This window comes from Prosthecobacter sp. (assembly GCF_044232965.1).
Lineage (GTDB): Bacteria > Verrucomicrobiota > Verrucomicrobiia > Verrucomicrobiales > Verrucomicrobiaceae > Prosthecobacter.
On sequence record NZ_JBIIKX010000019.1, the window covers coordinates 1 to 53,966 of the forward strand.

Genomic DNA, 53,966 nt, shown 5'->3' on the forward strand with positions numbered 1-53,966 from the left:
GGCAGGCTCTTGGTTGACTTTACGCAGAGGAACTCCGCACATGACAGCTCTGGGAAAATTCGGAGTCTGAGAAGATCTCCGAGCGCCGCACAGAGGACTGTGCGGACCACATTGCTACCAGCACGCGCCCGCGTCCCGTCGCCCGCTCAGATCACGCAGGTAAAGATAGCCTTCGACGCGCTGAGCGGCGAACTCGCCTTCGAGCTCGATCAACACGCGCTCATATTCACCGCCGTTGATGTCTTCCAGCACATCGAGACGCGCCAGGCCGGCCTCGTCCACGTCCCAAACCTCGCCTTCGATGGCGATGCCATTTTCTGAGCGGATCATGCCGGGATAGCCGCCAAGGTCGAATATGCGGTAAAGCGGCTTCGTCCACGCTGAAGCCACAAAAGTCTGGGACTTGATCCATTCATGATTCTCGCCGCCGCGTTTCAGCGTGCCGTACACAAACACGCGTGTCATGACAGTGCGTCCTCCCGTTCATGCAACCAGGAACTCAGCGAGTAGCGTTTCTCCACGAGTTCCTGCGCCCGTTCAGCGATGGCTGGCGGCAGTTCTTCAACCAGAGTGACTTCTTTGGCGAGGTTCGCTGCCCAGCCATTCCAAAAGCCTGGTGGCAGGCTGACCTGCTGCACGCTGCCCTGATGCAGCAGGCCCAGCTTGCCGCGCCGTTGGCCCGCGCCCGCGATTTTTACTTTTCCACGCACCACATCGTGCAAGGCCGGTGCCACAAAGCAGAACGGGTTCTCGATCAAGTCTTCCGGCCCGGCAAGTCGGCAGCCGGTGAGATCGGCGGCGTTCAATCCGTCCGCCAAGGCCGAGTGTATGAGCCGGTAGCTGTCCAGCGGGCGCGTTTCCGCCCAGGCATGGCCTGCGGGCACGATCACGGAGTACGTCTCGTCGTTTTCATGCAAAACGACTCCGCCACCGGTCCAACGGCGCATCACCGGCCAGTCGGGCAGCGTCTCACCGAGCTTGGCGAGGTTTTGCGCGTATCCAATCGTCACCGTGGGCTGGTCCCAGTCGTACACTCTCAGGACAGGCGTATCAGCGCTCTCCAGCCAGGCTTGGTCCACAGCCATGTTCCAGGCTCCGGCGTGCGGGGTGCTGTCCAGGTGCAAAATCAGTCGGTCAAACAGGCTCATGGGCGATTTTTGCGCATGATGCCGAGTGTTTTTGAGCTTGCACCTCGGATGTCGAGTCCGTTGAATATGAGCAACCCCCACAGACACCATGTCAGCCTCCATTGTCGAACTCCAGCAGCAGGTCACGAATCAGCCTGAGAACTGGGCGGCTCGTCTCGCTCTGGCCGATGCCTTGGTGGCAGGCGGCAGGGGAGACATGGCGGCCATGGTCGTCTCACTGGCGCCTGACGCGCCTGCTGAGTCGGCGCAGTTCATCCACGCCGGACGTCACTTGTTGCCGATCAATCCGCAGATCGCCCTTCAATACGCCAACCAGGCCATGCAGTTGGATGAGATGAACGCCCAGGCCGCCCTGCTCGCCTCCGAGGCCTGCCGTGCGCTGGGGGACGGCGACGAGGCGGAAAAGCATTACCTCGTGGCGATGGAGCTGGACCCTTCGCTGGAGGCCGGGGCGCAGGAATTGAAGGAATGGATCGACGGCAACACCACCAGCTTTGCCTCCAAGGCCACCGTGCCGATCAACGTGCGTCCTTTGCGGCAGCAAACGCGTCCGCAGTCTGATGCGGAGGTGGCCGTGACCGTTTTGGATGAAGAGGATGATGATAGCGCCACCCTGGTGCTCGCCGCCCTTCCAGAACCCAGTGGCCTGCCTGCCCCGGACCTGGCCGAGCCCGTTCTCTTTGCCGCTCCCGGCGTTGTGGATGAAATCATCGATGCCCGTCCCAAGCAGCGCAATCTCTTCGGTCCGAGGATCGCTGCCGCCGCCGCTGCCATCCTGGTGCATGCGGCGCTGTTTCTTCTTCTTGGTGTGCTCGTGATCGTGCTGCCGGAGCCGCCGTCGGCCGAGATCACCGCCACGGCCGTCACCGAGCAGGAACAGGAGAAGCCGGAGACGAAAAAAATCGTCGTCCCCCAGCCTACGCCCGCCACCGCCGCTGTTGCGCGCCCCACCACGTCCGCGATGACCGCCGCCGGCGTCTCCGAGGTTTCGCTGCCTGACTTTGACTTCAAAGCGCCTACTGAGGCCGTCGCCGAAGTCGCCACCACCGACCTCGGCTCCAGTTTCTCCGTCGCCTTTCAGCCTAAAGGCACCGTGCAGGTCAACTTCTTCGGCATCAAGTCCAAGGGCCGCCGCATCGCCTTCCTCATCGAGGCGGAGCGCTACATGCTCACCGACCCGAAGGGCGGCATCCCCGCCTACGAGATCGTGAAGCAGGAGATCGCGAGCATGATCGGCAAGTTCGACGTCTCCACGGCCTACAACGTCCTGATGTTCGATCATTTCCATCTCTCCGCCTTCAGTGAGAAGCTCGTCCCGGCCACCACATCCAACATCGAAAAAGTCCGTGACTGGCTCTACCCGGTGAACCGCGAGTTTGAAAAGATCGGCCTCGCCGCCATCAATTATCCGGCTCTCAAGGCCGCGCAGGAGATCGAGCCTATCCGCAGCCGTCTGCTGCAGGGCTACATGCTCGCCATCCAGTATGCGCTGGAGAGCGATGTGGACACTGTCTTCATCATCACCAGCGGCTGGCGTCACATGGCGCGTTACGAGACCAAGGAGGAACTCGCCGAGTATCTCAAGGACATGCGCTGGACCGAAAAAAACGAGAAGGAGTGGGTGGCGGCGGTGGGAAAGGCGCAGACCTGGCTCAAGGAGGAGAATGACAAGCGCAAGGCCAAAGGCATCCCCCAGCGCGTCATCCGCAGCATCCACGAGGTCGTCAACGAGCTGAACATCAACGTCCGTCACAAGCCCGGCCCCAACATCGAGGCGGAGGAGCGGGAGAAGCAGGTCATCAACGCCATCCGCGCCATCTACTCGAGTCAGAACAAAACCAAGCCGCAGATCAACTTCGTGCTCTTCGTCGGCAAGGATGAAAAAACCGTCCCCATGCAGGCGCACTTTGAGGAAATCGCCTCCCGCGCCCGCGGCGGCAAGGTCCGCATCCTTCAGGGCATGGCGGCCCTGAAAAACGTGACCGGCGGGAAGTAACGACTGAGGCTTCTTTGGCTTGCCGAAGCCGGGAGCTGCATCGGATGCAAGACAGGATACACGTTTTGCGGCGTTTTGAGGATACCATGAGCAGTTTTCGCCTGAGACCCCGCTTCTCGCACATCATCGACCTCAGTATGGATGACATGAGAGATCGGCTCGTGCGGCAGGCTCGTGACGACGGCGATCGCTGCGAGGTGAAGTGCTTTCCTGGCTATCTCACGCTGCGCATTCCGGAGGCGGACCAGCACCGCTGGTCACCGCAGTTGAATTTGAGCCTGGAAAGCGACACGCCTGGCAAAACTCGTGTCGAGGGCACTTACGGCCCGAACACGAACGTCTGGTCCGCCTATCTTTACGCCTACCTGCTTGTCGGAACGGCGGGTATTTTTTCCGGCATCTTCGGCGCATGTCAGTGGTTCATCGGTGCGACGGCCTGGGGGCTGGGCGTCTTTGCCCTCATGGTCGTGCTGGCCGTCGGTCTCTACGTCCTGGCGCAGTTCGGGCAAAAGCTTGCCGCGCAGCAGACCTTTCTGTTGCACCGGGTTTACGAGGACGCGGTCGGTCATGCGGTGGTGGTAACCTGAGACTCGTGGCTTAACCCGCCATTCAAGCAAGGCGGCCCTGACGTGAACGACCCGCAGAGTTCAGGACACCACCAAAGTCACCTTGGCATCGCCACGCATCGCCCTGGAATACGGGCAGGTCTGGTGCGCCTCCTCCATGATGCGCTGCACCTGAGGACGATCCGTGCCGGGGATGTGTGCCCGCAGCTCCACGGCCAGGTGATAGCCGCCGTCATCATCCTCCCGCAGGCTTACCAGTGCCCGCACAATGGAATCCGCGACCGGTGTGCCGAGCTTTTTGGCCGCGCCTCTCACCGCGCCGTGAAAACAGGCGGAATATGCCGCCGCAAACAACAGCTCGGGATTGGGTCCCAGTTTCTCCGCGCCTAGCTCCAACGGATTGCCCAACGTGATGTTGAGCAACTGGTCCGGCGTCTCAATGGCGCCCGAACGTCCGCCTTTGGAAATCGCTTCGGCTGTGAACAAGGTTTTCATGGTGTTTTGGAATGGCTGGGGCGCCTCACCTTGCGCATTGCAGCTCAAGGGCGCGATGGGGTGTTATCCCACCGCGCCGTTGGCCGCATGCTCAGAGCTTCATGCTTCTCAGACGCAGCGCGTTCGCGATGACGGACACGGAGCTTAAACTCATGGCCGCACCGGCGATCATCGGACTGAGCAGCACGCCGAGCCAGGGATAGAGAATGCCAGCGGCGATGGGGATGCCGAGCGCGTTGTAGAGGAAGGCGAAGAGCAGGTTCTGCCGGATGTTCCGCATCATCGCGCGACCAAGCTGGATGGCGTGGACGATGCCGCGCAGATCACCGTGCACGAGCGTGACCGGTGCGGTTTCCATGGCGATGTCTGTGCCAGTGCCCATGGCGATGCCGACATCGGCCTCGGCCAAAGCAGGCGCGTCATTGATGCCATCGCCTGCCATGCCGACGACTGCGCCGGGGCGTTTCATCGAGTTGATGAAGGTATGCTTCTCCTGCGGTGTGACGCCAGCGTGGAAGCGCTCGATGCCCAGCGTGCTCGCGATGCGCTTGGCCGTGCGTTCATTGTCGCCCGTAAGCATGACGACTGAGATGCCGAGCGCGCGAAGTTGAGCGAGAGCTTCGGGCGTGGTCGTCTTGATCGGATCACTCACGACGATAACAGCCGCCGCCTGATGATCCACGGCAAGGAAAATGGCCGACTTGCCATCGCTTTGATGCGGTGACGCAAGTGCTTCGAGCACGGCGAGATTTTCGATGCCTTGCTCGCGCAGGAAATCTGCTTTGCCGACTATCACGGCTTTGCCATCCACCTTGCCGCTGACACCTGCTGCGGGCGTTGATTGGAAGTCGGGCACATCCGGCAGTGCGAGCTTGTTTTTCTCCGCCGCCTGGATCACGGCATAGGCCAGCGGATGCTCGCTGTGACGCTCCAAGGCCGCCGCAAAGCGAAGCGCGTCGTCGATGCTGAGATGGCTCTGCGGTGTGAGGAGAATCTCGGTCACTTCGGGTTTGCCGAGCGTGAGCGTGCCGGTCTTGTCCACGGCCAGCGTGTTCAGCGCGGCCAGTTTCTCGATGGCCTCTGCCTGACGGATCAGCACCCCCATCTTCGCACCGCGACCGATGCCGACCATCACGCTCATCGGCGTGGCAAGCCCGAGCGCACAGGGACAGGCGATGATCAAAACAGCGACGGCATTGGCGATGGCATAGGCCAGCGAAGGCTCCGGCCCGAGCCACAACCACAGCCCAAAGGTCACCGCCGCAGCGACCAGCACGGCGGGCACAAACCACGCTGCGACTTTATCCGCCAGCGCCTGGATCGGCGCACGGCTGCGCTGCGCCTGCCCGACGAGCTGGACGATCTGCGCCAGCATTGTGTCCGCGCCCACGCGCTCGGCCTGTACCATGAGACTGCCGTGTTGATTGAGCGTGCCGCCCGTCACCTGGGCTCCGGCGGATTTCTCCACTGGATCGGGTTCGCCCGTGATCATGGATTCATCCACATGGCTGCTGCCCTCGATCACCACGCCATCGACGGGAACTTTTTCGCCAGGACGCACCCGCAGACGCTGGCCGACCTGTACGGCATCGAGCGTGACATCCACATCGCCTTCAGGCGTGACGAGCCGCGCCGTCTTCGGCTGAAGGCCGAGCAGCTCCTGGATGGCACTGCCAGTGCGTGCTCTTGCCCGCAGTTCCAGCACCTGACCAAGCAGCACGAGCACAATGATGACCGCCGCAGCTTCAAAGTAGAGTGGAAGGCTGCCGTGTGCGTCACCCAATGATTCCGGAAACCAATCCGGTGCCAACATAGCCGCAACGCTAAAGGCATACGCCGCTCCGACACCCAGCGCGATCAGCGTGAACATGTTCATGCTGCGGTGCAGCAAGGACTGCCACGCGCGCACAAAGAACGGCCAGCCCGCCCACAGAACCACCGGTGTCGCGAGCACAAACTGCATCCAGCGTGTCACCGTGCCGTTCGCCCATTCGGCATGACTCCACGCAGGAACTACATGCGCCATCGCCGTGACAAACACCGGCAGCGTCAGCAGCGCGCTCCACTTGAACCGCCGCGTCATGTCGCGCAGCTCGGCGTCATCGTCCGCATCATCGGTCTCCGTCGCCGTCATCGACTCCAGGGCCATGCCGCACTTCGGGCAAGTGCCCGGATGATCCTGCTGCACCTCGGGATGCATCGAGCAGGTGTAGATCGTCTTGGCGGTCGGTTTCCAGGCCGGGTTGCGCTCCAAGGCCATGCCGCACTTCGGGCACGCGCCCGGCTTGGCCGACTCCACGCCCGGGCACATCGGGCAGAAATACTTGGCCGAGGTTGGCGGCTTCACGGCTTCATCAGGCGAGTGATGATCGTGCTGACAGCAGCTTGGCTTGACGGGTTGAGGGACTGCGTGGCAGCAGGAGGCCGGCGCTTGGGGGTCGTGCGAGTGATTTTTCATGGAGTGAATGGGTGATGATTTGAGGTGGAGCCTGACTGGCCCTTCATCCTGTGCCCACGCACGAGGTGTGAACTTGTTACGCGCTGGTTTGCCGCGTGTCTGTACGTATCTTGGATTCAACTCCCCGCCCTATGTCCACCTCTCCACTCCTCCAGCATCTCGATGCCTTCATCGGTTTCGCTCGCTCGCGCACGGGCGATCCCGAACTCGCCGCTGATCTCGTGCAGGAATGCCTCATGAAGGCGCTGAAGGCCGACAACGTGCCCGAGGATGCTGAAGGCGTCGTCACATGGTTCTACCGCGTGCTGCGCCATGCCATCATCGACGCGCATCGTCGCCGCACCACGCGGGATCAGGCCTTGGAAAAGCTCGTGCATGAGCTGCCGGAGGCGTTGAAGCCTGAAGACGAAAAAACGATCTGCCAGTGTGTGATGAAGCTCCTGCCCGCGCTGCCGGAGGCGGATGCCGAGCTGCTCCGCCGCATCGACCTCGGCGGCGAATCCGCCACCGAGATCGCGAAAGCGACGAACCAACGCGTGAACACGCTCAACGTGCGACTGCTGCGTGCCCGCAAGCGCTTGCGCGAGCAGGTGGAGCGCGTCTGCCGCACCTGCGCCACGCACGGCTGCCTGGACTGCGACTGCGCGTGAGAACTGTCTTACTTCTTCAGCTTGCCGAGATATTTGGCCGGATTGGCGTCGAACTTCTTGATGCAGGGCTTGCAGCAAAGTTTGATCTCCTGGTCGTTGTAAACCTTGGTGACGACCTTGCCCATGCTGCCGAGTTCGTTGCCGCTGACGAGGCATGATCTGTTCGTTGTTTGAACCGCCCGCTTAATTGCAGCAGGACTTCGTTTCCTTCATGGCCTGTTCCACCGCTTCACGGGTTTCGCCGGTGCGCTTCTGGATGCGGCCCACCAGTTCGTCCTTCTTGCCTTCGATGTATTGCAGATCGTCGTCCGTGAGCGTGGCCCACTTCTGCTTCAGCTTGCCCTTGGTGATGTTCCAGTCGCCTTTGATTTCGAGTGTGGTCATGGTGGTGTTGGTTGGATGTGTTTGGTTCTGCGAACAGAGTTTTCGCTGTTTCGCAGACATCCACGTTGTACCAGCGGGAGACGGATTACGATGGGATGTAACCCGACTTGTCATTCTCGCGGCCTGTTCCATTGCCGGTGGAAACACCGTCAATGGATGACATGCCTGTTACTTGGTCATTTTGCGGCACTCTTCAGCGCACTTTTTGCAGGCTTCCGCACATTCCTGGCAATGCGCCATTTTGTGCTTGGCGCATTCTTCGCCGCAGGCGTCACAGATCGCCGCGCAGAGGGCTGCGAGCTTGCCTGCATGGGCGGAGTCGCGGGCCATGAATTGCGCCGTCAGGGCGCAAATGTCCGCACAGTCGCGGCACAGCTTGATGCACGGCACCATGGCTTTGACGTCCTCTTCATTGAGGCAGCCAGTCACGCAGCGTTCGCAGGCGGTGATGCAGGCTTGGAGGGCGTTGTGGCCGGTGGCGTGTTCTTTCGCGGCCGGGGTTTCGGCGGCTTGGGTGGTCATGGGGGCAAAGACGGCCAGGGCCATCGTGAGGGCGATTGAGGAGCGGGTGAGGATGTTCATCGGTTTTGGATTTCAGTTTTAGTCTTGAGGCTTCAGCGGGATGCCGTTGCCAGCCCCCCACGCTGCTCAGCATGCGGCAGTGAAGCTATGGGATGTAAACCCACCACCACTCCCTGCGATTTTTGGGACACTTCAAACCATCCCGCAGCAACTGCTGTTAACGTCGCAGTGCCAGCACCAGTTCATTGAAACGCAGGCGCATCGCTTAGGCATCAGGATCGGCAAAGGGCGTGTCCAGCGTCGCCACGGCATTGCTCAGATTGCTCGTGCCATTGATCGCCGATTGCATTTGCACACTCGTCACCTCACCGGGCGGGCCTTGCAGGCCGGTGCCATATTGCCACGTAGGATGCCGAAGGTGAAATGCACATTCGCACCATCCCAGTTCACGCTGGCCTGCGCGGCATCACCGGGGTTGCTGAGATCTGCGCCGTACTGACGTCAGCCACCGGAAGCGCCGGACTTGCCAACGGGATTGGCCTCGGCGGGCGTGGTCAGGAACTTTTGTCGGCATTGCTCGCTGCAAAAATAGAAGGTCTCGCCTTCACGTTCGGCGTGGCGAGCGGTGGCGGGGTCCACGGCCATCCCGCAGACGGGGTCTAGGATCGCTGATGGAGTGGCGGTTTGAGTGGTTTGCATGCTCGGCTGGCAGACTCTTGAGCGTGCAACAGGCGTGTGCCATGGGGTGTAACCCTACCCTTGCTGGATGGCGGCCTACTTGAGCTTCGACAGATACTTGGCCGGATTGGCGTCGAACTTCTTGATGCAGGGCTTGCAGCAAAGTTTGATCTCCTGGTCGTTGTAAACCTTGGTGACGACCTTGCCCATGCTGCCGAGTTCGTTGCCGCTGACGAGGCAGGTTTTCAGCGGGTAGGCGGCGGGAGCCGCAACGGCGAGGCTGGCACCGAGGAGGAGACTGGAGAGGAGGGCGAGGGTCGTTTTCATGGGGGTGTTGGTTTGAGTTGAGTGACCGGTGATTTCAGCCGGTCATCGGGTGCAACTTCGCCGCCGCGCCAACCCCTCCAGATTTTCTGGGCTGAGCCCAAGAAAAAGCCGCCAGCGGTTGGACGCTGGCGGCTCATGCCTCGGCAGAGGTTAGTGGCTGGTGCAATGATGCAGCGTGCCTCCGCAGGTCTTGCAGGTGTGCTGGGTGAGATTGCCGGTCTTCAGCATGGCAACCACCTTGTTTTCACAATCCGCGCACGACATGCCATCGGCATGACGCAGCGTGACGATGCCACCCTTCGCACCGGCGGCTCCAGTGCCGCTGGTGGCCGGGGCATTGAAGTGGATGGTGTGGCACTTGGAGCAGGTCACGGCGCTGGTGGGCGTGTGAGCCGGTGCCTGGCAGGAGACGAGGGCCAGTGTGCCGAGGGCGGCCAGGCCGAGGAGGGCGGAGCGGATGAGTTTCGTTTTCATGGTTATGTTTGGTTTGTGTTGGATGTTCCGGCAGATGGTATGACTGCCTTCATCTGCATCAACTCCGAGCGAGCCTGAATCCCTCTGCCTTCACAAGATCCGCGCACAACCGGCCAAGCGGCGCTCAAACGCCGTGGCTTTTCAAGGCATCCTTGAGCAACTGCCGGGCGCGATAGATGCGCACTTCGATCGCTTTGGCCGAACAACCGAGCGTGGCGGCGATGTCGGCATGGCTCAAGTCTTCCACGGCGAAGAGCAGCAGCGCCTCGCGCAGATCGGCGGGCAATGCGGCGATGGCCTGGTTCACCAGCGTGGTCTTTTCATGCAGGACCGCCGCAGCATCGGGGGAGAGCTGTGGATCAATCGGCTCGTGAACGAGTTCGCCCTGCTCGTCCTCCATCGGCACCGTGGGGTGGCGGCCTTTCCAGCGGGCGTGACTGCGGGCGAGATTCGCCGCGATGTGAAACAGGTAAGTCGAGAATGCGGCCACGGGCTTGTAGCTGTGGCGGCTGGTGTAGAGGCGCACAAAGGTCTCCTGCGTGAGATCCATCGCGGTGGCATGATCTCCCACCATGCGGAGAAGAAACGCGGCGACGCGCTCGCGCCAGCGGGCCATGAGCTCGTTCAAGGCCAGATCCTCACCGCCAGCGAGTCGCTGCATGAGCACTACATCGGCATCGTGGGTGAGGTCCATGCTGAGGAGGGAATCAGTGGCCGCTGTGTGTCGTGGCAGGCTCCATTTTCATGTCAATGACCTGCGGCAGCATGGCATCGAGATAGCTGCGTGCTTGCTCGGGCGAGAGGCAGTTCGCAGTCTGATAAAGATGTGTGAGCATGGCCGTCTGGCATTCCACATGCAGCGTCGCCTGCTCTTGCAGAGCCGCTTTGAGTTCAGGCGAGACCTGTGTGCCACCAGTGACGAGCTTTTTCACTTTCTCCTGAGAGGTCATCACTTTCGCGCACAGGTCTTCACAGGTCGGGCGATAGGCCAGATGCAGCTCGGAGACCTTGGCAAACTGCGCATCGGTCAGTTTGAACTCATGGCGCAGCCATTCGAGTTCAGGCAGACGTGAACTGCCGTCATGCGGGGCCGTGCATGCCGTCACGACATCACAGCATGATCTTTGTGTGATGACGAAACCTGCGATGGCCGCCAGCACGGCCGCGAAGATGATCCAAAGGCCGCGCTTCATGGTTGAGTCGTGAAACGCGCTGCAACAACGGGGTTGATGGAGGTCACATAAGCGGTGCGCAGTGCGGTGTGGTCAGTGTCAGGCGTGATCAGTCGTCCGAGCCCGGCTCCCAGCAGCAACATTGCTGTCACCATGGCGAAAGCAGGCGCGGGCTGTGCCACCCAGCGGAACAGCGACTCGCTCCATTGCCGCCATCGGGCGGTCCAAGATTGTTTTTCAGCGACGGCGATGCGTGCCCAGATCTCGCGCTGGAATGAGGAGGAAAACTCTGGTTTCGGGTGCGTCTGCCGGATCAGATCATGGAGTTCGTCGTCATTCATGGCTGGGGAAGCTTGGCGGATGACGGGTGAAACACAACCCGCCAGATCATCCGATGCTGGCGGGTTGCGGGCTCGTGGAGCCATTACTTGCAGCAGCCCTTGGCTTTCACCGTTGCAGCGTCCTTGGCCGCTGGCGCGTTCAAGTGGCAGCTCTTGCCGGTGGTGGCAGCCGCGTCTTTGTCAGCGGCTGGCGCAGAAGCCTTCGGCATCTTGGCGCAGCAGCTCATGCCGGCAAGTTTGTCAGCCGCAGGTGCGGTGGTATCGAGGGCGACGCTGGTGCCGATGCCTGCAAGGATGACAGCGGCGAGGAGAGTGAGTTTCGTTTTCATGGTGGGGTCGTTTTGTTTTTTGGTTAAGTGCCATGTCAGGCGTTCATCCAGTGCAACTCCGTGCAGTCACCAACCCCTCCAAATAGTATCAACCAACGCGCCGGAGATCAGCGCAAGATGACAAAACCGCCGTCAGGGCGTGCATAAGCGACGGCGTAGCTCCACACGGGCAGCTTGTCGCCATCGCCGGAATCCGTGACGCGGCCCTGGGCATCGAGCAGATCCCAATGCAGTGCGCCAGCCTTGTTCCAGCCGGAGCCGATGACGCTGGCGATGAGGGTCTGGCCTTTGGCATTCTGCGCCAGGGCGGGATGCTTGGCATTCTTTGGGCCGACTTTCTGCGCTGAAGCCGCAGGCTCGCCAATGAGTCCGATGACGATCTGGCCGTCATTCTCCCAGGCGGCGCGGAGTGCTTGCGTGGCAGGCATCAGACTGGCGCTGCTCATGGGGCACATGGCGACGCGCCAGTCGTCAAGCTGGGTCAGTGTGCTGCGGCCCGCTTTGCTGGTGAGGAGGATCATGCCGCGCGCTGTCGGTGCAGGCGCGCCGCGATAGAGCACGGTCAGCGTGTCATCGGCGGCCAGATGCGCACGCAGCGAGCAGCAGGCGCAAACGCCGGGTTGCTCCGCATTTAGCGGCTTGGGCGCTGAAAAGGTGCGGCCATCATCGGCGGAGTATCGGGCAAAGACGAGGCGCGCGACTTCTCCCGTCGCTCCGGCAGGCGCGGCGTGCCAGACGACGCTGACGTGGCCTTTTTCACTGGCGGCGATGGAGGCGCCGCCATCAAGCGCGGTGGTGTCGCCCATCAAATTTTGCTGCGCGCTGAAGGCCTTGGCAGCGGGCTGAAGCCGGGCATGCAGCAGCGGCGCGCGCATCATCATTTCCTTCTTGCCGCCGGTGCTGCCGTTCCAGATGACCTGCACGCTGCCATCCTTGCCCAGCGCGATTTGTGCGCCGCGAATCGTGCCTGCGGCGATGGCGGAGCGTGGCTCGCTGTTCACGGTGATGGGCGCTGACCATTCGCCGCCGTCCGCTTTGCGGGTCGTGTGGCGGATGTCGCATGCCTTGGGGTCGCCCATGAGATATACCAGATGCACCACGCCTGCGGCGGTCACGACGACCTGCGGCTGGATGCCCGGTTCCGGCAGAGTTTCGATTTGCACCTGCGCATTTAGCGCAAGCGGGAACAGCGACAGCGCGAGAAGGATGGATTTCATAAGGCGGAAGGCATGGTGGTGGCTGTAACACGAGCACAACCGTTATTATTTCGGCAGCTTCGCCAGATACTTGGCAGGGTTAGCGTCGAACTTCTTGATGCAGGGCTTGCAGCAGAATTTGATCTGCTGGTCATTGTAAACCTTGGTGATGGGCTTGCCCATGCTGCCGAGTTCATTGCCGCTGACGAGACAGTTCTTGAGCGGGTAAGGTTTTACATCCGCAGCACTGAGGTTGAGAACGAGCAAGGCGGTGGTGAGGAGGGTGATGAGTTTCGTTTTCATGATGGGGTTGTGGTTTGGGTTTTGTTTTTAAATGATGCTGAGGCATCAAAAGCGGAACAGCAGCCCGGCACCGAGACCGTACTGCGAGTGATACTGGGCGATGAGCGAAGTGCGGCGTGTGAGCGTGAAGTCCGCGCCGGTGGTCCATTCCCAGCGCGTGTTCGTGTCATACTCCACGCGGCCCCAGACACCGAGGCGTGGCGTGAGCTGGAATCGCTTGGCCAGCGTGAACCGCGCGTCACCTTCGCTGTCGAGACTGACATTGGCCCAGACCATGAGCGGCAGGCGGTAGTTGATGCCAACGACGGCCCGGTTTTGCGCATCGGGATCGTTGGTGAAACGTCCGCCGACGAAAGCTTGGAAGTTCAGGTTGAAGTAGCGCTGGTACAGCGCGTCCACCTCGTATTCAGGATTGTCCACGCCCTGCCAGCCGATTTCCCAGCCAAGCAGGAGATCGTTCTTCGGATTCATGAGCGTGAGCAGCCCTTCGCTCATGTGAGATTGAATGGAGGCCGCGCCCCAGACATAGGCCATGTCGTGTGAGTGTTCACCGAGGCCAGCGGCGTGATGAATGCTGTGCTTTTCAGGAGCAGATTCGGCCTGCGTGGGCGTTTTCCGGCTAAAGCTGGGACTACGAACTTCGTCCTCATACCGGAACACCCGCGCCATGCCGCTCATCATGTGATACAGGATGTGGCAGTGAAACATCCAGTCCTTGGCCTCGTTCGCCTCGAACTCGACCGTGCGCCGGCTCATGGGCGGCACATCCACCGTGTGCTTCAGCGGTGAGTGGCGGCCGTTGCCCATCAGCAGGCGGAAGAAGTGGCCGTGCAGATGAATCGGGTGATGCATCATCGTGTCATTGATGAGTTCCAGCTCAATGAGCTCGCCACGCTTGATCATCACATAAGGCTCTTGGGCGATGGTTTTGCCGTCGAAGCTCCAGATGTAGCGGTTCATGTCGCCGGTAAGGTGCATGGTGATCTTCCGGCGCGGCAGTTTTGTGGGCAGAGTGGTGTCGCGTGTTGATTTCAGCAGACGGTAGGGAGATCCTGGCCGAGGCAGCTTCAACGAGGCGCGGACATCGTCCTCCTGCTCCTCCAGCGCGAGCGTGAGCATGTCATCCATCTGGTAAAGATTCGGCTTGGGCGGATCAGATGCAGGTTTGAGGACGCCGGAGCCGAACAAGGCCGAGACATGCCCGCTGCCATCCTGCGTGGTGGCACGCAGCTCATACTCACCACTGACCGGAATGGTGATGATCACGTCATAGGTCTCCGCGATCGCTATCAGGAAGCGGTCCACCTTCACCGGCTGCACCGCAGGGCCGTCAGCTGCCACGATGGTCATCGGTCCAGCAGACGAGTGAAGATAAAAATACGTCGCCGCTGAGGCATTCACGATACGCAGCCGCACGCGCTCACCGGGGTTGCCCTCGATCCGTGTCTGCCGCAGTCCGTTGATGAGAAAGCCATGATAACCGACGTCGGAGATGTCCATCGGCATCATGCGCGACCACTCACGCGAAAAGTAGTCCTTCAAATTTCCCCGCTGCCACGCGCCGAGGATGGACTGCGAGTTCCGCCGCATCAGCCCGAAGTAATCACTGCCTCGCATCAGCATGCGCATGACCTCCATGGGGTCCGTGTTGGTCCAGTCAGACAGCACCAGCACTTGTTCGCGATCCGCATTCACCGGTTCGCCGCCACGCGGCAGCACCACGATGCTGCCAAACACGCCGTTCTGTTCCTGCAAGTGAGTGTGCGAGTGATACCAATAGGTGCCGCTGTGCCGCAGATCGAAGCCAAATGTGTGCGTCGTCCCCGGCTGAATGGGCGGCGTGGTAACATGCGGCACGCCGTCCTGCTCGTTCGGCAGCAGCAGCCCGTGCCAGTGCGTCGAGGTCGTCTCGTGCTTGAGTTGATTGTGAACCCGGATGCGCGCGAAGTCGCCTTCACGGAAACGCAGCGTCGGCCCCGGAATGCCGCCATTGATCGTGAAACCACGCACCGCCTTGCCCGCCGGACTGACGGTTTGTTCCGCAATGGTGAGATCGTATTCCACCACGCGCTGACCAGCGGCAGGTTTCGGAATTTTGCAGTTGTCACAGGCCCATGCGGCCAAGGAAGGCCCAAAGAGGGCGAAAAGGAGAAAGCGTTTCATGAGAATCGAGTCGTTGAAGGTTCACGGAACCGCGCCCTAGCGCTCTGATCTCCCAGCGAGATCGCGATACGTGGGCACAATGCGTCTGTCAAAGACGCTGAATCAATTCAGCCACGAGCAGAACAGCACCGCCAGCCGGACCTGCGGCTGCCTGAGTAAATCACTTTCGACCAAGCGCACTTGAGCCTTCTCCAAGCTCATCGCGGGTCGCGTGGCAAACTGCACATCTTCCAAAGACACCCAAACCAACTGCGGCACCCGCTCACGACCGCTCGCAGGCGGCGCATTCGCCGGTTCGGCAGGCGCTGAAGGCTCCGCGCAGCCGCATGCGCTCATTTCCGCTGCTGCCAGCGCGGCGCAGCAACTCATGCCGCAGTCCGCTGGCTCATCGACTCGCCGCATCGCCTGCACAGGCCATGCCTGCGCCAGCAGCGCGAGGAGGAGGGTGATGGAGTGAAGCAGAGTCATGAGTTCATCAATGCAGACGCATCGTGTGATGAATGATTACGCCAAAAATTCCCTCAGGGCCTCTCCTTTCTTGCTCTCGTCCGGCTGGCGCTTGCCTGGCCCGCCAGCGATCACTCGCTGGCGGGCTTTGCATTCGCTTCATCAATGGCTGTGCGGATGCGCCAGCCCCTGCCAGCCCTGCCACGTCATGAAGGCGGAAAGCAGCAACAGCAGGACGCAGGAAATGTAAGGTGCGCGGCGCATCCATTCACCGAAGCCGCTGAACCGCTGGTGAGCCTTCTGAACGCTCCAGGCGGCGATGACACCGACGATGACCATCGTGAGCGCGAGGCCGAAACTGAACGCGGCGACGAGGGTGAAGCCGAGCGCGACTTTTTTCACCTGGAGGCACACAAGCAAGATGGTGAACGCCGCAGGGCAGGGCATGAGACCGCCGGTGATTCCAAAGAGCACGATCTGCGGTGTGGTGACGGCGCGGTTGGCAAAGCGCTTCGCGATGTCCTGCGCATGGGCGCGCTCATGCGCGTCCTGATACTCCACGCCGTCATCTTCCGGTTCCTCGACGGCGACTGGCTTATGATGGTGATGATCCTCCGTGAAACGCAGGCGGTAGGTATGCGCGTGGTCGCTGTGGCCGAGACTGATGATGGCGAGGAATTCATGCGGCTCCGGTAGCTCGTTGGTGGCTTCCCAAAAGGTGTCTCTGGCTTCAAAGATGAATTTTTGCGTGCGGCCGTCGAGGCGGGCGGTTTCGATGCCGAGCTGCGTGCCTTTGGGCAGCGACACGGTGTCACCGGAGGCTTTGCAGGGATAGATGCGGAAGCGTGGCGGCACGCCGTCTTCAAAAATGCAGACCTCCAGCCAGCCGTGCCCGGTGTCGAGCAGCATGCCGCCGTGCGGCCCTTGCTTGGCGCTGCGTGAAGGTGTGGCGGCTGCTGCGGCCATGCCTGCGGGCAGGATGAGGCCGCTCTGCGTCATGGTTTCACCCGTGAGCAAGCGCGGCGTGGTGGCGTGTGAGTGTGAATGTGCCTGCCAGTGATCAGGCTCATCGGCCTTGGCTGCGGCTTCTGGCGCGGCGTGCTCATGCGAGTGGCCATGGTCGTGAACTTCGCGATGATCATGCGCATGGGCTTCCGCGACCTCGCGGCGTGTCCGCAGAAACATCCACACCGCCAGCGCGAGGATCATCGCGGCGGAGGCGAGGTGAAAGTAAGGCTCCGTGTGCTCCACATTCCACTGGCCGCCGTAATGCAAGGCCAGTCCGGCGAGCAGCCAGATGAGCAACGAATGAGAGATGGCTGCCGACAGGCCGAGCAGCACCGCCTGCCAGACGGTGCCGCGCACGGCGATGATGAAAGCGGCCATCATCGTCTTCGAGTGGCCCGGCTCCATGCCGTGCAGCGCGCCGAGTAGAATGGCGATGGGAACGTAGAGCCACACATGGGCGCTGCCGCTTTGGATGAGCTGGTTGATGTCGGTCATGGCGGGATGAGCTAAAGCCCAGCGTCGCAAGATGCGACGCTGGAACAAGCAAGGCTGGAGTTATTTCTTCTCGTTGGCCTTTTTACACTCACACAGCCACTCGGCCTTTTTGCACTCATCGCAGGTGGCCGTGTTGTATTCCAAGCGGGCGGTGATTGCCTTGGCCTTGGGCGATTCCTTGTATTGTAGAATGAGCCACTCGCCGGCTTTGACCAATGGCACGACAAATCCCTCGGCATCCTTTTCCACGTTGAGCTTGACGGGCTTGTCGCGTTCGCCGGTGATGGCGGTGAGTGTTTGCTCGGCCATGGCGACGGGTTTCATATCCTTGTCGAGCAGGGCGATGTGAAACTTGTCGCCTTTGGCTGTGACTTCGCCGTGCATGGTTTCGTTTTTGCTGAATTCAAGGATGCGGCCCTTGTTGGGGCCAAGCTCGATGCCTTCATGCGCGAAGCTGAGGGATGCGATGAGGGAGAACAGGATGAGTTTGGTTTTCATGATGTGGGTTGGATGTATTTGAGCGCGGCCTGGCGGCCAAAGAGATAAAAGACGGCGGGTGTGATCATCAGGTCGAGCAGCGTGCTGCTGACGAGGCCGCCGACGATGACGACGGCCACGGGATGCAGGATTTCCTTGCCCGGCTCATGCGCGGCCAGCAGCAGCGGGATCAGCGCGATGCCCGCGCACAGAGCTGTCATCAAAACGGGCACCAGCCGCTCCAGAGTGCCACGCACGATCATCTCACGGCTGAAGGGCTCGCCTTCGTGCTTCATGAGGTGCAGGTAATGACTGATCATCATGATGCCATTGCGGGCCGCCACGCCGCCAACGGCGATGAAGCCGACGATGGTGGCGATGCTGATGTTATCGATGAGCCCCCAGGTCAGCGCGAGGCCGCCCATGAGGGCGAGTGGGATGTTCAGCATGACCTGCAAGGCTAGCGACAGGCTGCGGAAGTATCCGAAGAGCAAAACGGTCACCGCGAGCAGCACGAGGACGAAGTAAAAGGCGATGCGCTTCGCCGCGGCCTGCTGCGCCTGGAATTCGCCCTCAAAACGCAGGAAATAGCCTTCCGGCAGCTTCACCTGCTCACGCACGGCGCTTTCCCACTGGTTCACGAGGCTTTCAAGATCACGCACGCCCGTGTTGGCCGCGATGACGATTCGCCGCTGGGTGTTTTCACGGTTGATGACATTCGGCCCCTTGCCTTCGCGGATGTCCGCGATGAGCCGCAAGGGAATGCGCTGGCCTCGATCTGTCTCGACGAGCAGTTCGCCGATCTTTTCCGGCGAATCACGCCAGCTTGCCGGCAGGCGCAACACCAGATCGACCGTACGCTGGCCTTCGCGCAGTTCCGCCACGGTTTTACCGCCGAGCAGCGTCGAGACTTGTTCATTGAGTGTTCCAGGCTGCACCCCGTATGCGACGGCGCGCTCACGGTTTACTTCAATCTTAATCTGCGGGATCGGCACCTGCGCCTCCAGGTTCACATCGGTCAGTCCGGGGATCGTTTTGGCGATGTCTCGCACCTTCTCGCCTTTTTCCCTCAGCACGGCCAGATCAGGGCCGAAGATCTTCACGGCAATCTTTGCCGATACACCGCTGAGCATGTGCGAAAGACGGTGGCTGATGGGCTGCCCGACGTTGAGGAAGGTGCCGGGGATCGTCTTCAATTGCGTGCGGATCTCCGCAAAGACGACCTCACGCGGTCGGCCCGTGTCGTGAAACTCGACGTCGAATTCGTTCACGCTCACCGGCATGACGTGATCGTCTTTTTCGGCGCGTCCGGCACGTCGTCCGATGCTTTTTACCTCAGGAATGGATTTCAGCAACCGTACGCCGACCTCGCCGATCTCATTCGAATGCGCCAGCGAGGTTCCTGGTGCGCTGGCGAGCGAAATGGTGGCGCTGCCTTCATTGAACGTGGGGAGGAATTCTTTGCCCATCATCGGGTAGAGCATGAGCGAGGCGAACAGCAGCATGCCTGCGAGCGCGATGACGAGCACCGGCGCGCCGAGCGCGAAGCGCAGAAAAGTTTGGCGCACGAGGAACTTCATGCCCCGCACGATGAACCCGTCGCCGTGACCGCCAGGGGCCGGCTTGAGCAGCAAGGAGCACAAAACGGGGATCACCGTGAGCGAAACGACAAACGACGCCGCCATGCTGGTGATCGTGGCGATGGCAATCGGCGTGAAAAGCCGGCCTTCGATCCCTTCCAGTCCGAGCAGCGGCAGAAACACCAGGATGACGAGCACGGTGGCGTAGAGAATGGAGTTTCGAACTTCACTGGATGCAGCGGCGATGACCTCGATTGCTGACTGGGACGGGCTTTCACGCAAACGCCGCCACACGTTCTCCACGTCCACAATCGCATCGTCCACTACCATGCCGATGGCCACCGCCAGCCCGCCGAGCGTCATGGAGTTTACACTGACGCCGAAGAGCTTGAAGATCAGAATCGTGACGGCAAACGACAGCGGCATGGCCATGAGCGTGATGGCCGTGGTGCGGAAGTTCAGCAGGAACAGGAACAGAATGATCGCGACCATGATCGCGCCGTCGCGGATGGCCTCCTTGAGATTGCCGATGGCATGATCAATGAAATCGCCCTGGCGAAACAGGATCTCTGCGGTCACACCGACTGGGAGGGAGGGGTTTAGCTCCTGCAATGCGTCTTCGACCTGCTGGGTGAGCTTCAGGGTGTCAAACCCCGGCGCTTTGTCGATGCTGAGCACCACGCCCATCGTGCCGTTCACGCTGGCATCACCGCGCATCGGCTGAATGCCTGCCTTCACCTCGGCCACGTCGCTGATGAGCACCGGACGATCCCCGACCGTCTTGATGACGGTGTGGGCGATGTCTTCCAGGCGTGTCGTCATGCCCAGATTGCGCACCATGATCTCACGCGGCCCTGCTTGCAGATAACCGCTCGTCGCATTGCCCGCCGCACGGCTGGTCGCGGCCTCGACTTCTTCAAAAGTGACGCCGAAGGCCGCGAGACGATTGGGATTGGGCTGCACTTGGATCTGTTTCACGCCTCCACCGATGGTGAGCACCTCCGCCACACCGCTGATGCTCTGCAAGCGCCGTTTGATCGTCCAATCCGCCAGCGTGCGCAAATCCACGGGCAAAACCTTGCCATCATGACTGCGTAGGCCGACGAGCAGGATCTCGCCCATGAGCGATGACACCGGCGTCAGGCCAGATTTAACGCCCGCAGGCAGCGCAACGGCCTGCATGCGCTCCTGCACGAGCTGTCGTGCCCGGTAGATGTCCGTGCCCCAGCCGAACTCGGCGAACACCAGCGAAAGGCCGACATCGGAGTTCGAACGCAGCCGGTCCAGCCCGCCGACACCCTGCACCGCGCTTTCAATCGGCTGTGTGATCAGTGTTTCGACCTCTTCCGGTGCCAGGCCAGGTGCCTCGGTCAGAATCGTCACCGTGGGCTTCGTCATATCCGGCAACACTTCCACCGGCAGGCGCGTGAGCGTTTGCAAACCAAACACCAGCACGATCAACGCCGTCATCAAAATGAGCGGGCGGTGATGCAGCGAGAAGCGAATGAGATGATTCAGCATGAGGCTACGCGGCAGCGGGTTTGCGGATCATCACGAGAGTCAGAATCAGCAGCGCGAGCAAAAAGCCGCTCGTTCCGGCAAAGAAGATCGTGAGCATGTTCCAGGGCGAATGTTCGTGATGGTCATCATTCTCATGACCGGAGGCGGCGAGTTGTTCCTTGGTCATCTCCGTGCCGTCTTCGTTGTGGGCATGGCCGTGGGCGGCGTCCATGGCCTCCTTGAGGCTGACACTGCCTTTGCCGGCAAAAGCGAGCGCGTAGGCACCGCGAGTCACGACTTCATCTCCCGGGAACAGTCCTTTGACGACTTCAACGAAACGGTCGTTCTGCGCACCGAGCACGACGGGCACTTTGACGAACGCGTTCTTCAAGTCGTAGTCCTTGATGTAAACAAACCGCTCGGCGGCATCTCCCTGCACGGCGGAACGCGGGATGGACATCACATTTTCACGCTGGCTGACCACGAGGCTGAACTCGGCCTTCATGCCGGGCCGCAGCAGTCTGTCGGGGTTCGGCACATGGAAGGCGGCTTCGAGAGTGCCTGTGTTTTCATCGGCCACGGCGGCGATGTGGGCGAGCTTGGCCTCGAAGACGTGATCTGGCAGCGCATTGACGCGGATGTGGGCCTTGACGCCCGGCTTCAATTTTCCAGCGAGGTGCTGCGGCACGCTGGCAGTGGCCTCCACAGTGCTGAGATCGATGATTTCGATGAGTTCGGCATCGGGCGAGACGGGCTGGCCTTGTGCGATGTTCACCTTCGAGATCATGCCGGCGATCGGCGCGTTGAGTTTGATCACGGGTGGCGGATCGCCAGGCTGACGGCTTTCAATCCAGGCGACCTCGGCATCGGCATCGACCTCCTGATGCGGAATGACGAGCACGGAGAACGCACGACCAAGGATGCGGCTGCTGACGATGGCTTTCTTGCCGGGCAGCACCTCAATGTGACCGAGGGAGAAGATGGTTTCTTCAAACGTAGTCTCCTCAGCCTCGGCAAAATCGAGCTGAAGGTTCGTCACGGCGGCTTCTTCGAGAATGACGGTGTTTTGCGCGCGATTGGCATCCGCGGCGAGCAACGGCAAGGCGCAGATGAGAATGAGGGCGATGTGTTTCATGGCTTGATGGCTCCGGTGGCGGCTTCGTAGCGAATTCGGGCGAGGTGGAAGTCCCGCACGGCGTCCAGGGCGGCGGCTTCGAGTTGCAGGCGTTGATCGCGGGCGCGGAGAACAGTAAGGAGATCGGTCTGGCCGCTCTCATAGGCCTTTTCGAGCTTATGCGTTTGTTCGATGACGAGCGGCAGCAACTTGTCGCGCGTTTCGCGGGCCAGATCGGCATTCGCCTGCATCTCGCGGCGAGCAGTGTCGGTCTCGCTGGCGATTTGTGTGCCGAGCGCCTCGGCTTCGAGCCGTTGGCGCTCAGCGGCGGCCTTCTTCTCGGCGATCTCGCCCTGGTTGCGATTCCAGAAGGGCAGCGGGATGGAAATGCGGAAACCGACGAAGCCGGTGTTCTCGCGATTACCCGCCGGTTGGTCCTGACCTTCACGCGAGGCGAAGAAACCGGCGCTGACATCTTGAACGCGTTTTGAATGAGCGAGCGCGGCGTCGGTGTCTGCGGCGCTGGTTTTGGTTTGAGCGAGTTGGTAGTCTGTCCGCTGCTGCCATGGCGTGATGCCCGGCATCGTGAGCGCGGGAAGATCGCCGCTGATGATGCAGGATTCGGCAGGAGACACGCCGAGCATGGGCTTCAAGGCTCCGAGCAGGCTGATGACCTCCGTTTCGAGGCGGAGGGCTTCGAGCAGAAGACGTTGCGTATCCACCTGGGCCTGCGCGGCATCGAATGGCGAGAGTTCGCCTTTCTCGGCGCGGCTTTTGGCGAACTCGGAGAGTTTTTGAGCAAGCGCGGTCTGCTGCTGGCGAAGGGAGCGTTGCTTTTCGAGCGCGACGATCTTGATCGCGTGGCCTCGTGCCTCGGCAATGAGGCGGCGCTCGACATCCCGCACTTCGAGTTCAGCCGCAGTGACGAGCTGGGAGGTGAGTTGCTTTTCGAGGCGGAGCCGTTTCGTGATGGGGAACGACTGATCAATGGCAAAAACGGTCGTCCGCGGACTGACACGGCTTTCATTCTGAAAACTGGTCTCCAGCGTCGGATTGGCCAGCCTGCCGCTGCCGAGCTGGCGTCCGCGTGCTTCTTCGATGGTGAGGCGTGCGGCTTTGAGCATGGGATGATGAGTGCGCACACGAGTGGCGATGCCGGAGAGTGAAAACTCCGCCGCGAAGCCGAACGTGGGCAGACTGAGGAATAAAAGAAGGCGAAACATGCGAATGAACGGGTTGAGATTGGAGACCGGCGGACATGGCGATGCGCCATGCGGGTGAATGCATCAGCAGGGCCGGAAATCGTGTCCGGCGCTGAGCGTTCCTCTCAAATTCTCAACGCAATCGTCTGTGACAATCGGTGCGGCCAGTCTGGCGGCTTGCCACTGCGGCGTGAAGCATCCTGTGGCAGGAAATAATAGCGGGGAGTGATGTCCCAGATGATCTCAGCGGCCACGGCGAGGGCCGGCGCTGTGAAATCGACGGCGAGCGAATTCTGCTGCTTGGCGAGGAGGGAGTCGATGACCGCCGGCAGCGGATGCGTGTCGCCATCCGTCTCATCATGGTCATGAGGGAGGTTGTGATCGTCGTGATCATGCTCCGCCGTGGAATGCGGCCCGTGGCAGTGATCCACCTGGGTGATGTGCTCGCCCTCGCAATGATCACACAGCCAGCCGCGATGCAGGCCAAAGGTCTGAGCCCAGCCGATCGCGAGAAGCGCGATGAGGCCGAGGGTGAGACGTTGGGTGCGCGTGAAGGTCATGCTGTCAGGAAGTGAATGCGATGAAGCGCTCAAGATCAAGCGCTGTCTTACAGACGCGCGGGCTGGCCACAAATTCCGAAAAATAAAAAGGGCGGGGATGAGCCCGCCCTTTTTGAAGGATGCTTTTCCCAGGCCGAAATTAAGCGGCAGGAGGGGCTTCGCCAGGAGCCAAAGGCGCTTTGGGCATGGTGAAGCGGAAGCGGATCTTGCCACGCTTGGCGGCGGCACGGGCCTTGCGGCGGGTGCGCTGGATCGGAGTCTCGTGGGCGCGCAGGCGGCGGACTTCTTCAAGGATGCCGTCCATTTCGAGACGGGTTTTGAGACGCTTGAGAGCGCGGTCAACGGGTTCGCCTTTGCGGATTTGAACTTCGGTCATAAATCAGGTCTGGGGGTGGGGTGGGAAAAGGGCGGCAAGAGTAGGGGGAGGACGGCAGTCGTCAAATGGAATGTCGTGCTCAGGCCACGAGGGTCTGCTCACGGTCCGGGCCGACGCCGACGAGGCTGACGCGGGCACCGGTGAGCTCTTCGAGGCGCTTGAGGTAGGCTTTGGCGAGGGGGGGAAGGTCGGCGAACTTTTTGATGCCGCTGAGATCCTGTTTCCAGCCCTGGTGCGTTTCATAGACCGGCACGCAGGCGGCGAGGTCGGCGGCGGTGCTCGGCGGGTAGTGGATGGTCTTGCCCCGCAGGGTGTAAGCGGTGCAAATCTGCACGGTGTCCAGGCCGTCGAGGCCGTCGAGGTTGGTGATGGCGAGTTCATCCGCGCCGTTGATCATGACGGCATAGCGGACGAGGACGGAGTCCAGCCAGCCGCAGCGGCGGGCACGACCGGTGGTGGCGCCGAATTCGCGGCCCATGTTGTGCAGCATGTCGCCGATGTCCTCGTTTTCGGTGACGAAGGGACCGCTGCCGACGCGGGTGGTGTAGGCCTTGCCGACGGCGACGACTTTGTCGATCATGCGCGGGGGAACGCCGGAACCGGTGCAGGCTCCGCCGGAGGTGGTATTCGACGAGGTGACGAAGGGGTAGGTGCCGTGGTCGATGTCGAGGTAAGTGCCCTGGGCTCCTTCAAAGAGGAGGTTTTTGCCGGCTTTGATGGCCTCGTGCAGATACACCGTGGTGTTGGTGATGTGCGGGGCGAGGGTTTTCGCGGCTTCGAGGATGATTTTGACGGTTTCTTCGACCGGGACGATTTCGACGCCGAGAGCTTCGAAGGTGGCGTTGTGACGGGCGAGGCGGTCGCGGAGTTCTTCTTCGAGAATCTCGGGCTGCGTCATCAAAATGGTGCGCAGGCCGTCGCGTTCGACTTTGTCAGCATAAGCGGGGCCGATGCCACGGCCGGTGGTGCCGATTTTCTTGTCGCCACGCTGAAGCTCACGCGCTTTGTCGAGTCCCTTGTGGTAGGGCATGACAAGATGGGCGGTTTCGCTGATGAGGAGATTCTCCGGTGTGATGGTGACGCCCTGGCCGCGTAGCTTGGCCATTTCTTCCAGCAGGCCGATGGGGTCCATGACGACACCGTTGCCGATGACGCAGACCTTGCCCTTCCAGAGGATGCCGGAGGGGATGAGGTGCAGGATATACTTGGTGCCGTTGCTGATGACGGTATGGCCGGCGTTGTTGCCACCGGCGGCACGGACGACGACGTCGGTGTTTTCGGTGAGGTAATCGACGATCTTACCTTTGCCTTCGTCGCCCCACTGGGCGCCGACAATGATGGTATTGGACATGGGATTTTTCTTTGCTGGGGGCGGCGTCAGGCCGCAGGGGGGGTTGTTTGAAGACGCGCAAGGGGCACCGTCACAGCCGGTCAGGGCCGCAGGATGGCTTCGTCAGAACGAAGCCGGGTGCCGCGAGACGCGAGCGGAGTCGGTTATCAGGAGGCTCCCATTTGCATGGCGAAGTAAACAGCCGCTCCACAGGCCGCCAAGGCGACGACGCCGAGCAGAGTGAGTAGGCCGCCCCCCGAACTTTTTTCCTTCACCTTGGGGCCGAAGCCGCGGCGGAGGCTGCGGTCATAGGGCTGTGCGCCATAACCAGCAGAGGAAGGAGTGGAAACGGTCATGGTCGGGGCGGAATAGGCCGCCTCCTCGCCATCACCGACGAAAACACAGTCCACATTGCCGAGCTGGAAGGAGCTGCCTGAGGCAAGGGCGATGTTTTCCACACGCGCGCCGCCGACTTTGGTGCCGTTGGTGGAGCCGAGGTCGGTGAGTGTCCAGGAACTGCCGTCGAAAGACACCTCGCCGTGATGGCTGGAAACGGAGTCGTCAGAGATGACGAGCATGTTGTCATCAGCACGGCCCAGGGACATGCGTTCGGCATCGAGTTCGAGGACGCCGGAGGCGCCTGCGGGAGTGGTGAATTGAATTCGGGGCATAACGGGGCAGTTCTAGCAGGCCGGGACAAAAGTGGCAAGAGCGAGTTCTTGGGCAGGCGGGCTTGCGCGGGCGGGGGTTCTCGCTAGGGAGGCAGGAAACCATCCCCGCCCACTCTGTGACCCAAGTTTTTGAAATCCTCGGCAAGTTCGACACCGACAGCGACTGCCACAAGCTGCTCTACGCCCCGCACCCGCTGCCACTGAAGTACCGCGAGGGACGGGTGTACAAGATCGACTTCGAGGGGGACGAGGCGGCGCTGAACGCTTTTGTGCAGCGTGTTTTGATCGACCCGATCAGCCAGGAGGCGCGCACCGGCGGCCAGCCTGCCTTTGAAAAAGCGTCTTTTGTGCTGGAATACGGCATGAAAGGCGCGGCGCTCGATCTGGAGAAGGAGATGATCCTCAACTACTACCGCAGTACGCCGAATCCCGGTTTTGAACTCAAAAAACTCACCCTGCGCACCCGCATTTATGTGTTTGGCGAAGGGGCCGAGCCGGGACAGTTCGTGCGTGATATTGTGAATCCGGCGATTCACACGCACGAGGTGCTCAAGGCCGCTTGATCAATCAAAGCGGGGCAAGATAGCAGCGGCAGGCGAGTGGCGTTGTGTGACGCGCCATGAATCCGACCACCACCCACCGACTCCTTTCCCTCGACGCGTTTCGAGGTTTCATCATGCTGCTCATGGCCTCCTCCGGGCTGGGCATCGCGCAGATGGCGGCGGCACATCCGGGGTCGTTTTGGGAGATGATCAAGCCGCAGTTCGAGCACAAGGCATGGCAGGGCTGCTCGTTGTGGGATATCATCCAGCCGAGCTTCATTTTCATGGTGGGAGTGGCGGTGCCTCTGTCATGCGCGAAACGGCGGGAGCACGGTCAGAGCTTCCTCGGCATGGCCTGGCATGCGCTGACACGTTCCGTCCTTTTGGTGGCGCTGGGTGTGATGCTGGCCACGAAGGCCACGGACAAGCAGACGGTGTTTCTCTTCACCAACGTGCTGGCACAGATCGGCCTCGGTTATTTCTTTCTCTTCATTCTCTCGCGCCTCGGCTGGGAATACATGGTGGCGGGCATCATTCTGGTGCTGGCGGGGTACACCTGGTTCTTCATCCAGCATCCCTTGCCTTCAGCGCAGGATCTCGCGGCCATCGCGGGCATGAAGGACGCGGAGAATGCGGTGTTGCAGGGCTTCTCCGGCCACTGGAGCATTCATGTCAACGCGGCGGCGGGCTTTGACCGCTGGTTCCTCAATCTGCTGCCACGCGCCGAACCTTACACCTTCACCAACGGCGGCTATCAGACGCTGAACTTCATCCCCGCACTCGCCACCATGCTGGGCGGCGCTGTCACAGGCGATTTCCTCATGCGCAGCCTGAAAACGGAAAAGCGCAAGTGCGCCACACTGATCATCGCGGGCGTGGTGCTGCTGCTGGTCGGCACGATTCTGGACATCACCGTGCTCCCGGCGGTGAAACGCATCTGGTCGCCGTCCTGGGCTATTCTCAGCGGCGGCTGGGTGCTCATCCTGCTCTCGATCTTTTACTGGCTCGTGGAGATCGTGGGCATGCGGCGGTTAGTGTGGCCGCTGGCCGTCGTCGGCATGAACAGCATCGCGATCTACCTGCTGCACAGCTTGTGCGGTGGATGGATTCGCGACCATTTGCACAAGCATCTGCCCGCTTCTGCTTTTGTCCCCGGCTGGGAGCCGGTGATTGAGCGTAGCGGCGTTTTGTTTGTCCTTTGGCTTGTGTGTTTCTGGCTGTATCGGCAAAAAGCCTTCCTCAAACTGTGATCCCGCGTTTTTTTCTTTTTCTCATCGTTCTCATCGCCGCTTGTCAGGGCGGACCCGACAAATCAGGTTCGGCGCGTGATTCGAAGGAGGAGGAGCGCCTGCACAAGGCGGGCCTCGTGCTCGTCCCCGACCTCCAGCGTGCCAGCGCGTGGGAAAAGCTCATCCATTCCGACATGGGCGTGCCTGCTCGCAAAATCGAAGTGAAGGCCGGGCCCGGTCTCACCACCATCATCATCCGTGAATTGAAGAACCGTGCCGATGCCGAGGGGGTGGCCAAGGGGCTGCGTGACTACGCGGAGAAAAACCAGGCAAAATACGGTCCTACCAAGGTCGAGATCAGCCTGAATAACGTCGCGCCCACCATCAATCCGTTCGATTTGCCCACGGAAGGCAGTCCGGCGCTTGTCAGTCCGGGATCGGCTCTCCCAACGCTCTCATTACCGCCTCTCCCGCTCGACGGCCGCTGATCAATGCTCCGTTGATGGAGACATCCTCGCACCAGTCTCCGCAGCGGTACAATCCCCGCTCGATCACGGCAGTGAGTGGTCCCCCCCCGAGCTTCAATTGTCGCGCTTCCGGCTGCGCATGGCGGATCTGGTAGGTGCGCAGATGCCGCCACTTTGAGACGACTTTGTCGCCAAACCAGCGCCTCATCTGCTCCCGCACGACTTGCTCCAGCTCCGTGCTGGAGGGTGATCCGATGATGGCAGCCGAGATGAGATGCTGCCCCGGCGGCGCGTAGTGCGGGGAAATTCGCGAGAGAAACGTGACGCTGTTAACCGGGCCGCGTCCATCACCGTCGAGGTGCAGGATGGGATCACCCGGTGGCAGGTCATCGGTGGCGAAGTAAAGACTCGTCGTCGAACGGCTTGGCAGCGGGGCAGGCGCGCCTGTTTGCGGCAGCAGCCGATGCGCCACCTCCTCGCTCACGGCGATGATGACGTGGTCCGCGTGCAGCACCTCGCCGCTGTCCAGCGTGACCTCACCGGCGCGGACGGCTGACACAGGCGCGTTCAGCCGCAGGCTGCCCGGAGGCAGGGCCACGGCGAGCTGGTTGGGGATCGACTGCATGCCGTGCGCGGGCAGGGCGCTGCCGCCACGGTCAAACATGGCGAACAAAAAATGCAGCATCGCTGCGCTGGTGCGGAGGTCTTTCTCCAAAAAGATGCCGCCGAAGAAGGGGCGGAAAAAGCGGTCGATCATGCTCTCCGAGAAGCCAAAATCGCGCAGGTAGTCTTCACTTTCGGTGTCGCCCAGATCACGCGGCGGCTCGCGCAGGCCGAAGACCTCCTTGCGAAACAGCAGCGTGGTCCATTTGTCTCGCAGGGTCACGATCTCATCGCGGAAATTCTTCATCGCCGTCAGCGGATGAGCCAGCGGATCGGCCATGCGATGAAAGCGGTTCTTCACAAACACATCCGCGCCCCGGTAAATCGGGCGCAGGTCGAGTTCGTCGTAGTCCAGCACGCGCCTTGCCTCGGGATAGGCCGGCAAAAAGACCTGGAAGCCGCGGTCCAGCAGAAAGCCATCGACCACATCGGTGCGCACGCGTCCGCCGACGGCGTTGGAGGCTTCCAATATCGTGAACTCTCTGCCTCCCGCGGCCAGGACACGAGCGCACGCCAGCCCCGCGAGGCCGGCACCGACAATCACAATCCTGGACTGCTGATCACTCATCCCAAATTCCGTGCCTGCATCATGGACATGGCTTTTGCCTTTGCAAGCGCGGGAGCCGCAGGCAGCATGCGGCATGCCAGTCCCACGCATCCTCATCCTCGGCTCCAACGGCGGGCTGGGGCGTGCTCTGGTCCGCAAACTGGTACCCAAGCACGAAGTCACAGCCTGGACGCGTGCCGACCTCGACTTCGAGCAGCCTGAAGCCATCGCTGACAACCTGGCTCGCTGCGAGTTTGACGTGCTTCTCAATCCTGCGGGGATGACCAGCCCGGACGTGTGTGAATCACAGCCAGAGAAAGCACATCTCGCCAACGTGACCGGCCCGCAAGTGCTCGCGCAGTGCTGTCATGAACGTGGCGCACGGCTGATTCACTTCAGCACCGATCATGTGTTTAGCGGTGAGTCCTCTGCCGTTTTGCTGGAGGATGATGCCACATCGCCGATCAATGTTTATGGTCGTGCAAAGAGAGAGGGGGAGTTGGTGATCTTGAAGACATGTCCGAGCGCTCTGGTGGCCCGTGTTTCCTGGCTGTTCGGCCCGGACAAGCCGAGCCATCCCGATCACATCATCGCCCGTGCGCAGCAAACCGACGATCTCACCGCCGTGGCAGACAAAATGTCCATCCCCACGAGCACAGCGGACATCTCCGACTGGATTGAGCGCATCATCCACCATCACCCCAAGGCAAACGGGGTGCTGCATATGTGCAACTCAGGCGCGGCCTCATGGCATTCCTGGAGCGAGGTGACGCTTGAGATCGCCGAACGGCTTGGTCTGCCAGTCAAAACAACGAGAGTGTCTCCCATTAAGCTTGCCGAACTCACGCAGTTCAAGGCCCGACGGCCTTTGAGCACGGTGATGAGCAATCAGCGGCTGCAAAACCTCCTCGGCATCGAGATTCGCCATTGGAGCGCTGCCCTTGAAGACTATCTCGTGGAAAAATATCAGCCGAGATGAATTCCAATCCCGTCATGACACGCTGCGAGATCTTGCACGAGGATCGTTTCCTTCTCGTGGTGAACAAACCGCACGGAGTGCTCTCACATCCGAACCCGAAGACCGCCAAACCGCAGCCCGCGGCTTTTGAGGGACGTTACGACGCGAACAGCCGTTGTTTCAGCAGCCCTGCCGGAAAAGTCTGGCTCATCCATCGCCTCGATCAGGACACGTCCGGCGTGCTGCTGGCCGCGAAGGACGAAAAAACCGCCGCCGCATGCCGGGAGGCGTTTGAAGCGGAGACGGTGCGAAAAACTTATCTCGCGCTTTGTGCCGGTGGTGGTTTGAAACCCGAAGGCGCCTGGCTGGATCACCTCATCACGGCGCACGAACGCCATCAGGTGCGCACCACCGTGCGGCATGGTCCGCGACCGAACGCGGAGGCGCGTTTTCGTTTGATTGAGTATTCGGCGGCACAGCGCCTCTCGCTCATCGAGATCGAGCTGATCACAGGCAAAACGCATCAAATTCGCGTCCAGGCTGCCTCACGACGGCTGCCGCTCGTCGGTGATGACGTGTATGGCTCCTTCGATCTGAACCGCAAACTGCGCCAGAGCATTGGTGCGCGCCGTTTGTTTCTGCAAGCGCACGAGCTGCGCCTCAAACATCCGGCCTCTGGCCAGATGCTGAGTGTGAAAGCGCCGCTGCCGCCAGATTTGATTTCAGTTCTGGAAGCAGCAGGTTTGAAGTCAGTTTAAGCCGCCTTGCGGGACAGGAAATACTCGATGCCATCCACGAGGGCTCTCCAGCTTGCGTCGATGATGTTGCAACTCACACCGACGGTGCTCCAGGTGGCATTGCCATCGGTGCTGGTGATGAGCACGCGGGTTTTTGCCGCCGTGCCGCTGCCACCGTCGATGATGCGCACCTTGTAATCGGCCAGGCGCATGTTTTTCAAGGCCGGGAAGAAGGGCAGGAGGGCTTTGCGCAGCGCGTTGTCGAGCGCGTTCACCGGTCCGTCGCCTTCGTCGGCGGTGTAAACACGCTCGCCGTTGATTTCGATCTTCACCGTGGCCTCGCAGGTCTCAAAGCCGTGCTCGCCGCCGTGGAAACGGTGCGTGGAGTGGTATTCGATGAGATTGAAGACCGGCTTGTGCTGGCCGATCTGCTTGCGGATGAGCATTTCAAACGAAGCCTCGGCGGCCTCAAACTCGCAGCCCTCGCTTTCGAGGCGCTTCACCTCGGAAAGGATGGCCTGCACTTCCGGCGCTCCCTTGGCAAACTTGAAGCCCATGCCTTCGGCCTTTACCAGCACGTTCGACTGGCCGGACATGTCCGAGATGCTGATGATGCGCTGATTGCCGACGAGCGCGGGATCGACGTGCTCGTAGGTGCGGGCGAGTTTCTGCACCGCATGCACATGCAGGCCGCCTTTGTGCGTGAACGCGGCGAGGCCGACATAGGGCGCACGGATGTCGTGCGGCACGTTGGCGAGCTCGTTCACGAACTGCGCCAGCTCGCGCAAGCGTGTGAGATCGAGACCGAGCTGGATGCCCATCTTGATCTGGAGCGCGGGCATGATGGTCGTGAGGTTGCAGTTCCCCACGCGTTCGCCGTAGCCGTTGATCGTTCCCTGCACCTGATTGGCTCCGGCGCGCACGGCAGCCAGAGCATTGGCCACGCCAACGCCGCCGTCATTGTGGGTGTGGATGCCGACTGGACGACCGAGATGGGCGATGACCTTGCGAGTTGTCTCTTCAACGAACTCGGGCAACGCGCCGCCGTTCGTCTCACATAGCACGATCAGATCCGCACCGGCATCCTGTGCGGCTTTGACCGTTTTGAGCGAGTACTCAGGGTCTTCCTTGAAGCTGTCGAAGAAATGCTCGGCATCGTAGAGCACCTCGCGGCCATGTTGTTTCAAATAGGCCACGGTGTCGGCGATCATCGCCAGGTTTTCCTCCAAGGTGACCTGGAAGACCTCGGTGACGTGCAGCGCCCAGGTCTTGCCCACGACGGTGACGGCGGGCGTCTTCGCATCGAGCAGCATTTTGACCTGCGGATCGTCCTCCACCTTCATCTTGCCACGGCGGGTCATGCCGAAGGCGGTGATCTTCGCGGTTTTCCAGGTGCGTTTGGCGGCTTCTTCAAAGAAAGCCGCGTCCTTGGGGTTGGAGCCGGGCCAGCCGCCCTCGATGTAGTGGACGCCGAAGTCGTCGAGCTTTTCAGCCACGCGGATCTTGTCGAGCGTGCTGAAGGAGATGCCGGTGCCTTGCGTGCCGTCACGCAGGGTGGTGTCATAGATGGTCACTGGGGTCATGGTAAAAATAATCAGATGGAAACAGGACAAGCCAGAAGGGGGGAGAGCGGACGCGTGGGGCGTGCTGGTTGTCCAGTGGGCACGCTTGCCAGATCAAAACATCAAACGGACTGCCCCGGCCGCGTCACGCGCAGAGGAGTCCGCTGATAATTCGGATGATCTGAAAGCTGTTGGTTGGGTTTCCCATGAACGGCGCAAGGCTTAGCCTCACTCCTCCCGGATGGCAAAGGGAAGTTTTTGCCCGGCTGCCTAGGCAATCCGCTCCACCGCCATCGCGATGCCCATGCCGCCGCCGATGCAGAGGCTGGCGATGCCGCGACGCAGGCCGTTATCTTCGAGGTGATGCAATAGCGTGACCAAAACGCGGGCACCGCTGGCTCCAATCGGATGGCCGAGGGCGACGGCTCCGCCGCGTGGGTTCACCTTGGCCGTGTCGAGGCCGAGTTCCCTGACGCAGCCGAGCGTTTGCACGGCAAAGGCCTCATTAATTTCGATGGAATCGACCTGATCGAGGCTCCAGCCGGTCTGGTCACAGACTTTGCGAATCGCGCCCACAGGGCCGAGGCCCATCAAGGCGGGATCGCAGCCGACGGCGGCGCTGGCGATGATGCGGGCTTTCGGTTTTAATCCATGACGCGAAACGGCCTCCTCGCTGGCGAGCAGGGCCAAAGCAGCGCCATCATTGATGCCGGAGGCGTTTCCGGCGGTGACAGTGCCGTCTTTGCGGAAGGCGGGCTTGAGTTTGGCGAGGGATTCGAGCGTGGCGTCGGCCCGGGGATGCTCGTCTTCGGTCAAATCGCCCGCTGGGATGATTTCACGGCTCAAGGCGGCACGACTGGCGGCAACGCGGCTTTGGCTAAGGGCAGCGAAGGCGTCCTGTTCGGCACGAGTGATGCCGTGTTTGTCGGCGATGCGTTCGGCAGTTTCACCCATGCCGATTTTGAGCAGGGGATCGGTGAGGCCATCGACGAACATCGCGTCTTGCATCGACGAATCGCCGAGCTTTTTGCCCCAGCGCAGGTCCATCGCGTAATGCGGGGCCCGGCTCATCATTTCGACGCCACCGGCGAGGACGAGATCGTTTTCGCCACTGCGGATGGCATCGGCGGCGAGCGCGACAGCCTTCAATGACGAGCCGCAGGCCATGTTCACGGTGAAGGCGGGCACTTCTTGAGGCAGACCGAGCTTGAGGCCGATTTGACGCGCGACATTCATACCCGCGCCGGCTTGCAACACCTGACCCAGGATGACCTGCTGGATGTGAACGCGCAATTCTTGCGGTAGCATCGCTTCGCCGAGCACATGGCCGAGTTCAGCGGCGGTGAGCGCTTTTAATCCGCCGCCGAATCGGCCGATGGGCGTGCGTTTGGCTTCGATGAGGTAAACAGGCTTCATGGGATGGTGAGGATGGTTTCGGCGAGTTGCGGGGCGAATTGCATGAGATCGAGCACGTCGCGCTGCAAATCGAGCCCGGCGGCGATTTCGATGAGTCGCAGGCCGTGCGGCGTGAGCTCAAACACGGCGCGTTCGGTGACGTAGAGCACCTGCTGGTTGCGGGCGAGGGCTGACGGTCCGTGGAAGCAGACGTGCTGGAGTTGGCGCACGAACTTGGCGTTTCCTTTCGCCTGGAAAGTGCAGCAGAAGACTAGACGGCGGGCGCTTTGCGCGATGTTCATGAAACCCCCGACGCCAGCGAAGCGATCAGCAAAACTAGCGACGTTCACGCTGCCCTCGGCATCGATTTCGACCGCTCCGAGCACGGCGATGTCGAGTCCGCCGCCGTCGTAGAAGTCGAACTGTGAGGGTTGGTCGATGACGGCTTCGGGGAAGTGGCTGCAACCGAAGCTGAGTCCTGATGCCGGCACGCCGCCAGTGGGGCCGCTTTCGACCGTGAGCGTAAACTCCTGCAAGCGTCCGGTTTCCGCGGCGACCATCGCCACCGCTTCGGGCAAACCGATGCCGAGGTTCACGATGTCGCCTTCACGGATTTCGCGCACCGCTCGTGTGCCGATGCGTTTGCGCTCGGACTCGGGCATGCCGGGCAGCTCGAAGTTGCCATCGCCAGTGACGACGAAGTCCTCGTTGAAGACTTCTCCAAAGGTTTGGTCGTGCTGCACGCCGGCGGAAGTGACGATGTAATCGACGAGAAGGCCGGGCACACGCACGGCCTTCGGATCAGGCAGTTGATCCACGACGCTCTCGACCTGCGCGATAACGATGCCGCCATGATTCTTTGCGGCTTGTGCCATGGGTAGCACCTCGCTGATCAAACCTTCGCATTCCATGCTCAGATTGCCGCGTGCGTCGGCATACGTCGCGCGAATGAGCGCCACATGGATCGGCATCGGCTTGTAGCGCAGCCACGTTTCGCCATCGAGCTCAATGCGCTCGACGAGCGGTTCGGTGGTGCGTGCGTTAAGCATGCCGCCGCCGTGAATCGGGTCGATGAAGGTGTTCAAGCCGACCTTGGTGATCAAACCGGGGCGCTTGGCGGCGATTTCGCGGGTTAGAACGCTCAACACGCCCTGCGGCAGGTTGTAAGCCTCGACTTCATTCGCCAAGGCGAGCGCACCGAGCTTCGGCGCGAGGTTCCAATGCCCGCCGACGATGCGTTTGAGCATGCCGCGATGCGCGAGGTGATTCAAACCACGCCCTTCACGATCTCCCTGACCGGCGCAGTAGTAGAGCGTGAGATCAGTCGGTGTGCTGGTTTGGAGGAAACGACGTTCCAAAGCCGCGGTGAGCATTTCAGGATGCCCTGCGCCGACGAAACCACTCACAGCCACCGTGGCACCGCTCGGAATGGCGGCGACGGCTTCGTCTGCAGAAAGAATGTGCGCCGCAGCTCTCATGCTAAAACGAGTGAGTGCTTGGAAAACACGCGGCCGAGCGAAAGAATAGCCGCGCCATGGAAAGGATTTCCATCTATACGCTGCATGTGAGGGCGGAGAGAACTCCTTCGAGTTTTATTCGGGCATTCGGTTTGTGATGAAGGGTTCCGTCGTTTTCAATAATCTCCTCTTGAGCCAAATCCTCACAGGCCTGCCGAATAGCCTCCATCTCGGGATCACCCTTGATCGGAATCGAGATGAAGGTGTCCCATGCTCTGCAATCCATCTTTCCATGGAGGACGGTTTCCAGAAGCCAAATGACTTCGGATCGGGGGCGGGTGAATGGCTTGAACATATTGAACATATTTTAGCCTCTCCAGCCGCCGTTGATTTCGATGGTTTGCCCCGTCACATAACTCGCCAGTGGCGAGCACAGAAACAGCACGACATTGGCGACTTCCTCAGTGGTGCCGAAGCGGTTGAGCGGGACGTTCTTGAGCATCTCGGCGCGGACGTTCTCGGGAATGGTGGCGGCCATGGCGGTGTCGATGACGCCGGGGGCGATGGCGTTGGCGCGGATTTGCTTGCGGGCGGCTTCGCGGCTGAGGACGCGCATCATGGCCTGCACGCCGGATTTGGCGGCGGCGTAGTTGGCCTGCCCGAAGAAACCCTGAATGGCGGCGATGCTGCCAAAGCTGACAATGGCGCCGTGATCGCGCATGATTTCGAGGGCGTATTTGCAGCAGTAGAAGACGCCGGAGAGGTTCACGTCGATGACGGCGTCCCATTCTTCGAGTCCCATCTTGGCGATGGTGCGGTCCTTGATGATGGCGGCGTTGTTGACGAGGTAATCGAGGCCGCCATGGCGTGCCTGGATCTCTCCCACCATGGTTTGGACTTGCTCGGGCTGCGCTACATCGGCGGCGATGATGCTGGCGCTGTCGGTGCGCAGAAGATTCAGCTCATCGGCGAGTGTTTGAGCATCCACTGTGGTGCCGGGCGTGCCGAGGTGGTTGAGCACGACGGTGGCACCGGCACGGTGAAACGTTCGGGCGACTTGGGAGCCGATGCCCTGGGACGCGCCGGTGATGAGGGCAACTTTGCCGGTGAGGTCGATGGAAATCATGAGTGAAGTTTTAGGAGACGCGACTCGATGAATCAAGCTTTCCGCCTCATGGAGGATCGTTTGCCACGTCTGGCAGACTGTGGCATTAAATCCGTGTCATGGTCAAAAAACTCCTCCACACCCGCTACCGGGTGAATGATCTCGAAAAGACGATCCATTTTTACACTCAGGTGCTTGGCCTGAAGGAAATCCGCCGCCACAAGTCGCCGCGTGGTTCTGAACTGGTATTCCTCCAGACGCCCAACAGCGACGAACTCATTGAGATTTGCAGCTACCCCGCCAGCGGGCCGGTGACGTTTTGCAGCGACCTGACGCATCTGGCCTTTGAGGTGGAGAGCATCGAGGAGTTTGCGAAACATGCCGCTTCCCTTGGCTATCCGCTCTCTGATGGACCGACGCCGAGTTCGAGCGGCGTTTTTGCATTCATTGACGCCCCTGAGGGTTATGAGATAGAACTGATCGAATACCGGAAATAAACCTCCTCCCAACCCACCTCATGGACTTCGACTGGATCGGCGCTGCTTTTGACCTCTCACAACTTCCGCCGAAGGACATCGAGGAGTCGTTTGAGGACCCGTTCTCGATCAAGCTGCTGCCCGACGGCCAGCACGACGACGCCGAGGCCCGCTACTACAACCTAGGCAAGTCGCTCCAGGGGAAGCCGGTGTTTAGTGTGTTCTGGACGGACGGGAAGCGCTACCGTGTGGTCTTCGCGCGGCTGATGACCCCAGGAGAGCATGATTTCTTCGAGCGCAAGAAGGCGGAGGACATTTGAATTCACCCATCACGACCATGGACACCGCATCACCCGACTTGAAACCGATCCGCGCCTGGAAGGACGTGCCTGCCTTTGATTCCGAGGAGGTGGAAGGAAAATTTTGGTCGGCGCATCAGCTCGAACCACGGCTGATGCAGGCGTCGATTCATCGCGCCGATGTGCGTGAGTCCACCACGATCACGCTGCGCTTTGACCCGCGCATGCTCAGCCGTATCAAGCGCGTGGCCCGCCGCCGCTACCTGAATTACCAAAGCATGATCAAGCAGTGGTTGAGCGAGCGGATGGAGCAGGAGTTGAAGGATTGAGGCATAAAAAACCCGCGCTCCGTGGGACGAAGCGCGGGTGAAAGGAGCAGTCGCTGTATTACAGCGACTTCTTGAGGGCGGCGGAGGTGACGAAGCGCACGGTCTTCGAGGCCTTGATCTTCATGGCGGCTCCGGTCTTTGGGTTGCGTCCGGTGCGGGCCTTGCGGGTGACGGGCTTGAAGGTGCCGAAGCCGATGAGCTGGACGGGTCCCTTCTTCACGCCTTTGGCGATGGCGTCGAGCACGGCGTCGAGCGCGTCGGAGGCGGCGCGCTTGGAGGTTTCACCGCCGAGGTTTTTCTGCACGGCTTCGATGAGTTGAGCTTTGTTCATGAGATTGAGTTGATTCGTCGTTGGTTTGATTGCGGCCCGCGCCAAAAATGAAACTGCGGTGTGGCTTGTTTTTATGGCGCTGCCTGTTTTGATTCTCAAACATAAAAATCCCAACCACAGACATGGAAACACTGAAAAAGTTCTTGCTCCCGGAGTCGAAGCCGTTCGTCGCGGACGATGTTTTCATCGCGCCCGGAGCCGTGGTGCTTGGCGCGGTGGAGTTGCATGCCGGATCGAGCGTCTGGTATGGCGTGGTGCTGCGGGGCGACATCAATCGTATTGTCGTAGGTGCGCAAAGCAATGTGCAGGACGGCAGCGTGCTGCATGTGAGCGACGATCACGCCTGCATCCTGGGCGAGCGCGTGGTCGTGGGCCATCGTGCCGTGGTGCATGCCTGCACTGTGGGCGACGAGGTGCTCGTAGGCATGGGCGCGATAATCCTCGATGGTGCGCAGATTGGCGCGCGCAGCATCATCGCCGCCGGGGCGCTGGTGACAAAAAACATGGTGGTTCCCGAGGGAACGCTCGTGGTTGGATCACCCGCAAGGGTGGTGCGGGCGCTTTCGCCCGAGGAGCAGGCTGCAAACGCGAGACTGGCGCTGAAGTATGTGGAGATCTCGCGACGCTATCTGGCGCTGGGGCTGGGCGGAACGCCGGTTGGCGCATAAAATCACAGCGCGAGTCTTGCCAGCGGCCCGGGAGCGGATTTAGTCTGTGCTTATCATGAACAAAGATGTCGTCGAGGTGCAGGTGCGCGCGGTTCTGCCGCTGGAAGGCAGCTTTGCTGTGTTCCTGGGCAATGAGTCGAAAGTCTTCGTGATCTACATTGATGAATCGGTCGGCACGGCGATCTCGATGTTCATGCGCGGGGTGTCCAAGGAGCGTCCGCTGACGCACGACCTCGTGGGCCATCTGCTCATGGCCTTCGGCGCGAAGGTGGAGCGCGTCATCATCAACAACATCAACGGCAGCGTCTTCCATGCGCGGCTGATCATCTCTGCCGAGAACGAGCTGCACACCACCCGCAAAATGATCGAGCTGGATGCCCGGCCCAGTGACAGCATCGCGATGGCCGTTCAGCAAAGCGCGCCGATTTTTGTGGCGCAGTCCGTCTGGGATGCGGTCGAGGACGTGAGCGACACGCTGGCTCAGATCGAGAAAAAGGGGCTTGAGGCTCAGCAGGCTTCAGAAACCGCCGCCAAGGAGGAAGGCGACGATGATGACGAAATCGAGGAATTGAGCGACGAGGACATCAACGCCATCGCTGGCATCAGTGGTGCTGAAGAAAACGAGGAGTACGACGACGGCTTCGGCGATGATGACGACGAAGAAGGCGAGGAGTGGAAGAAGGGCGGGTGAGCAGCCGCTGCTGCTACGCGGCCAACACTTCTTTCATAGGCCGTGTGATTGCCTGGGGAAGTGTCTTGCCAGCGGTATGCAGGCTTTCGACTTCCTCGCGCACCAGGCCGCAAAGCTGCTCGTAAGTCTGGGATTCGGAGTCGCCGTGGCACACGCCTCCCCAGGGGAACAAATCAGGGCACCAGCCGATGTAGGCGGCGTCTTCATCGCTCCACTGCACAAATTTGAGGTACTTGTCTTCCAGTTTCATCGGGATGCGTCGTTGATCGCGTTGCGTATTTGTTTTTCCTGGTAGTGCTGGGCGTCTTGTCCGTCCTTGCCGCTCAGCAGAACTGAGCCTTTGAGCCTTGGGTGCTGGAATTTTCGATGGGAACCCTTGCCGCCCTGAACAAGAGCGAAGCCCGCTTGTTCAAGGTCTGTGATGAGCTGCCGGATTTTGCGGGGCATGGGAAACAATTCTTCAATTCGTCCCTTCGTCAAGGTCGCGACAGCATCGCCTTCAATTGCAGCGCCTCGCCATGACCAGGAGCGATGCGCAGGGCCGCGTTGAGCGCGTTGATGGCCTCTTGTTTGCGGCCTTGTTGTGCGAGGATCGTGGCGCGGGCGTAGGGGATGCCGGAGTCGCGGGGATCGGCGAGTTCGCCGCGTTGGAGCGCCTCAATGGCGCCGGGGATGTCTCCCTGGCCGTTTTTGGCGAGGCCGAGATTGTACCAGGCTCGGGCAAAGGTTGGATTGAGGCGCACGGCTTCTTGCAGTGATGCGATGACTGAAGGCATCTCGCCGGTTTCACTCAAGGCGAGGCCGAGTTCGTAGTGATACTCGGCATGGTTGGGCGCGAGCTTGATGGCATCGCGAAGTTTGGCGATGGCGAGCTTGGTCTGGCCCGTGGTACTGTAAATCATCGCCAGATCGTGATGGAAGGGCGGGGAATTGGGATCCCAGCGGATGGCGGTTTCCATGTGCTGGATGGCCGAGATCGTGTTGCGACGGGCAAAATCGAACTGCGCGAGCTGCATCTGGCCGCTGGGCTGGTCGGCGTTCCAGTTCAGCATGTGTTGGAGGTCTTTGCCGGCGGCGGAATCGAGGTTCAATGACTCGCGCAAGGCCCAGGCGGCGGACACTCGCACGCCACGCACCGGATCATCGAGCAAAGGCTCGATGGTGCTGCGAATGGAGCCGTTTTGCAGCAGCGGCTCCAGCGTGCGGATGGCGCTTTGACGCACGATGGGATGCGCGTGCTGCAACTGGGCGCTGACGGCCGTTTGCACGGCGGGTTCGTTGATCCAGCGGTCGAGCAGCAGCGTGGCGCTGGCTTTCCAGTGGGGGATTTCATCGCTGCCGAGCAATGCCACGAGACCCTCGCGCGCCTCGGCATCGCCCTGGCGTGCTTTGGCGATGAGTGTGGCGCGTGTGCGGGTTTTGCGATCCATTTTCGGTCCCCACCACTTCTGCGTGGCTTCCAGCGCCCAGTCGGTGGTTTTGTCCGTGTGGCACTTGTTGCAGGCGTTCGGCACGTTGAACTGCTTCGTGAGCAGCGGGTCGGGAATGGTGAAACCGTGATCGTGGCGCGGGTGGCGCTGCATGTACACGGTCTGCGGCATGTGACAGTTGATGCATTGGTTGCCGGTGCTGGCCGTTTGATGAAAGCTGTGCGCCTCGGGCATGATGACCGGAGCGTTGGGAAAGCCGCCGGGCGTGTGGCAGCGCATGCAGAGCTGGTTGCCGGGCAGGATCGTTTTCATGCTGTGCATGTCGTGGCAGTCCATGCAGCGCACGCCGGCGTGGTGCATGCGGCTGCTGAAGAAGCTGCTGAACTCGTAGTTTTCGTCCCGAATCTGGCCGTCAGGGTAAAATGTGTCGCTCTGGTCAGTGATGGTGAGGTGGTAGTGGTCCCAGAAGGACTCGCCGGGCACGAAGTCGCCAGTGATCTCGCCGCGTCGTGCATGGCAGCCCGCGCAGTTCTCGATGTGCTGGTCGCGTGACCATTTCACGATTGTGGGATCGCCTTTGATTCCACGGTTGGTGCGCTGCCACTCGTTGTGCGGCTTCATCGGGCCATGGCAGGACTCGCAGCTCACGGACATCTCAGCCATGGTGGTCTTGTAGCTGTCGGTGCTGGCGTCGTAGTTTTTGCGCAGGCGGGTGTTGTGGCAGGTGGCGCACATCTGGTTCCACACCATGCCGCGGCCGGTCCAGTGGCCCCATTCACCCGGTTTGCGGTCCTCGTTGCCGTAGACATTGAACCACTCGTTCTTGTTGGGATCAAGGCAGGCTTCCATGGCCTGCAGACGTCCGTTGCCACCATCGACAAGGAACTGACGCAGCGGATCGTGGCCGATCACACGTTCGACTCGATAAGGCGTGATCTTGTCGCCAAAACCAAGGGCGATGAGCTCGTAGTCGCTGCCTGTCTTGCGTGTCTCGGTGGTCTGCGAGCCGTGCTTAAAGCTGCGAGTCGGCACAAACGCGGGATCGTCGAGTTTGGCGTCCGGTTTGCGCTCGGCGAGGCCGTGGTGCGAACCGAGCCACTTGGTGAATTGATCCGCGTGACATTCCTTGCAGCTCTCCGAGCCTGCGTACTGTGCAAAGGCCGCCTTTTCATCCGGCATGACGAACGGCTCGGCCTTGGCGAGAGAAATAGGCATCGAAACTGGCAGCGGTGTGAACTTTTTCTGCGGTCGCAGCACCCAGCCCAGTATAGTGAGGAATCCCAGACCGCACACCGCCATGATGACTCCCGCTTTCCACGAGGACGGAGGAGGTGTGGGCGCTGGCGGGGCTTTTTTCTTCATGCGTGCGCCAGATTAGGCGGACGCGACAACGGCGCAAGACACGCTGAAGAATCAGAAATCGAGGTAGATCTCGGCGCGGCGATTGCGGCTGCGGCCTTCGGGGTCGTCGGTGCCGTCGGATTTTTTGTTCGGGCTGAGCGGCTGTGCCTTGCCCATGCCTTCGGTTTCCACCTGCGCGGCAGGCACGCCGAGAGCGACGAGCTGCTGCTTCACGGTTTCAGCGCGGTTGCGAGAGAGATTGATGTTGTAGTAATCCGCGCCTTTTTCGTCCGTGTGACCGGCGATCCGCAGTTTTTTCGACGGGTCGGCCTTCATCAATGCGGCAATGACCTCGATTTGCTTCTGGGCGCGGGGGTGCAGCTCGGCGCGGTCATATTCAAAGTAGAGGGCCAGGGATTCGCCGCCTTTCGGGTTCTTCACGATGGGCGTGTAGGGCACGCCGAGTTTCGAGGCGTTTTTGGCGAAGGAACCGAGGATGTCGGAGAGATTCAACCCGGCCACCTTCCATGGCTGGGCGGTGTCGGCACGTTTGAGCTCGACGCCGAACTCGGTGGTCTGCTGCAACTCCTCGGACTGCACCTGTGCGATGACCCAGGACACCTCCGGGTTGGCGATGGTGACGATGAGCGGCTTGCTGGCATTGAGCGAGTACTTGCCCTCTTCAAACACGATGCAGAGCCCGACGAGTCGCTCGACGGGCACCTTGGTCTCATCCACAAATTTGCGCGCGGCGGCGAAGTCGTGCTTCAGCAGGTGGCTGACGAAATCACTGGCAAAGGCGAGCGCGTCTGAGCTTTCCTCGACAGCGAAAAGCTGCCTCATCGGAGCGAGCGTGCCGGGCGCGGGCGGCGTGGCACTGGTGGCGGCAGGTGTGGCCGAAGGCTGCGGCAGACTGGCGACGGCGGCGCTCATTTCCTTCGGCAGCATGGCCTTGGCGATCTTCCACCCCATGCGCTCGTCACGTTCAAGATCGAGCTGGATGCTGAGGGTTTCGCTCGATCCGGGTTTGGTGAAGGGAATGGCGATGCGGGTGCGATTCTCCACCAAGCCGAGCAGCGCCACCTGATTTTCGGTCCCGGGCTTGTAGCCCATGGTTGCGAGTTCCTTGAAAAGCATCGCGGCATTGTCCGACTGCGCGGCGTCTGCGGCGGCAGCGAGTTTGCCTGCGGTGGTGAAGTCGCCGGTGGCGAGGCTGCGGACGAGCTGCTTGCCCAGATCCAGCGGACGGGCGAAGCCGAAGGACACTGGCGCAGGCGGCGGGGTGGGCGGGGGCGCTTTGGGAACAGATGTGGCGACCGGCTTGGCAGGTTCTTGTTTTGCTGCTGCCGGTTTAGCCGCAGCGACGGCGGCGGTCGCCTCAGTCTCTTTTTGCGCCACCATTTTCTTCCGGGTAAAGAGGAAAAAGATCGCCGTGCTCAAAACGAGTGCGGCGACGACAATGAGCACGGGAACAAGACTGCCGCCAAAACGAGTGCGGGAGAAAACAGGGCGGTAAGGGAGTTGCATGGCCGGGAGTAGGCTGACCTTAGACAGCAGCAAAGATGCCACCACAGGTGGTGATGAAGCAAGGGCTATTCTTGTGCCACAGGGGCTTAGCGCTTATCCTCATTTGCGGGGACGACCTCGCCACCACGCATTTTGCTCTTCAGGCGGGACCAGAAATCATCTGACGGTTTCGCGGCCGCGTCGCCTCCGCCCACAGCCGAACTGGCGCTGAAAGCAGGCACGGCAACCCCAGCAGAGCGCGAGCCGCCACTGTCCACATCTGCCAGGGAGCGGCCGTAGGGGGCGAAGTTGTTGACCGGCACGTCGTATTTTTGGGCGCTGGAGGAAAGCGCGCGGTGAGCGTTGATGAAGGCCGTGGGACTGTAATAGTTCGATGAGTCGCGGGCGAATGAACTGCGGTTCATGCCGATGTGCAGATTTTTCCGCATCTCGAAGTGCAAATGCACAAAATACATGCCGTTGTTGCCGCCCATGGTGCCCACGAGCTGTCCTTTTTCGACCAGATCATGCAGCCGCACCTTGCGTTCGTGAAGATGGGCGTAGAGGGAGTCCACCATCGCGATGCGGCCGTCCTGCTCGCGGTAAACATGGCGAACGAGGATGCAGTTTCCCCAGCCGACGCCGATGTTTTGGGAGAAGATCACCACGCCGCGCGCGGCAGCGTAAATCGGCGCGCCGAGGTCGCTGTCACCGCCGCCTTTGCCATTCCAGTCCTCACCGAGGTGTCCGTTGGGCCAGTAACCACGGGATTTGTAGAAGCCTTCGGCATCCGGCTTGCCCACAGGAAAATCAAAGCCGTCCGCCAGGCGAACCCGGATGGTGGAACCTGACTGGGCGGTGACGTTGGTTGTCAGCAGCAGGCAGGCGGCGCAAAACCACAGCATGGCGCACCAAGCCGGACGGTATCGGCACATAAAAAGATGGAGTGGGCTGGGGGCACTGGCTGGCATGCCTGAAAAGGGTCTTGAGGTTAGCCAACTTCGTCGCAAAGGCCAGCTTGAAAACAATCTCTCTGCAAGAGATGACTGAGCTGAGGCGAAATTTCCAGAGTGATTGCAGCGAGTGAAGCTCACGGGCTTGCAAAGCTCCCGGCCAAGCCTGAAAGTCCACTTTCTCAATCTGCTTCACACCACCACCCCTTTTCCATGCCAGACTGGCTCGCGATCATCCTCCTCGGCATCATTGAAGGTGTCACCGAATTCCTGCCCATCTCCTCCACCGGGCATCTGCTCATCCCGCAAAATCTTGGGTGGCTGCCAAATAAGAGCGATCTTTTCAATGTGGTGATTCAGAGCGGCGCGGTGCTGGCGGTGCTGGCGGTCTTCACGCAGCGAGTGAAACATCTCGCCACGACGCTTGGAGATGCCAGGACGCGTGATTATTTGCTCAAGTTGCTCGTGTCGTTCTTCATCACTGCCGTCGGTGGTCTGGCGATCAAGAAACTCGACATTGAGCTGCCGGAGACGATTCCACCTGTGGCCTGGGCCACGTTGATCGGCGGCGTGATCATCCTTGTGCTGGAATTTCTGCACAAAGGCAAGACCGGCGTGCCGGACGTCACCTGGACGGTCGTGGTGGCGGTGGCGCTGGCGCAGCTCCTCGCGGCGGTGTTTCCCGGCACCTCCCGCTCAGGAGCCAGCATCCTGATGGCGATGGCCTTTGGCGTCGCCCGGCCTGCGGCCACCGAGTTTTCGTTTTTGCTCGGCATTCCCACACTGATGGCCGCCGGGGGCTTCAAAATCCTCTCTGCCATCAAGGATGGCGAGGCGGGGAATGAGGACTGGGCGATGGTGGCGCTCGGCACGCTGGTGTCCGGCCTTTCGGCCTTCATCGTGGTGAAATGGCTCATCCGCTTCGTGCAGAGCCACACATTCAACGGCTTCGCCTGGTACCGCATCGCGCTCGGCGGTGCGTTGATCGCCTGGGCGTCCACCGGAGGGGGGCACTGAAATGCGGGCGATGTTCCAGGGCTGGTTCCGGCGTTCGGTCTTCAAGACCATCCGCTTTCTCAAACACCCGCGCAAACTGCGGGACAGGCCCGCCATGCGCTGGTTCGCACGGCATTTTCTCGACAAACGCGTCTGGCGGCCCACGCAGCACACACTGTCCGGCGGCATGGCGGTAGGCATGTTCATCACGTTGCAACTGCTGCCCATCCAGATGCCCACTGCCACCATCCTGTCTGCCATTTTTCGGGTGAACATCCCCGTCGCCATCGCCCTCTGCTGGCTAAGTAATCCGTTCACCATCCCTTTCATAGCCTGGCTGGAGTACCTCATCGGCAAATGGTTTCTGGCGCTGTACACCACCGTGCCGACCACGCCGTTTCCCAGTGAGCTGCCGGATTCGATGGTGGATGCCTGGATCGTGCTCAAGGAGCATGCGCCCGTCATGCTGATGGGCGGCATCATCCTCGGGGCGGCCGGTGCCTTGGTCAGTTACATTGCCACCTGGGGTGGCTGGGAGATTACCAGCCGGATGGAAATCGCCAAAAAGCTGCGTGTGGCTAAAGCACCATGAGCTTTTTGCCACTTCGCCGCCGGAGGGGCGTGAAAAACCTTGTTCCTAGGCGCGCTTTGCGTTCTCATCCTGGCATCGCATCGAAAATGACCGACGCCGAACGCAAAATCATCGCCGCCCAGGGTTATGTGGAGCTGGGTCTCTATGAGGAGGCCCGGGAAGAGCTGTCTCCGCTGCCTGCGGCGATGCATGAACGTGTGGATGTCATTGAGATCATGCTGCTCTGCCTCATGGGGCGGCAGCAATGGGCCGGGGCGCTGGCGCTGGCCACCAAGCTCTGCCAGCAGGAGCCGGCTGAGCCCGGTGGCTACATTCATGCGGCTTTTTGCCTGCATGAGCTGGGAAAGACCACCGAGGCCGTCGATGTGCTTTCGCGTGGCCCCGCCTCTCTGCGCACGAAGCCGGTGTTCTATTACAACATGGGCTGCTATCACGCCCGCCTCGGTCATTTCGACCAATCGCTTTCTTATTTGGAGCGCGCTTTCGAGATGGACGGCGACCTGCGCCAGCATGCGAAGAAGGACCGCGATCTCGACGCCCTCCGTGTCCGTTTGGAGGCCCAACACGCATGAGCGCGCCAGCCAGTGCCGAGAATCTCCAGGCCGTGCGGGCCTGGTTTGAGGAAAGCTTCCGCACACGCTGGGAGATGGGGGCCTCTGTCTCCATCTGGCAGCATGGTCGCGAGGTGCTGAGCCTTTCGCACGGCCATTGTGACCGCGCCCGCACGCGGGTGTGGGATGAAAACACGCTCGTGCCCGTCTGGTCCGCCACCAAAGGCCCGGCCGCTGTCTGCTGCCTGCTCGCGCTCGAAGAAGCCGGCATCCCGCTGGATTGTCCGGTGTCTGAAGTGTGGCCGGAGTTCGTCGGCGGTGGCAAATCGAACGTCGCCTTCGTTCATCTGCTCACACACACCGCCGGTCTATGTGCGCTGGATGTGCGCACGCCGATCTACAATTACGAGGCTGTCGTCGAGGCGCTGGAGCGCCAGCATCCGCTGTGGGAGCCGGGCATGCGCCAGGGCTATCACGCGCGCACCTTTGGCTTCCTGCTCGATGAAGTCGTCCGCCGTCTGGCCGAGACCGAATCTCTTGGCGAATACTTCCGCGAGGTTTTCGGCAGCCCCATGGCGCTCGATTTTTGGATTGGACTGCCTAGCGCGCAGTGGGACCGGGTTTCTCCCGTTTATCCCGGTAAAATCAGCATTTCCAACAGCGACCAGCCCTTCATCAAGGCCTTCAACACCGCCGGCTCGCTCACGCAGCGCACCTTCACCTCGCCCTTCGGCCTGAACGCCGTGAACGACTTCAATCAAAGCGAAATGTGGGCGCGTGGCTACGCCAGCATGGGTGGTGTCGGCAGCGCGCGTGGTCTGGCGCAATTCTACAGCATGCTCGCCCAGGGCGGGCGCTGGAACGACGCGCAGATCATCCCGGAGTCCGTCGTCCGTCATCTTGAGCAGACGCTCACGCAGGAAAATGACGCGGTTTTGCTCACGCCCATCGCCTTCTCCGCTGGAATGATGCAAGATCCGCTGAACGAAGATCCCGAGTCCGACGGCGGCAAGCTGCGCCAGCTTTACGGACCCAGCCGTCGTGCCTTTGGTCATCCTGGCGCGGGCGGCAGTCTCGCCTTTGCCGATCCAGAGAACGGCATCGGTTTCGCCTACGTCATGAATCAAATGGAGGTCGGCGCTTTGCCAGGCGAGCGCGTGCAGGGGCTGGTGAAGGCGCTGTACGGAATCTGATCACTCGACGACGTCGTGCTTGCCCTCGTTGACCGCGATGGCCTTCATCCCGCTGCTGGTGATGCGGTTCGCCTTTACGATCTGACCTTCGCCGGAAAGGATGATGCCGTTTTTGCCGCTGCCGGTGATCTCGTTCTGCACGATGGTGTTGCCTTTCGTGCCGGTGGCGATCTGCACGGCGTTGCCCTTCGTGCTCTCGAACACATTTTGCGCGATGATGTTGCCCTCGTTCAGGCCCGGCTGCTTGCACCAGCGCCACAGGTTGATGCCCGTGCCGCATTCGCGGAAGTCGTTCCCGGCCACGAGGCAGTCCTTCGCGTCGTTCAATTCCACGCCAGTCAGGCTGCGGGCGATGTGGTTGTGCGTGGCGATGGATTTCACCGTGAAGTGGTCAAAGTCGATCGCCTCGTCCGAGGTGTCGCGGATCGTGCAACCGTCGATCTCAGCGCTTTCCACCGAGTAGAGCGCGATGCCGCGTCCGTGGCAGTTCTGGATGAAGCAGCGTGAGATGCGCAGCTTTTTCACCTGCGGTCCCGTGGGCCCCTTTTCATAACTATAGACTCCGGCGGCAAAGATCGCGCAAAGCTGCGCATGACCGCGGATTGGCGGATCGCTTTCCACCCGCCCTCCATCCAGCGTGAGTTTATCGAGATGCACCTCCTCGCTGGCTCCACGAATCTCGATCAAGTTCGGCGCGTCCTCATGGCGGATCATGGTGCCATCGGGAACCGGGAATTTGAGCGGCGCTTCGAGTTGGATCGCATCGTTCTCCGCCGTTTTCACGACGGCGAGATGATAGGGCCTGGGTTTCTTCGTGAACGAGTCCGTCTCACCATCCGCCTCGATCTTCAACCGCATGCCGGGCTTGAAGCCGCGCTGTGTTTTGACTGCGATGCTCAACGCTCCTGCTTCGGAGACGCCAGAAGCGACAGCGTAAGCCACCGGTGGCAGCTTTAGCACCGTTTCCTCCGCATCCAGGCCGATGAGGCGCAGCTTCTTTGCGTCCTTAAGCACCAGGCCACGTTCGATCATGTGCACACCGGGCGGGATGACCACCTCGCCGCCTCCTGCCTTGATCGCCTCGTCAATGTAACGTTGGATTTCAGCTTCGGGGAGTGCGCTGGCGTGTTGGCTGACCAGCAGGAGTGGAATGAGAAGCAGAGGCCAGTTCATGGAAGAGTTGTGTGTGATTGAATCGCTCCGCCGCTGGCTTTTTTCGCCTTCTTTCGTTTCTTTCGGCCATCCCCATGAAGTTTCTCTCCCGTCCCGGCTTCTATCTCATCGCCCTGCTCATCGCCACGATGCTGCTGCTCACGCTGTGGTTGAACTGGAAGCTCGACACGCTGCCGAAGCATGATGTGAAACAAGAAACCGCCCCCGCCGCCGTTTCAACCCGACCATGAAGCACCTGTTTCTCCTTCTCGCTCTGACGCTCGTCGCGCCCGCCCGCCAGCCCAACGTCATCTTCATCCTCGCTGATGACCTGGGTCCTGGCGACCTCGGCTGCTACGGCCAGAAGATCATCAAGACACCGCATCTCGACCGCATGGCGGCGGAGGGCATGCGTTTGACCCAGCATTACTGTGGCAACGCCGTCTGCGCCCCCTCCCGCAGCGTGCTGATGACCGGCCAGCATCCCGGCCACACCTTCATTCGTGACAACCGCCAGGCTGACAATGCCAAAGGCCTGCCCAAGATGGGCAAGCCGGAGCACGAAGGCCAGTTCCCGATTCCAGATGCCACCATCACGCTCGCTGAGGTTTTTAAGGTCATGAACTACACCACCGGCGGTTTCGGCAAGTGGGGGCTGGGTGGTCCTGGATCGACCGGCGAACCGTTGAAGCAAGGCTTTGGCCGTTGGTTCGGCTACAACTGCCAGGGCGTGGCGCACAACTTCTATCCCACCTATCTTTGGGACAACGATCAGACCATCGAGCTGAAGAACCCGCCGTTTACCTCCAACGACAAACTCAAGCCCGACGAAGATCCGACGAAGCCCGAGAGCTACCAGCGCTTCCAAGGCACCGAATACTCCGCTGATCTCATCGCGGAGCAGGCGCTCAAATTTGCCCGCGACAACAAGGACAAGCCCTTCTTCCTCTACTGGCCCACCACCGTGCCGCATGTCGCGCTCCAGGTGCCGGACGACTCCTTGCAGGAATACCTCGGCAAGTTCGACGACCCGCCCTATCCCGGTGGCAAGGGCTACCTGCCGCATTTCAAACCGAAGGCCGCCTACGCCGCGATGATCACCCGCATGGACCGCGAGATCGGCAGGATGATGGCGCTCATCGCCGAACTCGGCCTCGATGACGACACGATCTTCGTCTTCGCCAGCGACAACGGCCCCGTTAGCGGCACTCACCAGGGCCTCGCGGGCACCGACTGCGCCTTCTTCAACTCCAGCGAAGGCCGCCGCGATGGCAAAGGCACGCTCTACGAGGGCGGCATCCGCTCTCCTGGCATCGTGCGCTGGAAAGGCAAGATCAAGGCAGGCATCACCAGCGACCGCATCACCGGCTTTGAAGATTGGATGCCGACGCTCGCCGAACTCATCGGCTCCAAGGATAAAACACCGAAAACAGACGGCATCAGCTTCGCGCCGACGCTGCTGGGCGAGAAACAACCCGAGCGTGAGTTCCTCTATCGCGAGTTCCACGGCTACGGCGGCCAGCAGGTGCTCCGCATGGGCGATTGGAAGCTCGTGCGCCGCAATCTCGCCGCCAAAGGCAAGGCAAAGGCCAAAGCCGCGCCTGTCAGCGAGGAACTCTACAACATCGCCACCGACCCCGCTGAGACGAAGAACGTCGCGGCGGAGCATCCCGATCTCATCGCCAAGATGAAAACGATCATGGCCACGCAGCACACCCCCAGCGCGGACTTCCCGATGACGGCATTGGTTCAATCACTTTAACCACGGAACACACGGAACACACGGAAACCAGCAGAGCAGCAGTTCAGAACTTCCGTGTATTCGGTGTATTCCGTGGTTGAAAAATCAGTGGTGCGCCCCGCTACAGCAGCCGCTTGCGCTTGAAGAACCAGATCGGCACGATGGCGGAGAGGACGATCACGAACATCACGAAGAGGAAGGCCCAGCCCTGATTCTGGGAGGGCAGGCCGACGTTCATGCCATAGATGCTGGCGATGAGCGTGGGCGGCATGAAGAGCACGCTGGCGACGGTGAAGATTTTGATGATCTGGTTCTGCTGGATGTTGATGAGGCCAAGCGTGGACTCGAGCAGGAAGGTCATCTCCTGCATCTGCTGACCGGTGTATTCATCCAGGCTCTTGATGTCGCGCATGACGCTGCGGAACTGGCTGGCGAGATCGCCGCGCATCCAGGTGGCGGCGTTGTTGAGGAAGTATTGCAGCATGCGGCTGAGGCTGAGCAGGCTTTCGCGCAGGTTCGCCACGAGGGCGCTGCGGCGGCCGAGCAGCTTCACCACATCGCTGAGGTCTTTTTCCACGGCGGCATGCGCCTTGTGTGGATCGACGGTGAAGATGTCGCGGCAGATTTTCTTCATGTCGCCTTCCACGCCCTGGAGCGCGTCGGCGATGCGGGCGACGATCAATTCCAGCAGCAGGAGGAAGACGGCGTCGCTGCTCAGCGGCATGCTGCACTGGCGCTTGGCCTGGTCCACGAGGACACGGAAGGCCATGGGGTCCGCGTAACGCACGGTGGTGAGGCAGTCGGGCGCGATGACGAAGGAGATGGCGGTGCTGTCGGGATCGGGCGTGTCGAGACCCACGGGAAGCCATGCGGTCATGTAAAGAGCGCCCTTTTCCATGTAGAGCCGGCTGGACTCCTCGATCTCCTGCATTTCCTCACGCGTGGGGAGCTGGTACTCGAGCCATTTTTCCGCTTCGAGCTCTTCGGCACGGCCAGGATTCAGCAGATCGAGGAAGACAAGATTGTCCGGGAACGGCTGCGTCTTTTCGTCGTTCCAGTCGATGAGCTGACCTTGCTGGGTGAGGAGTCGAACCATGCTGCGTTTGAGGGGGGAATGAAAACTAGCCGCACCTGTTCTTCCACGCCAGCGGCACGGTCGTCAAACGGACGTTTCAATAACGCGGCGTCTCAGGATCGACCAAATCGGCCCAGGCGTCGATGCCGCCGCGCATGCTTTGCGCACGGCTGAAACCGTACTCGCGCAGCCATTGCGCGGCGCGCTGGCTGCGCATGCCATGGTGGCAGTAGATGATGAGATGCTCCTGGGTGTTGGTGAAGACCTGCTGGGCCAGTTCGCCAAAGCGGGACAAGGGCACGAGCTGAGCGTCTGGCAGGCGGCAGATCTGCCACTCGCTCTCCTCACGGCAGTCGATGAGGCGGAAATCACGCTCTCCCGGGCGTCCAAGGAGATAGCTGACATCCGTGGGGCTGATCTCGAGGGCCGTGTCTGAAATCATGCGAAGGCAGGCGAGGGATCATGGGCGCACCGTGACGGGCGTGCCGGTGGAGACGTTGTGGTAAAACGTGGCGGCCATGTGGCCGGGCATGCGCACGCAGCCGTGGGAGGCAGGATAGCCGGGCAGGAAGCCCTCATGCATGCCGATGCCGCCGGTGAAGCGCATGAAGTGATGCATCTTGGAGCCTTCAAAGCGTGTGCCGGGCGGCGGCTTGTCCTTGGTGACGTCGATGTTGGCCATCACGACCGTTCCAGCGCTGTCCACGAAATCGCCGTAGAGGTTGGATTTATGCCACTGATCTTTCTGGATCACCTTGAAGCTGCCGGTCTTCGTCGGGTGCTTTTCGTCCCCGGTGGAAAGCGCCGAGACACCCGCCAACGTGCCGCCTTTGTAGAAGTAGGCTTTCTGATCACTCAGGTCGATGGTGATGCTCGGGCTGCCGCTAACGCCATCACCGTCCCAGTAGGACACCTGGTCGGCGTTGTACATGGAGGAATGCGGGATGCTGGCCGGATTGAAGGCTTCGAGATACTGCGTCTGTCCACGCGATCCTCCGCTCTGGCAGGAGGCCAGCAGGGCGAGTGTGGCGAGCAGAAGAAGGCGAAGGGCTTGGGGGACGACCTGTTGACTCATGCGTGGGGTAAAGGGGGCGCGTTTTCGCCGCGATGTATGCCGCGCCGCAGGGCATCTGTCCAGCGTCAATCAATGCACGCCCTTGTCCGCAAGGTAGCGCTCCGCCTCCAAGGCGGCGGCGCAGCCCTGGCCTGCGGCGGTGATGGCCTGGCGATAGACATGGTCGGCCACGTCGCCAGCGGCGAACAAACCTTCGGTCTTCGTGCGCGTGCCCTGGGTTTGCAGGATGTAGCCGTTTTCGTCGGTATCGACGAGATCGCCGAGGAAGGCACCGTTTGGCACATGGCCGATGGCGACGAAGACGCACTTCAACTCCAGCTCGCTCTTTTCACCGGTGACGAGGTTTTCGAGCATAACGGCGCGCATCTCGCCTTTTTCATCGGTGAGGTACTCGCAGACGGTGCTGTTCCAGACGGGTTTGATCTTCGGATTTGCCAAAGCGCGGTCGGCCATGATCTTCGAGGCGCGCAGGGCGTCGCGGCGGTGGATCAAATAAACCGTGCTGGCGAATTTGGTGAGGAAGCCGGCCTCTTCGCAGGCCGAGTCACCGCCGCCGATGACGCAGACAGGCACGTTGCGGTAGAAAGCGCCATCGCAGGTGGCGCAGCTCGTCAAACCGTGGCCGATGAGGGATTTTTCGTTCGGCAGGCCGAGATGTTTCGGCGAGGCACCGGTGGCGACGATGACGCTTTGAGCCTCATAAACGGTGCCGCCTTCGGTATGCACTTCAAAATGGCCTGCTGCAGTCTTTTTCACGCTGCTGACGAGCGAGTACTCGATGCGCGCGCCGAACTTCTCCGCCTGAGTCTGCATGTTCATCATCAATTCCGGTCCCATGATGCCGTTAGGGAAGCCGGGGAAGTTTTCGACTTCGGTCGTGGTCGTGAGCTGGCCGCCGGGCATGTTGCCGGAGAGGATCAGGGGCTTCAAATTGGCGCGTCCG

At 61.0% G+C, this 53,966-nt stretch carries 61 protein-coding genes (1 of these 61 running past the window's edge); 19 read left to right on the forward strand and 42 right to left on the reverse strand.

All coding sequences use genetic code 11. From position 1 onward, the window contains the following. Positions 1-114: 114 nt before the first annotated feature. Together ACILSI_RS10175 and ACILSI_RS10180 are read right to left on the reverse strand one after the other, a co-directional pair. On the reverse strand, positions 115-465 hold the full coding sequence (locus ACILSI_RS10175; RefSeq protein ID WP_395721767.1) for a gamma-glutamylcyclotransferase: 351 nt from the start codon (positions 463-465) through the stop codon (positions 115-117). Continuing rightward, positions 462-1,148, reverse strand: coding sequence for a biotin/lipoate A/B protein ligase family protein (locus ACILSI_RS10180; protein WP_395721768.1), 687 nt, complete (start codon positions 1,146-1,148; stop codon positions 462-464). Before ACILSI_RS10180 ends, ACILSI_RS10175 begins: the two co-directional genes overlap by 4 nt. 88 nt (positions 1,149-1,236) lie before the next feature. Between ACILSI_RS10180 and ACILSI_RS10185 the strand changes: the two genes are divergently transcribed. Together ACILSI_RS10185 and ACILSI_RS10190 are read left to right on the forward strand one after the other, a co-directional pair. Next, positions 1,237-3,144, forward strand: coding sequence for a hypothetical protein (locus ACILSI_RS10185; protein ID WP_395721769.1), 1,908 nt, complete (start codon positions 1,237-1,239; stop codon positions 3,142-3,144). Between the two features lie 86 nt (positions 3,145-3,230). Continuing rightward, entirely contained in the window at positions 3,231-3,731 is a 501-nt protein-coding gene (locus ACILSI_RS10190) for a hypothetical protein (protein ID WP_395721770.1), read from the forward strand. 60 nt (positions 3,732-3,791) lie between these two features. Here ACILSI_RS10190 and ACILSI_RS10195 read toward each other — a convergent pair whose 3' ends face one another. Both ACILSI_RS10195 and ACILSI_RS10200 read right to left on the reverse strand, forming a co-directional pair. After that, positions 3,792-4,205, reverse strand: coding sequence for an Ohr family peroxiredoxin (locus ACILSI_RS10195; protein WP_395721771.1), 414 nt, complete (start codon positions 4,203-4,205; stop codon positions 3,792-3,794). Between the two features lie 91 nt (positions 4,206-4,296). Beyond that, entirely contained in the window at positions 4,297-6,663 is a 2,367-nt protein-coding gene (locus ACILSI_RS10200) for a copper-transporting P-type ATPase (protein ID WP_395721772.1), read from the reverse strand. A 131-nt stretch (positions 6,664-6,794) separates the two neighbouring features. Here ACILSI_RS10200 and ACILSI_RS10205 point away from each other — a divergent pair, with 131 nt between their 5' ends. After that, the gene (locus ACILSI_RS10205; RefSeq protein ID WP_395721773.1) at positions 6,795-7,313 is read left to right on the forward strand and encodes an RNA polymerase sigma factor; all 519 of its coding nucleotides are present in this window, start codon (positions 6,795-6,797) and stop codon (positions 7,311-7,313) included. Between the two features lie 183 nt (positions 7,314-7,496). Here the strand turns inward: ACILSI_RS10205 and ACILSI_RS10210 are convergent, their stop codons facing one another. From ACILSI_RS10210 to ACILSI_RS10315, 22 genes are all read right to left on the reverse strand, one after another. Then, positions 7,497-7,697, reverse strand: a complete 201-nt coding sequence (locus ACILSI_RS10210; RefSeq protein ID WP_395721774.1) for a CsbD family protein — start codon at positions 7,695-7,697, stop codon at positions 7,497-7,499. Positions 7,698-7,865: 168 nt separating this feature from the next. Next, a complete protein-coding gene (locus ACILSI_RS10215) occupies positions 7,866-8,219 on the reverse strand; it encodes a four-helix bundle copper-binding protein (protein ID WP_395721857.1) in 354 nt (117 codons plus the stop codon). 501 nt (positions 8,220-8,720) lie between these two features. After that, positions 8,721-8,918, reverse strand: a complete 198-nt coding sequence (locus tag ACILSI_RS10220; RefSeq protein ID WP_395721775.1) for a YHS domain-containing protein — start codon at positions 8,916-8,918, stop codon at positions 8,721-8,723. A 75-nt stretch (positions 8,919-8,993) separates the two neighbouring features. Next, a complete protein-coding gene (locus ACILSI_RS10225; RefSeq protein WP_395721776.1) occupies positions 8,994-9,224 on the reverse strand; it encodes a hypothetical protein in 231 nt (76 codons plus the stop codon). A 150-nt stretch (positions 9,225-9,374) separates the two neighbouring features. After that, positions 9,375-9,698 (reverse strand): hypothetical protein, encoded by a 324-nt coding sequence (locus tag ACILSI_RS10230; RefSeq protein WP_395721777.1) that lies wholly within the window; start codon positions 9,696-9,698, stop codon positions 9,375-9,377. A 124-nt stretch (positions 9,699-9,822) separates the two neighbouring features. Continuing rightward, positions 9,823-10,392, reverse strand: a complete 570-nt coding sequence (locus tag ACILSI_RS10235; RefSeq protein ID WP_395721778.1) for an RNA polymerase sigma factor — start codon at positions 10,390-10,392, stop codon at positions 9,823-9,825. Positions 10,393-10,405: 13 nt separating this feature from the next. Continuing rightward, positions 10,406-10,891 carry a Spy/CpxP family protein refolding chaperone gene (locus tag ACILSI_RS10240; protein WP_395721779.1) on the reverse strand — a complete coding sequence of 162 codons (486 nt, stop codon included), beginning with the start codon at positions 10,889-10,891 and terminating at the stop codon, positions 10,406-10,408. Beyond that, positions 10,888-11,211 carry a hypothetical protein gene (locus tag ACILSI_RS10245; RefSeq protein WP_395721780.1) on the reverse strand — a complete coding sequence of 108 codons (324 nt, stop codon included), beginning with the start codon at positions 11,209-11,211 and terminating at the stop codon, positions 10,888-10,890. The genes ACILSI_RS10240 and ACILSI_RS10245 overlap by 4 nt, the downstream gene beginning before the upstream one ends. A gap of 83 nt (positions 11,212-11,294) precedes the next feature. Further along, positions 11,295-11,540 (reverse strand): hypothetical protein, encoded by a 246-nt coding sequence (locus ACILSI_RS10250; RefSeq protein ID WP_395721781.1) that lies wholly within the window; start codon positions 11,538-11,540, stop codon positions 11,295-11,297. Between the two features lie 107 nt (positions 11,541-11,647). Then, positions 11,648-12,757: a hypothetical protein gene (locus ACILSI_RS10255; RefSeq protein WP_395721782.1), complete on the reverse strand. Its 1,110-nt coding sequence runs from the start codon at positions 12,755-12,757 to the stop codon at positions 11,648-11,650. Between the two features lie 45 nt (positions 12,758-12,802). Further along, complete coding sequence (locus ACILSI_RS10260) at positions 12,803-13,039, reverse strand: hypothetical protein (RefSeq protein WP_395721783.1); 237 nt, start codon at positions 13,037-13,039, stop codon at positions 12,803-12,805. A 45-nt stretch (positions 13,040-13,084) separates the two neighbouring features. Continuing rightward, on the reverse strand, positions 13,085-15,202 hold the full coding sequence (locus ACILSI_RS10265) for a multicopper oxidase family protein (RefSeq protein ID WP_395721784.1): 2,118 nt from the start codon (positions 15,200-15,202) through the stop codon (positions 13,085-13,087). Positions 15,203-15,304: 102 nt separating this feature from the next. Next, the gene (locus ACILSI_RS10270) at positions 15,305-15,670 is read right to left on the reverse strand and encodes a hypothetical protein (RefSeq protein WP_395721785.1); all 366 of its coding nucleotides are present in this window, start codon (positions 15,668-15,670) and stop codon (positions 15,305-15,307) included. A gap of 141 nt (positions 15,671-15,811) precedes the next feature. Continuing rightward, positions 15,812-17,152, reverse strand: coding sequence for a nickel/cobalt efflux transporter (locus ACILSI_RS10275; protein WP_395721786.1), 1,341 nt, complete (start codon positions 17,150-17,152; stop codon positions 15,812-15,814). A gap of 60 nt (positions 17,153-17,212) precedes the next feature. Next, positions 17,213-17,650, reverse strand: coding sequence for a hypothetical protein (locus tag ACILSI_RS10280; RefSeq protein WP_395721787.1), 438 nt, complete (start codon positions 17,648-17,650; stop codon positions 17,213-17,215). Beyond that, a complete protein-coding gene (locus tag ACILSI_RS10285) occupies positions 17,647-20,730 on the reverse strand; it encodes an efflux RND transporter permease subunit (protein ID WP_395721788.1) in 3,084 nt (1,027 codons plus the stop codon). Before ACILSI_RS10285 ends, ACILSI_RS10280 begins: the two co-directional genes overlap by 4 nt. Positions 20,731-20,734: 4 nt before the next feature. Then, positions 20,735-21,844: an efflux RND transporter periplasmic adaptor subunit gene (locus ACILSI_RS10290; protein WP_395721789.1), complete on the reverse strand. Its 1,110-nt coding sequence runs from the start codon at positions 21,842-21,844 to the stop codon at positions 20,735-20,737. Next, on the reverse strand, positions 21,841-23,046 hold the full coding sequence (locus tag ACILSI_RS10295) for a TolC family protein (RefSeq protein WP_395721790.1): 1,206 nt from the start codon (positions 23,044-23,046) through the stop codon (positions 21,841-21,843). The genes ACILSI_RS10290 and ACILSI_RS10295 overlap by 4 nt, the downstream gene beginning before the upstream one ends. A 104-nt stretch (positions 23,047-23,150) precedes the next feature. Further along, positions 23,151-23,585, reverse strand: a complete 435-nt coding sequence (locus tag ACILSI_RS10300; RefSeq protein ID WP_395721791.1) for a hypothetical protein — start codon at positions 23,583-23,585, stop codon at positions 23,151-23,153. 139 nt (positions 23,586-23,724) lie between these two features. Beyond that, on the reverse strand, positions 23,725-23,961 hold the full coding sequence (gene rpsU / locus ACILSI_RS10305; RefSeq protein ID WP_395721792.1) for a 30S ribosomal protein S21: 237 nt from the start codon (positions 23,959-23,961) through the stop codon (positions 23,725-23,727). A gap of 79 nt (positions 23,962-24,040) precedes the next feature. After that, positions 24,041-25,312, reverse strand: coding sequence for an adenylosuccinate synthase (locus ACILSI_RS10310; RefSeq protein WP_395721793.1), 1,272 nt, complete (start codon positions 25,310-25,312; stop codon positions 24,041-24,043). 146 nt (positions 25,313-25,458) lie between these two features. Next, positions 25,459-25,962 (reverse strand): FHA domain-containing protein, encoded by a 504-nt coding sequence (locus tag ACILSI_RS10315; protein WP_395721794.1) that lies wholly within the window; start codon positions 25,960-25,962, stop codon positions 25,459-25,461. A 116-nt stretch (positions 25,963-26,078) separates the two neighbouring features. Here ACILSI_RS10315 and ACILSI_RS10320 point away from each other — a divergent pair, with 116 nt between their 5' ends. From ACILSI_RS10320 to ACILSI_RS10330, 3 genes are read left to right on the forward strand one after another with little or no spacing between them, the layout of a single operon-like run. After that, entirely contained in the window at positions 26,079-26,525 is a 447-nt protein-coding gene (locus ACILSI_RS10320; RefSeq protein WP_395721795.1) for a hypothetical protein, read from the forward strand. Positions 26,526-26,581: 56 nt separating this feature from the next. Further along, positions 26,582-27,754 (forward strand): acyltransferase family protein, encoded by a 1,173-nt coding sequence (locus ACILSI_RS10325; RefSeq protein ID WP_395721796.1) that lies wholly within the window; start codon positions 26,582-26,584, stop codon positions 27,752-27,754. Then, positions 27,751-28,221 (forward strand): hypothetical protein, encoded by a 471-nt coding sequence (locus ACILSI_RS10330; RefSeq protein ID WP_395721797.1) that lies wholly within the window; start codon positions 27,751-27,753, stop codon positions 28,219-28,221. The genes ACILSI_RS10325 and ACILSI_RS10330 overlap by 4 nt, the downstream gene beginning before the upstream one ends. Here the strand turns inward: ACILSI_RS10330 and ACILSI_RS10335 are convergent. Further along, positions 28,160-29,527, reverse strand: a complete 1,368-nt coding sequence (locus ACILSI_RS10335; RefSeq protein WP_395721798.1) for an NAD(P)/FAD-dependent oxidoreductase — start codon at positions 29,525-29,527, stop codon at positions 28,160-28,162. The two genes, ACILSI_RS10330 and ACILSI_RS10335, sit on opposite strands and share 62 nt — an antisense overlap. Here ACILSI_RS10335 and rfbD point away from each other — a divergent pair. Continuing rightward, complete coding sequence (gene rfbD / locus ACILSI_RS10340; RefSeq protein ID WP_395721799.1) at positions 29,505-30,389, forward strand: dTDP-4-dehydrorhamnose reductase; 885 nt, start codon at positions 29,505-29,507, stop codon at positions 30,387-30,389. The genes ACILSI_RS10335 and rfbD overlap by 23 nt on opposite strands. Beyond that, entirely contained in the window at positions 30,386-31,126 is a 741-nt protein-coding gene (locus ACILSI_RS10345; RefSeq protein ID WP_395721800.1) for an RluA family pseudouridine synthase, read from the forward strand. Before rfbD ends, ACILSI_RS10345 begins: the two co-directional genes overlap by 4 nt. On the opposite strand, the gene cimA is transcribed toward ACILSI_RS10345, so the two are convergent. The 4 genes from cimA to ACILSI_RS10365 all read right to left on the reverse strand — a co-directional run bounded on the left by cimA (position 31,123) and on the right by ACILSI_RS10365 (position 36,645). Next, entirely contained in the window at positions 31,123-32,688 is a 1,566-nt protein-coding gene (gene cimA, locus ACILSI_RS10350; RefSeq protein ID WP_395721801.1) for a citramalate synthase, read from the reverse strand. The two genes, ACILSI_RS10345 and cimA, sit on opposite strands and share 4 nt — an antisense overlap. Before the next feature lie 249 nt (positions 32,689-32,937). Beyond that, the gene (locus ACILSI_RS10355) at positions 32,938-34,083 is read right to left on the reverse strand and encodes a thiolase family protein (RefSeq protein WP_395721802.1); all 1,146 of its coding nucleotides are present in this window, start codon (positions 34,081-34,083) and stop codon (positions 32,938-32,940) included. After that, positions 34,080-35,540 carry an acyl CoA:acetate/3-ketoacid CoA transferase gene (locus ACILSI_RS10360; RefSeq protein ID WP_395721803.1) on the reverse strand — a complete coding sequence of 487 codons (1,461 nt, stop codon included), beginning with the start codon at positions 35,538-35,540 and terminating at the stop codon, positions 34,080-34,082. Before ACILSI_RS10360 ends, ACILSI_RS10355 begins: the two co-directional genes overlap by 4 nt. A 346-nt stretch (positions 35,541-35,886) precedes the next feature. Beyond that, positions 35,887-36,645 carry an SDR family oxidoreductase gene (locus tag ACILSI_RS10365; protein WP_395721804.1) on the reverse strand — a complete coding sequence of 253 codons (759 nt, stop codon included), beginning with the start codon at positions 36,643-36,645 and terminating at the stop codon, positions 35,887-35,889. Positions 36,646-36,743: 98 nt separating this feature from the next. On the opposite strand from ACILSI_RS10365, the gene ACILSI_RS10370 reads away from it, so the two are divergent. From ACILSI_RS10370 to ACILSI_RS10380, 3 genes are read left to right on the forward strand one after another with little or no spacing between them, the layout of a single operon-like run. Then, positions 36,744-37,121, forward strand: coding sequence for a VOC family protein (locus ACILSI_RS10370; protein ID WP_395721805.1), 378 nt, complete (start codon positions 36,744-36,746; stop codon positions 37,119-37,121). Positions 37,122-37,141: 20 nt separating this feature from the next. Next, positions 37,142-37,420: a BrnT family toxin gene (locus tag ACILSI_RS10375; protein ID WP_395721806.1), complete on the forward strand. Its 279-nt coding sequence runs from the start codon at positions 37,142-37,144 to the stop codon at positions 37,418-37,420. Positions 37,421-37,437: 17 nt separating this feature from the next. Then, on the forward strand, positions 37,438-37,728 hold the full coding sequence (locus tag ACILSI_RS10380; protein ID WP_395721807.1) for a CopG family antitoxin: 291 nt from the start codon (positions 37,438-37,440) through the stop codon (positions 37,726-37,728). Between the two features lie 58 nt (positions 37,729-37,786). Here the strand turns inward: ACILSI_RS10380 and ACILSI_RS10385 are convergent, their stop codons facing one another. Continuing rightward, positions 37,787-38,059: an HU family DNA-binding protein gene (locus tag ACILSI_RS10385; RefSeq protein ID WP_395721808.1), complete on the reverse strand. Its 273-nt coding sequence runs from the start codon at positions 38,057-38,059 to the stop codon at positions 37,787-37,789. 122 nt (positions 38,060-38,181) lie between these two features. On the opposite strand from ACILSI_RS10385, the gene ACILSI_RS10390 reads away from it, so the two are divergent. Then, positions 38,182-38,727, forward strand: a complete 546-nt coding sequence (locus tag ACILSI_RS10390; protein ID WP_395721809.1) for a gamma carbonic anhydrase family protein — start codon at positions 38,182-38,184, stop codon at positions 38,725-38,727. 55 nt (positions 38,728-38,782) lie between these two features. Continuing rightward, complete coding sequence (locus ACILSI_RS10395; protein ID WP_395721810.1) at positions 38,783-39,418, forward strand: bifunctional nuclease family protein; 636 nt, start codon at positions 38,783-38,785, stop codon at positions 39,416-39,418. 13 nt (positions 39,419-39,431) lie between these two features. Here the strand turns inward: ACILSI_RS10395 and ACILSI_RS10400 are convergent, their stop codons facing one another. The 5 genes from ACILSI_RS10400 to ACILSI_RS10420 all read right to left on the reverse strand — a co-directional run bounded on the left by ACILSI_RS10400 (position 39,432) and on the right by ACILSI_RS10420 (position 44,630). Further along, the gene (locus ACILSI_RS10400; protein WP_395721811.1) at positions 39,432-39,668 is read right to left on the reverse strand and encodes a pilus assembly protein HicB; all 237 of its coding nucleotides are present in this window, start codon (positions 39,666-39,668) and stop codon (positions 39,432-39,434) included. Then, positions 39,665-39,865 (reverse strand): type II toxin-antitoxin system HicA family toxin, encoded by a 201-nt coding sequence (locus tag ACILSI_RS10405; RefSeq protein WP_395721812.1) that lies wholly within the window; start codon positions 39,863-39,865, stop codon positions 39,665-39,667. The genes ACILSI_RS10400 and ACILSI_RS10405 overlap by 4 nt, the downstream gene beginning before the upstream one ends. Positions 39,866-39,894: 29 nt before the next feature. Beyond that, the gene (locus ACILSI_RS10410; protein WP_395721813.1) at positions 39,895-42,210 is read right to left on the reverse strand and encodes a tetratricopeptide repeat protein; all 2,316 of its coding nucleotides are present in this window, start codon (positions 42,208-42,210) and stop codon (positions 39,895-39,897) included. A gap of 51 nt (positions 42,211-42,261) precedes the next feature. Next, positions 42,262-43,716, reverse strand: coding sequence for an OmpA family protein (locus ACILSI_RS10415; RefSeq protein ID WP_395721814.1), 1,455 nt, complete (start codon positions 43,714-43,716; stop codon positions 42,262-42,264). Positions 43,717-43,802: 86 nt separating this feature from the next. After that, positions 43,803-44,630, reverse strand: a complete 828-nt coding sequence (locus tag ACILSI_RS10420; RefSeq protein WP_395721815.1) for a M23 family metallopeptidase — start codon at positions 44,628-44,630, stop codon at positions 43,803-43,805. A gap of 231 nt (positions 44,631-44,861) precedes the next feature. On the opposite strand from ACILSI_RS10420, the gene ACILSI_RS10425 reads away from it, so the two are divergent. From ACILSI_RS10425 to ACILSI_RS10440, 4 genes are all read left to right on the forward strand, one after another. Next, positions 44,862-45,665: an undecaprenyl-diphosphate phosphatase gene (locus tag ACILSI_RS10425; RefSeq protein ID WP_395721816.1), complete on the forward strand. Its 804-nt coding sequence runs from the start codon at positions 44,862-44,864 to the stop codon at positions 45,663-45,665. A 1-nt stretch (position 45,666) separates the two neighbouring features. Then, entirely contained in the window at positions 45,667-46,236 is a 570-nt protein-coding gene (locus ACILSI_RS10430; RefSeq protein WP_395721817.1) for a DUF2062 domain-containing protein, read from the forward strand. 86 nt (positions 46,237-46,322) lie between these two features. Next, positions 46,323-46,808, forward strand: a complete 486-nt coding sequence (locus ACILSI_RS10435; RefSeq protein WP_395721818.1) for a TPR end-of-group domain-containing protein — start codon at positions 46,323-46,325, stop codon at positions 46,806-46,808. Next, a complete protein-coding gene (locus ACILSI_RS10440) occupies positions 46,805-47,980 on the forward strand; it encodes a serine hydrolase domain-containing protein (protein WP_395721819.1) in 1,176 nt (391 codons plus the stop codon). Before ACILSI_RS10435 ends, ACILSI_RS10440 begins: the two co-directional genes overlap by 4 nt. On the opposite strand, the gene ACILSI_RS10445 is transcribed toward ACILSI_RS10440, so the two are convergent. Continuing rightward, the gene (locus ACILSI_RS10445; RefSeq protein WP_395721820.1) at positions 47,981-49,153 is read right to left on the reverse strand and encodes a right-handed parallel beta-helix repeat-containing protein; all 1,173 of its coding nucleotides are present in this window, start codon (positions 49,151-49,153) and stop codon (positions 47,981-47,983) included. A gap of 74 nt (positions 49,154-49,227) precedes the next feature. Here ACILSI_RS10445 and ACILSI_RS10450 point away from each other — a divergent pair, with 74 nt between their 5' ends. Both ACILSI_RS10450 and ACILSI_RS10455 read left to right on the forward strand, forming a co-directional pair. Beyond that, positions 49,228-49,383 carry a hypothetical protein gene (locus ACILSI_RS10450; RefSeq protein ID WP_395721821.1) on the forward strand — a complete coding sequence of 52 codons (156 nt, stop codon included), beginning with the start codon at positions 49,228-49,230 and terminating at the stop codon, positions 49,381-49,383. Next, on the forward strand, positions 49,380-50,894 hold the full coding sequence (locus tag ACILSI_RS10455) for an arylsulfatase (RefSeq protein ID WP_395721822.1): 1,515 nt from the start codon (positions 49,380-49,382) through the stop codon (positions 50,892-50,894). The genes ACILSI_RS10450 and ACILSI_RS10455 overlap by 4 nt, the downstream gene beginning before the upstream one ends. A 100-nt stretch (positions 50,895-50,994) precedes the next feature. Here the strand turns inward: ACILSI_RS10455 and ACILSI_RS10460 are convergent, their stop codons facing one another. The 4 genes from ACILSI_RS10460 to trxB form a co-directional block, all read right to left on the reverse strand. Further along, positions 50,995-51,969 carry a magnesium transporter CorA family protein gene (locus ACILSI_RS10460; protein ID WP_395721823.1) on the reverse strand — a complete coding sequence of 325 codons (975 nt, stop codon included), beginning with the start codon at positions 51,967-51,969 and terminating at the stop codon, positions 50,995-50,997. Positions 51,970-52,045: 76 nt separating this feature from the next. Next, positions 52,046-52,390, reverse strand: coding sequence for a rhodanese-like domain-containing protein (locus tag ACILSI_RS10465; protein ID WP_395721824.1), 345 nt, complete (start codon positions 52,388-52,390; stop codon positions 52,046-52,048). Positions 52,391-52,408: 18 nt separating this feature from the next. Beyond that, a complete protein-coding gene (locus ACILSI_RS10470) occupies positions 52,409-53,023 on the reverse strand; it encodes a L,D-transpeptidase family protein (protein WP_395721825.1) in 615 nt (204 codons plus the stop codon). 69 nt (positions 53,024-53,092) lie between these two features. Further along, positions 53,093-53,966, reverse strand: partial view of a thioredoxin-disulfide reductase gene (gene trxB / locus ACILSI_RS10475; RefSeq protein WP_395721826.1) — the 3' portion only. Its footprint extends 59 nt past the window's final position; 874 of the gene's 933 nt are visible here — the last part of the coding sequence; its start codon lies beyond the right edge, outside the window — the gene reads right to left on this strand; its stop codon occupies positions 53,093-53,095.

Coding starts and splice junctions, on each gene's coding strand:
- ACILSI_RS10335 (WP_395721798.1), bottom strand. CDS start 29,527: ATGAGGATGCGTGGGACTGGCATGCCGCATGCTGCCTGCGGCTCCCGC.
- ACILSI_RS10470 (WP_395721825.1), bottom strand. CDS start 53,023: ATGAGTCAACAGGTCGTCCCCCAAGCCCTTCGCCTTCTTCTGCTCGCC.
- ACILSI_RS10245 (WP_395721780.1), bottom strand. CDS start 11,211: ATGAATGACGACGAACTCCATGATCTGATCCGGCAGACGCACCCGAAA.
- ACILSI_RS10230 (WP_395721777.1), bottom strand. CDS start 9,698: ATGAAAACGAAACTCATCCGCTCCGCCCTCCTCGGCCTGGCCGCCCTC.
- ACILSI_RS10435 (WP_395721818.1), top strand. CDS start 46,323: ATGACCGACGCCGAACGCAAAATCATCGCCGCCCAGGGTTATGTGGAG.
- ACILSI_RS10265 (WP_395721784.1), bottom strand. CDS start 15,202: ATGAAACGCTTTCTCCTTTTCGCCCTCTTTGGGCCTTCCTTGGCCGCA.
- ACILSI_RS10440 (WP_395721819.1), top strand. CDS start 46,805: ATGAGCGCGCCAGCCAGTGCCGAGAATCTCCAGGCCGTGCGGGCCTGG.
- ACILSI_RS10370 (WP_395721805.1), top strand. CDS start 36,744: ATGGTCAAAAAACTCCTCCACACCCGCTACCGGGTGAATGATCTCGAA.
- ACILSI_RS10175 (WP_395721767.1), bottom strand. CDS start 465: ATGACACGCGTGTTTGTGTACGGCACGCTGAAACGCGGCGGCGAGAAT.
- ACILSI_RS10355 (WP_395721802.1), bottom strand. CDS start 34,083: ATGAAGCCTGTTTACCTCATCGAAGCCAAACGCACGCCCATCGGCCGA.
- ACILSI_RS10215 (WP_395721857.1), bottom strand. CDS start 8,219: ATGACCACCCAAGCCGCCGAAACCCCGGCCGCGAAAGAACACGCCACC.
- ACILSI_RS10315 (WP_395721794.1), bottom strand. CDS start 25,962: ATGCCCCGAATTCAATTCACCACTCCCGCAGGCGCCTCCGGCGTCCTC.
- ACILSI_RS10390 (WP_395721809.1), top strand. CDS start 38,182: ATGGAAACACTGAAAAAGTTCTTGCTCCCGGAGTCGAAGCCGTTCGTC.
- ACILSI_RS10285 (WP_395721788.1), bottom strand. CDS start 20,730: ATGCTGAATCATCTCATTCGCTTCTCGCTGCATCACCGCCCGCTCATT.
- ACILSI_RS10275 (WP_395721786.1), bottom strand. CDS start 17,152: ATGACCGACATCAACCAGCTCATCCAAAGCGGCAGCGCCCATGTGTGG.
- ACILSI_RS10185 (WP_395721769.1), top strand. CDS start 1,237: ATGTCAGCCTCCATTGTCGAACTCCAGCAGCAGGTCACGAATCAGCCT.
- ACILSI_RS10220 (WP_395721775.1), bottom strand. CDS start 8,918: ATGCAAACCACTCAAACCGCCACTCCATCAGCGATCCTAGACCCCGTC.
- ACILSI_RS10280 (WP_395721787.1), bottom strand. CDS start 17,650: ATGAAAACCAAACTCATCCTGTTCTCCCTCATCGCATCCCTCAGCTTC.
- ACILSI_RS10420 (WP_395721815.1), bottom strand. CDS start 44,630: ATGTGCCGATACCGTCCGGCTTGGTGCGCCATGCTGTGGTTTTGCGCC.
- rfbD (WP_395721799.1), top strand. CDS start 29,505: ATGCCAGTCCCACGCATCCTCATCCTCGGCTCCAACGGCGGGCTGGGG.
- ACILSI_RS10190 (WP_395721770.1), top strand. CDS start 3,231: ATGAGCAGTTTTCGCCTGAGACCCCGCTTCTCGCACATCATCGACCTC.
- ACILSI_RS10405 (WP_395721812.1), bottom strand. CDS start 39,865: ATGCCCCGCAAAATCCGGCAGCTCATCACAGACCTTGAACAAGCGGGC.
- ACILSI_RS10365 (WP_395721804.1), bottom strand. CDS start 36,645: ATGATTTCCATCGACCTCACCGGCAAAGTTGCCCTCATCACCGGCGCG.
- ACILSI_RS10205 (WP_395721773.1), top strand. CDS start 6,795: ATGTCCACCTCTCCACTCCTCCAGCATCTCGATGCCTTCATCGGTTTC.
- ACILSI_RS10465 (WP_395721824.1), bottom strand. CDS start 52,390: ATGATTTCAGACACGGCCCTCGAGATCAGCCCCACGGATGTCAGCTAT.
- ACILSI_RS10385 (WP_395721808.1), bottom strand. CDS start 38,059: ATGAACAAAGCTCAACTCATCGAAGCCGTGCAGAAAAACCTCGGCGGT.
- ACILSI_RS10225 (WP_395721776.1), bottom strand. CDS start 9,224: ATGAAAACGACCCTCGCCCTCCTCTCCAGTCTCCTCCTCGGTGCCAGC.
- ACILSI_RS10250 (WP_395721781.1), bottom strand. CDS start 11,540: ATGAAAACGAAACTCACTCTCCTCGCCGCTGTCATCCTTGCAGGCATC.
- cimA (WP_395721801.1), bottom strand. CDS start 32,688: ATGACCCCAGTGACCATCTATGACACCACCCTGCGTGACGGCACGCAA.
- ACILSI_RS10395 (WP_395721810.1), top strand. CDS start 38,783: ATGAACAAAGATGTCGTCGAGGTGCAGGTGCGCGCGGTTCTGCCGCTG.
- ACILSI_RS10415 (WP_395721814.1), bottom strand. CDS start 43,716: ATGCAACTCCCTTACCGCCCTGTTTTCTCCCGCACTCGTTTTGGCGGC.
- ACILSI_RS10410 (WP_395721813.1), bottom strand. CDS start 42,210: ATGAAGAAAAAAGCCCCGCCAGCGCCCACACCTCCTCCGTCCTCGTGG.
- ACILSI_RS10430 (WP_395721817.1), top strand. CDS start 45,667: ATGCGGGCGATGTTCCAGGGCTGGTTCCGGCGTTCGGTCTTCAAGACC.
- ACILSI_RS10210 (WP_395721774.1), bottom strand. CDS start 7,697: ATGACCACACTCGAAATCAAAGGCGACTGGAACATCACCAAGGGCAAG.
- ACILSI_RS10360 (WP_395721803.1), bottom strand. CDS start 35,540: ATGAGAGCTGCGGCGCACATTCTTTCTGCAGACGAAGCCGTCGCCGCC.
- ACILSI_RS10235 (WP_395721778.1), bottom strand. CDS start 10,392: ATGGACCTCACCCACGATGCCGATGTAGTGCTCATGCAGCGACTCGCT.
- ACILSI_RS10295 (WP_395721790.1), bottom strand. CDS start 23,046: ATGTTTCGCCTTCTTTTATTCCTCAGTCTGCCCACGTTCGGCTTCGCG.
- ACILSI_RS10375 (WP_395721806.1), top strand. CDS start 37,142: ATGGACTTCGACTGGATCGGCGCTGCTTTTGACCTCTCACAACTTCCG.
- ACILSI_RS10180 (WP_395721768.1), bottom strand. CDS start 1,148: ATGAGCCTGTTTGACCGACTGATTTTGCACCTGGACAGCACCCCGCAC.
- ACILSI_RS10200 (WP_395721772.1), bottom strand. CDS start 6,663: ATGAAAAATCACTCGCACGACCCCCAAGCGCCGGCCTCCTGCTGCCAC.
- ACILSI_RS10380 (WP_395721807.1), top strand. CDS start 37,438: ATGGACACCGCATCACCCGACTTGAAACCGATCCGCGCCTGGAAGGAC.
- ACILSI_RS10460 (WP_395721823.1), bottom strand. CDS start 51,969: ATGGTTCGACTCCTCACCCAGCAAGGTCAGCTCATCGACTGGAACGAC.
- ACILSI_RS10270 (WP_395721785.1), bottom strand. CDS start 15,670: ATGACTCTGCTTCACTCCATCACCCTCCTCCTCGCGCTGCTGGCGCAG.
- ACILSI_RS10455 (WP_395721822.1), top strand. CDS start 49,380: ATGAAGCACCTGTTTCTCCTTCTCGCTCTGACGCTCGTCGCGCCCGCC.
- rpsU (WP_395721792.1), bottom strand. CDS start 23,961: ATGACCGAAGTTCAAATCCGCAAAGGCGAACCCGTTGACCGCGCTCTC.
- ACILSI_RS10400 (WP_395721811.1), bottom strand. CDS start 39,668: ATGAAACTGGAAGACAAGTACCTCAAATTTGTGCAGTGGAGCGATGAA.
- ACILSI_RS10255 (WP_395721782.1), bottom strand. CDS start 12,757: ATGAAATCCATCCTTCTCGCGCTGTCGCTGTTCCCGCTTGCGCTAAAT.
- ACILSI_RS10300 (WP_395721791.1), bottom strand. CDS start 23,585: ATGACCTTCACGCGCACCCAACGTCTCACCCTCGGCCTCATCGCGCTT.
- ACILSI_RS10260 (WP_395721783.1), bottom strand. CDS start 13,039: ATGAAAACGAAACTCATCACCCTCCTCACCACCGCCTTGCTCGTTCTC.
- ACILSI_RS10195 (WP_395721771.1), bottom strand. CDS start 4,205: ATGAAAACCTTGTTCACAGCCGAAGCGATTTCCAAAGGCGGACGTTCG.
- ACILSI_RS10290 (WP_395721789.1), bottom strand. CDS start 21,844: ATGAAACACATCGCCCTCATTCTCATCTGCGCCTTGCCGTTGCTCGCC.
- ACILSI_RS10240 (WP_395721779.1), bottom strand. CDS start 10,891: ATGAAGCGCGGCCTTTGGATCATCTTCGCGGCCGTGCTGGCGGCCATC.
- ACILSI_RS10450 (WP_395721821.1), top strand. CDS start 49,228: ATGAAGTTTCTCTCCCGTCCCGGCTTCTATCTCATCGCCCTGCTCATC.
- ACILSI_RS10425 (WP_395721816.1), top strand. CDS start 44,862: ATGCCAGACTGGCTCGCGATCATCCTCCTCGGCATCATTGAAGGTGTC.
- ACILSI_RS10325 (WP_395721796.1), top strand. CDS start 26,582: ATGAATCCGACCACCACCCACCGACTCCTTTCCCTCGACGCGTTTCGA.
- ACILSI_RS10345 (WP_395721800.1), top strand. CDS start 30,386: ATGAATTCCAATCCCGTCATGACACGCTGCGAGATCTTGCACGAGGAT.
- ACILSI_RS10445 (WP_395721820.1), bottom strand. CDS start 49,153: ATGAACTGGCCTCTGCTTCTCATTCCACTCCTGCTGGTCAGCCAACAC.
- ACILSI_RS10310 (WP_395721793.1), bottom strand. CDS start 25,312: ATGTCCAATACCATCATTGTCGGCGCCCAGTGGGGCGACGAAGGCAAA.